Raw genomic sequence first — 56935 nt, forward strand, 5'->3', positions numbered from 1 at the left:
CTGTCTCCGGCTTTCCTCCGGGCGCTTTCCCTTCGGTCTTGCGTTTCCGACTCTATCAGATCTTCCCGACCCGATTTCCTCGGTGCTTTCCAGGTTCCCGCTTTCGCGTTTCCCTTTCCGGCGATCCCGACTCTATCAGACCCTTTCGGCGCCGATTCCCCGTCAGGAGGGGGTGTCATCGCGGCTGTTGGGCCGTTCCGACGAGGTGAGACTCTAGCGGATTCCCGACTCCCGAGCTAATCGGGGGCCGCGTCCTTTCGAACGTGGATTCCTCATTCCATGAATACGCACGCCATTGCGACGACGACGCCGACAAGCGGTGTTCGCCGAAGAGTGGGTGGTGCTCGTGGAATCGCTGTCCGGGGACCGACTCGGTCGGTGCTCACGTCGGACAACTCGGAGAACAGTACGGGTGGGCCCGGGGTGTGTCAACTCCGGGCCGGGCGGCCCTCGGCGGCGTAGGCTGGCGGACGTGACGACGCGTACGTACAGCCAGTTCTGGTGGGCCGCCTGACGGCGGCCACGCTCACGTACGCACTTCGACGGCCGCCGCTCCCGGCGGCCGTTTCTCGTATCTCCCCTCCTACGGGGCCGGGGCGGCCGGCGGACGGCGGCGGCCCCGGCCGAGAGGCGGAGAGATGACGAGGATCTTCAGCGGGATCAAGCCGACCGGGCACCTGACGCTCGGCAACTACCTGGGCGCGATGCGGCGGTGGGCCGCCGAGGACCAGCACCGGGCGGACGCGCTATTCTGCGTGGTCGACCTGCACGCGCTGACCGTCGACCACGATCCGGCGCGGGTGCGCAGACTGAGCCGGCAGGCGGCGTCCCTGCTGCTGGCCACGGGGCTGGACCCCGAGGTGTGCACGGTGTTCGTGCAGAGCCACGTCGACGAGCACGCCCGGCTCTCGTACGTACTGGAGTGCGTGGCGACCGACGGGGAGATGCGGCGCATGATCCAGTACCGGGAGAAGGCCGCCCGGGAACGGGAGCGGGGCGGGAGCGTACGGCTGTCGCTGCTGACGTACCCCGTGCTGATGGCCGCCGACATCCTGGCGTACGCCGCCGACGAGGTGCCGGTCGGTGACGACCAGGCGCAGCACGTGGAGCTGACCCGAGACCTGGCCGTGCGGTTCAACCAGCGGTACGGGCACACCTTCACCGTGCCCCGGGCCACGCGTCCGGCGGTCGCGGCGCGGGTGATGAACCTCCAGGACCCGGCGTCGAAGATGGGCAAGAGCGACGACGTGGGGCCCGGCATCGTCTATCTGCTCGACGAACCGGACGTGGTGCGGCGCAAGGTGATGCGGGCGGTGACCGACAGCGGGCGCGACATCGTCCACGATCCGCAGGCGCGGCCCGGTCCGGCCAACCTGCTGGAGATCCTGGCCGCCTGCACGGGCGGTGATCCGGTGCGTCTGGCCGGCGGGTACACCTCGTACGGCGCGCTGAAGAAGGACACCGCGGAGGTGGTGATCGAGGCGCTGCGGCCGGTGCGGGAGCGGCACCGGGAGCTGTGCGCGGACCCCGGGCGGGTGGACGAGGTGCTGCGCCGGGGCGCGGAGCGGGCGCGGGCGATGGCCCGGCCCACCGTGGACGCCGCGTACCGGGCGATCGGGCTGCTGCCGCCGCTTACGGACGACGACGGTGGCGGGGCCCGGACGGCCTCCGGTCCCGCCGTGGTCCGGGCGGGCTGAGGGAGGGGGCGGGCCCCGGCCGGGGTCAGTCCTTGGTGCCGGAGGCCAGCTCGCGGCTGCGGTCGCGGGCGGCCTCCAGGGCGGCGATGAGGGCGGCGCGGACGCCGTGGTTCTCCAGTTCGCGGATGGCGTTGATGGTGGTGCCGGCCGGGGAGGTGACGTTCTCGCGGAGCCGGACGGGGTGCTCCCCGCTGTCGCGGAGCATCTTGGCGGCGCCGATCGCGGACTGGACGATCAGGTCGTGGGCCTTGTCGCGGGGCAGGCCGAGCAGGATGCCCGCGTCGGTCATGGCCTCGACCAGGTAGAAGAAGTACGCCGGGCCCGAGCCGGAGAGGGCGGTGCAGGCGTCCTGCTGGGACTCGGGGACGCGCAGGGTCTTGCCGACGGCGCCGAAGATCTCCTCGGTGTGGGCGAGGTGGGCGGCGGTGGCGTGGGTGCCGGCGGAGATGACGGACATGGCCTCGTCGACGAGGGCCGGGGTGTTCGTCATGACACGGACCACGGGGGTGCCGGGGGCGAGGCGTTCCTCGAAGAAGGCGGTGGGGATGCCGGCCGCGCCGCTGATGACCAGCCGTTCGGCGGGGATGTGCGGGGCGAGTTCGTCGAGGAGGGTGCCCATGTCCTGCGGTTTGACCGTGAGGATGAGGGTGTCGGCGTGCTTGGCGGCCTCGGCGTTGGTGACCGGGGTGACCCCGTGGCGGGCACGGAGTTCCTCGGCCCGTTCCGGGCGGCGGGCGGTGACGAGGAGGTCGTCCGGGGACCAGCCGGAACCGATCATCCCGCTGAGCAGGGCTTCACCGATCTTGCCGGTGCCGAGGACTGCGACTTTCTGGGTCATGGCTGCGGTGCCCCTCCGAGGGTTGCGTCGTCCGTGTTCATCCTCGCACCGGGCGGCCGGACCGGGCGCCCGCGTCCGGTGGGCGGGACGCGGGTGCGGCGGGTGGTGAGCGGCGGAACGGCGGGGGCGGGCGCCCGTCGGGCAGGGCTGTGGCGGGGCGGGCCGGTCAGGCCGTGCGGCGGCGGAGGGTCACGGCGCCGAGGGCGAGCACCAGCAGGGCGCAGCCGGCCACGGTCAGGACGTCGCGGACGAAGACGCCGGTCAGGTCGGGGTGGCGCAGGACCTCGTTCATGCCGTCGACGGCGTACGACATGGGCAGGACGTCGGAGACGGCCTCCAGGGCCGGGTGCATGCGGTCGCGCGGGGTGAAGAGGCCACAGAGCAGGAGCTGGGGGAAGATCACCGCCGGCATGAACTGGACCGCCTGGAACTCCGAGGCCGCGAAGGCCGAGACGAAGAGGCCGAGCGCCGTGCCGAGGAGGGCGTCGAGCAGGGCCACGAGGAGGAGCAGCCAGGGGCTGCCGGTGACGTCCAGGTCGAGGAACCAGAGGGCGAGTCCGGTGGCCAGGGCGGACTGGACGACGGCGAGGGCGCCGAAGGCGAGGGCGTATCCGGCGATGAGGTCGCCCTTGCCGAGCGGCATGGCGAGGAGGCGTTCCAGGGTGCCGGAGGTGCGCTCGCGCAGCGTGGCGATGGAGGTGACCAGGAACATCGTGATCAGCGGGAAGATGCCGAGGAGCGAGGCGCCGATGGTGTCGAAGGTGCGCGGGCTGCCGTCGAAGACGTAGCGCAGCAGGAAGAGCATCACGCAGGGCACGAGGAGCATCAGCGCGATGGTGCGCGGGTCGTGGGCGAGCTGGCGCAGCACGCGGCCCGCGGTGGCGGTGGTGCGGGAGAGGTTCAGGGGGCGTACGGGGGCGGGCCGGGGCGCCGCCGGGGCCGGGGCCTGGGTGGTCATCGCGTGCTCTCCTTCGTGCGGTCGGCCTCGTCGACGAGGCGCAGGAAGGCGTCCTCGACGGTGTCGGTGCCGGTGCGGGCGCGCAGGGCGTCGGGCGTGTCGTCGGCGAGGAGCCGGCCCTCGCGCATCAGCAGGAGGCGGTGGCAGCGCTCGGCCTCGTCCATGACGTGGGAGGAGACGAGGAGGGTGGTGCCGCGCTCGGCGGCGAGGGAGTGGAAGAGGTTCCACAGGTCGCGGCGGAGGACGGGGTCGAGGCCGACCGTCGGTTCGTCGAGGACCAGGAGGTCGGGGGCGCCGAGCAGGGCGACGGCGAGGGAGACGCGGCTGCGCTGGCCGCCGGAGAGCCGGCCGGCCAGGGCGTCGGCGTGGTCGGTGAGGTCGACGTCGGCGATGGCCCGGGTGACGTGCTCGCGGCGGCGTGCGGCGGCGGTGCGGCCGGGTTCGAGGATCGCGGCGAAGTAGTCGAGGTTCTGGCGCACGCTCAGGTCGTCGAAGACGGACGGGGCCTGGGTGACGTAGCCGACGCGGGTGCGCAGGGCCGGGTTGCCGGCGGGCAGTCCGAGGACCTCCAGGGTGCCGGTGACCTTGGCCTGGGTGCCGGCGACGGCGCGCATGAGGGTGGACTTCCCGCAGCCCGAGGGGCCGAGGAGGCCGGTGACCTGGCCGCGCGGGACGGTGAAACCGAGGGCGCGCAGGACGGTCCGGCCGCCCCGGACGACGGTGAGGTCCTCGGCGCGGAGGGCGGGTTCGGCGGGGACGGGCGCCTCGGCGGGTTCGGCGCCGGCCGAGGTGGGGGTGGCCGGGCCGTCCGGCGCGGCCGGGTCCGCCGGGCCCTCGGGGGGCTGGGGAGAATAATTCATCACGTGATGAATACTCCTCCGGTGACCGGCCGCCGTCAAGCGTCCCGGGGCGTGGTCGCCACGAGCAGGACGACGTCGTACGTCTCCTCCACGACCCCCTCCGGGAAGACGGCCCGCAGGTGCCGCCGCTCCTCGGCGAGGAAGGCGGCGCCCCGCTCCTCGTCCCGGGTGAGGAAGAGGGAGTGGCTGGCGAGGTTGGCCAGATGGGTGTCGAGGGGGACGCGCCGGCTCCAGCGGACGGTGCGCCGGGTGCCGCCGACGCGGTGGGCCGTCTCCGCGAGGCGGGCCTCGACGCCGCGCAGGCCGGGCTCCTCGACGCCGAAGTGGGCCTCGATCCGCCGTTCCTGCTCGGCGATCCACGGCACGTCGCCGGGGTCGGTGTTCCACCACAGCGCGAGCGCGCCGCCGGGACGCAGCACCCGCAGCGCCTCCGGGACCGAACGGTCCGGGTCGGTCCAGTGCCAGGACTGGGCGTAGGTGAGCAGGTCGGCGGAGCCGGTGGCCAGGGGGAGGGCGTCGCCGACACCGCGTACGAGGGGCACGCCGGGCAGGTCCCGGCGGAACCGGGCGGCCATGCCATCGCCCGGCTCGACCCCGATCACACGGGCGCCGCGCGCGTGCAGCAGGGCGGTGGCGATCCCCGTACCGGCGCCGACGTCCGCGACCCGGGCGCCTGCGAGGGGGCGGCCCGCCAACTCCTCGACCGCGTCGAGCAGCGCGGGCGGATAGGAGGGGCGGGCGGCGGCGTACCGGTCCGCGGCGGCGTCGAAGGAGCGGGCGCGGACGGCGCGGGGGGCCCGGGTGGGCGAAGTCGCGGGGGTGGCGGCGAGGGCGGAGGCGGGGTCGGGGGTGGCGGCGGGGTCGGGCGAGGTCGTCATACGGCCATGGTGACGGCCGAAGGGTGGGGTGTGTACGGCCCGGGGCGGGCGGTTCCCGGGACCGGCCGGGACGCGGGGGCAAGGGGGTTCCCTGGACCGGCCGGGACACCGGGGCAGGCGATTCCCGGACCGGCCGGGACACCGGGACGCCGGTACGCCTGGGCAGGGCACCGGGCCCCGGGCTTCTCGGTGCGGCCCGGCCTCCCCCGGGCGGGCCCGGCCTCCCCCGGGCCGGCCCGGCCTCCCCCGGGCCGGCCCGGGTCAGGCGCGGCCCCGGCGCTTCTTCTTCGAGGGGTTGCCGGAACGGCGGGTGGTGCGGCGTGCGTACAGGTCGCGGGCGCGGTCGTACTCGGCGCGGTGCAGGGCCTCGCCGGGGGCCTCGGTGAGACAGCGCAGGGAGTAGGCGAGGAGCGAGCCGACGAAGCCGATGCTCAGCAGACCGCGCAGGGACGCCTGGCGGTCGGGGTCGGGGCGGCGGGAGAAGCCGGTCCAGGTGTTCCGGAAGGCGACGGCGCTGCAGATGGCGAACATCACGCCCATCAGCACCGTGACGAAACCGCTGACGGCGGCGATCCGCAGGCCCTCGTAGGCGATGAACAGGACCAGGCAGGCCACGGCCGCCGTGAGCAGCGCGCCGACGGCGAGCCCGGCCCGGCGGACGGCGTAGCCCCGGCCGTGGTCCACCCAGCTCGTGCCGAAGAAGCGCAGCGGCTCGGGGCGGGGTCCGGCCGGGGCGGCGGAGCCCTCGGCCGTGCTCGGGGTGCCGTTCGTACCGTTCTCGTCGCTCACGGCTCGATTATGGCCGGGGCGGTGCGGCGGGCTCCGGGCGGGCCGGGAAGCGGCCCGCCCGCTCCGGGCCGGGCTCGGAACGGGCCCGGCCCGGAGCGCCTCGGCTCAGGAGCAGGGCGGGGCGACGTACCCGTCGCTGCCGGTGTAGACGTACGTGTCGGAGACGTACTCGCCGTTGCCTATGCGGTTCCAGAGCGACGACGTGCCGTAGGGACCGGTCACCGTGGTGCCGTTCGTCTGGCAGGTGATCGAGACCTGGGCGCCCAAGGGCAGGACGCGGACGACGGCGTAGCCGGTGCCGGGTCCGCTGCGGACGTTGAGCCGGTACCCCGGCGCGACCGGGTACGTGCGCGCCGCCGCCGCGGTGGCGACGGACTCCTTCTCCTCGCCGCCCCCGACGGGCGCGGACTGGTCCACGGACATGCGAAAACCTCCCCCGTTGCACCCCATGACAGCCATGGGGCCCCGTTGATTCCCGCCCGGCGGGCCCTGAAACACATGTTCGCCTTTCGTACGGGCACGCCGGGCAGGCCGCCTCGGCGCCGTGAGCGCGATCCATTAGGCTCCGAACGTCGCGCGCGGTGAGGAACGGCACGGGGGTGGTCCCATGGCGCCAGAGCGGAACGCCGGGCCGGGTGCGGAAGCGGAACATCCGGAATACGCCGGCCACTACCGGCTCGACGCCCGGCTGGGCTCCGGTGGCATGGGGGTCGTGCACCTGGCCCGCAGTACGTCCGGGATGCGGCTCGCGGTGAAGGTCGTGCACGCCCGGTACGCGCGGGACCCCGAGTTCCGGGGCCGGTTCCGGCAGGAGGTCGCGGCGGCGCGGCGGGTGAGCGGGGCCTTCACGGCGCCGGTCGTGGACGCCGACCCGGACGCGGTACGGCCCTGGATGGCCACCTTGTTCATCCCCGGCCCGACCCTCGCGGACGAGGTGAAGCGGAACGGTCCCCTGGAGCACGGTCGGCTGCGCCGGCTGATGGCGGGGCTCGCCGAGGCGCTGCGGGACATCCACCGGGTCGGGGTGGTCCACCGGGATCTGAAGCCGGGCAACGTCCTGCTCGCCGAGGACGGTCCGAAGGTCATCGACTTCGGCATCTCCCGGCCGAAGGACAGCGAACTGCGCACCGAGACGGGGAAGTTGATCGGCACGCCGCCGTTCATGGCGCCGGAGCAGTTCCGCCGGCCCCGGGAGGTGGGACCGGCGGCGGACGTCTTCGCGCTCGGTTCGCTGCTGGTGCACGCGGCGACCGGCCGGGGCCCCTTCGACTCGGACAGCCCGTACGTCGTGGCGTACCAGGTCGTGCACGACGAGCCCGATCTGACGGGACTGCCGGAGAGTCTCGCCCCGCTGGTGCGGAGCTGTCTGGCCAAGGAACCGGAGGAGCGGCCCACGCCGGACGAGCTGATGCTGCGGCTGCGGACGGTGGCGGCGTCGTACGACACCCAGGCGTTCACAACGGCTCCCCGGGACCCGTCGCAGGACACGCCCGGGGCGCTCCCCGACGGCATGCCGGAAGGGGACACGCCCGGGGGCCACCGTACGGAGGCCGACACGCCGGGCGTCGCGGAGGGCGACACGCCGGGGGACGACCGTCCGGAGCGCGACACGCCCGACACGCCCGGCACCCCGCGCACCGACACGCCGGGGGCCTGCACCACGGAGCCCGACACGCCCGGCACCGGCACCCGCACCACCCCCACCGACGCCGTCACCGACACCCCCCGCCCCCACCTCCCGCGCCGCCGCGCCCGCCGCTTCGCGCTCGGGGCCGGTGTGGTCGGCGTCGCCGTGGCCGGGGCGCTCGTCCTGGTCCTGCCGTCGCGGGGCACGGACCCGAGGGCACCGGTGCCGCAGGCCGCGGCGTCCCCCTTCGGCACCTGGCGGACGGCACCCGACGAGGAACCGGGCGTCTCGCACTGCTCGTACGGCGGCGGACGGCTGCTGTGCGCGCGGCCCGGACTGGTCTTCGCGCTCGCCCCCTCCGACGGGAAGGTGCTCTGGCGCCACCCCGTCGCGCGGACGGTCGTCGGCCAGCCCCCGTCGGTCGCGGACGGCCTCGTCCAGCCCGCCGTCCAGCAGGGCACCACCCTGACGTCGCTCGACCCCGCCACCGGCGCGACCGCCCGGGAGGGGGAGCTGCCCGCCTACCAGGGCCTGCGCCGGGCCGGCGGCATGCTGCTGCTCACCGGCGCCGACGGCCGGGTCACCGGCGTGGACACCGCGTCCGGCGAGCCCCGGTGGACGCGCCCGGTCCCGGGCCACCAGACGCCGTACTTCGCGGCGTTCCCCGGCGACCGCCTGGCGTACGCGACGAGCACCGGCGACGACGGGACGCGCACCCGGGTCACCGCGGTCGACCCGGCCACCGGCACCGTGCGGTGGGACACCGAGATGGACGGTGTGGTGCGCCCCGTCGGCACCTCCGGCGGCTCCCTGTGCCTGCTGGCCGTCGACCCGGTCTACGGCGACACCCGCGCCGTGCTGCGCTACACCCCCGGCACCGGCGACCTGCTCCGCGTCACGCTGCCCGTCCCGCTCGCGCAGGCCGAGGCCACCGTGCGCGGCGACCGGGTGTACCTCATGGGGGACGGCGGCTCGCTGCGCGCCGTCGACCTCGCCGGCCGGGTCCAGCGGTGGAGCCTGGAGACCGGCATGAGCCGAGGTTCGGCGCCCGTCGCCGACGACCGGCACGTGTACGTCGCCGCCCCCGACGGGCGGCTGCTCGGCGTGGACGCCGGCTCGGGACGGCTGCTCGGCCAGACCCCGCCCCGGCTCGGCACGGCCTCCGACACGGTCCCCGCCGACCTGGCCCCGCCGGTGCTCGCGGGCGGCCACGTCTTCTCCGGGGCCCCCGACGGCAGCGTCCTCGCCGTGGACGCCCGGGACCCGGCCGCCTGGTAGCGCGCCGGGCACACGGCCCCACCGACACGCGGGCCGACACGCCGGAGGGCCGCCCCCGCGCGGTGGGGGACGGCCCTCGGGCGTGCCGGAAGGGCTCAGCCCAGCTTGCTCACGTCGCGCACGGCGCCCCGGTCGGCGCTGGTCGCCATGGCGGCGTAGGCGCGCAGCGCGGCGGAGACCTTGCGGTCGCGGTCGCGCGGGGCGTACGCGCCGTTCAGGGCGTCGGCGCGGCGGGCCAGCTCGGCGTCGTCCACGAGCAGCTCGACGGAGCGGTTCGGGATGTCGATGCGGATGCGGTCGCCGTCCTCGACCAGGGCGATGGTGCCCCCGGAGGCCGCCTCGGGCGAGGCGTGGCCGATGGACAGGCCCGAGGTGCCGCCGGAGAAGCGGCCGTCGGTGATGAGCGCGCACGCCTTGCCGAGGCCGCGGCTCTTCAGGTACGAGGTCGGGTAGAGCATCTCCTGCATGCCGGGGCCGCCCTTGGGGCCCTCGTAGCGGATGACGACGACGTCGCCCTCGGTGACCTGCTTGGTGAGGATCTTCTCGACGGCCTCGTCCTGCGACTCGCAGACGACCGCGGGCCCCTCGAAGGTCCAGATCGACTCGTCGACGCCGGCCGTCTTGACCACGCAGCCGTCGACGGCGAGGTTGCCGCGGAGCACCGCGAGGCCGCCGTCCGCGGAGTAGGCGTGCTCGGCGGAGCGGATGCAGCCGCCCTCGGCGTCCTCGTCCAGGGAGTCCCACCGCTCGGACTGGGAGAACGCCTCGGCGGAGCGGACGCAGCCGGGGGCCGCGTGCCACAGCTCGACCGCCTCCGGGGACGGGGAACCGCCGCGGATGTCCCAGGTCTTCAGCCAGTCGGCGAGGGAGGGGCTGTGCACGGCGTGCACGTCCTCGTTGAGCAGTCCGGCGCGGTGCAGTTCGCCGAGGAGGGCGGGGATGCCGCCGGCGCGGTGCACGTCCTCCATGTAGTACGTGCGGTTCTTCCCCACGTTCGGCGCGACCTTGGCGAGGCAGGGCACGCGGCGCGAGAGGGCGTCGATCTCGGTGAGGCCGAAGGGCACCTCGCCCTCCTGCGCGGCGGCCAGCAGGTGCAGGATCGTGTTGGTCGAGCCGCCCATGGCGATGTCGAGCGCCATGGCGTTCTCGAACGCCTGGAAGGTGGCGACGCTGCGGGGCAGGACCGACTCGTCGTCCTGCTCGTAGTAGCGGCGCGTGATGTCCATGACGGTGCGCGCCGCGTCCTCGTAGAGGGCCTTGCGGGCGGTGTGGGTGGCGAGGACCGAGCCGTTGCCGGGCAGGGAGAGGCCGATGGCCTCGGTGAGGCAGTTCATCGAGTTGGCGGTGAACATGCCGGAACAACTGCCGCAGGTCGGGCAGGCGTTCTCCTCGATGCGCAGCACGTCGGCGTCGGAGACCTTGTCGTTGGCCGCCTCCACCATGGCGTCGATCAGGTCCAGGGTGCGGACCGTGCCGTCGACCAGGGTGGTGCGGCCGGCCTCCATCGGACCGCCGGAGACGAAGACCGCGGGGATGTTCAGCCGCAGCGCGGCGTTGAGCATGCCCGGGGTGATCTTGTCGCAGTTGGAGATGCAGATCAGGGCGTCGGCGCGGTGCGCCTCGACCATGTACTCCACGCTGTCCGCGATCAGGTCGCGGGAGGGCAGGCTGTACAGCATGCCGCCGTGGCCCATGGCGATGCCGTCGTCGACGGCGATGGTGTTGAACTCGCGGGGGATGCCGCCCGCGGCGGTCACCGCCTCGCTGACGATCCGGCCGACCGGCGCGAGGTGGGTGTGGCCGGGCACGAACTCGGTGAAGCTGTTGGCGACCGCGATGACGGGCTTGCGCCCGATGTCCGCGCCCGGTACACCGGAGGCGCGCATCAGGGCGCGTGCGCCCGCCATGTTGCGGCCGTGGGTGACTGTGCGGGACCTCAGCTCGGGCATCGCCGCTCGCTCCTTCGGAGAGTTGTGACTGCCGTCGAGCGTACGCCGGACTTCCAGGTACCGGGACAGGGTGTCCGCGATTCGGGACGCACGTCTCGTACGAGGAGATGTCGGACGGGCCTGCCACGGGCCCCGGACGACCCCCTTCAGGGCGCGGTGAGGTGGCCCTGCACGACCGGCGCCAGACGGGCGACGAGCGCCTCCAGGTCCGCCGAGGCCAGCGGCTCCACCTTGATCACGTACCGGAGGAAGGCGCAGCCCACGAGCTGGGCGGCGGCCAGTTCGGCGCGGAGTTCCGCGTCCGGCAGGTCGAGCTGGTCGGCGACGCGGCGCAGCACCTGGGCGCCGACGAGGCGGCGGAGGACGGCGGCGGCCGTCTCGTGGTCCAGGGCGGAGCGGAGGATGGCGAGCAGCGGGGCGCGGGTGACCGGGTTCTCCCAGATGCCGAGGAAGAAGCGGGTCAGCCGCTCGCCGATCCGGTCGAGGGGGCCGTCGGCGATCCCGCGGGGGGCGTCCAGGGCGGGGGCGAAGGCGACCTCGACGGCCGCCGCGAAGACCTGCTCCTTGGTGCCGAAGTAGTGGTGCACGAGGGCCGGGTCGACACCGGCGGCCTTGGCCACGGCACGGACGGAGGTCCGCTCGTAGCCGCGTGCGGAGAACTCCTCGCGGGCCGCGGCGAGGATACGGTCCCGGGTGCCGGCGGACTCGGTGCGCGGGGGCCGGCCGCGGCGCCGGGCGGGCGTCCCGCCGGGGGCGGCGGTCACCGGCGGCCGGCCTTCGACGCCGCGGCCAGGTGCAGCCGGGTGAAGGCCAGGGCCTCCGCGAGGTCGGACTCGCGTTCGGCGCCGGACATGGCGCGGCGGGTGTTGACCTCGACGACCACGTGGCCGTCGAAGCCGGTGCGGGCCAGGTGCTCCAGCACCTCGGCGCAGGGCTGGGTGCCGCGGCCGGGGACCAGGTGCTCGTCCTTGGCCGAGCCCCGGCCGTCGGCGAGGTGGACGTGGCCGAGCCGGTCGCCCATGCGCGCGACCATGCCGAGGGTGTCGGCGCGGGCGGTGGCCGCGTGACTGAGGTCGATCGTGAAGTGGCGGTAGTCCTCCTTCGTCACGTCCCAGTCGGGCGCGTAGGCGAGCATCTCGCGGTCGCGGTAGCGCCAGGGGTACATGTTCTCCACGGCGAAGCGGACGTCGGTCTCCCCGGCCATGCGCCAGACGCCGTCGACGAAGTCGCGCGCGTACTGGCGCTGCCAGCGGAAGGGCGGGTGCACGACGACGGTGCTCGCGCCGAGCTTCTCGGCGGCGGCGCGGGCGCGCTGGAGCTTGACCCAGGGGTCGGTGGACCAGACGCGCTGGGTGATCAGCAGGCAGGGGGCGTGCACGGCCAGGATCGGCATCCGGTGGTAGTCGCTGAGCCGGCGCAGCGCGTCGATGTCCTGGCTGACGGGGTCGGTCCACACCATGACCTCGACCCCGTCGTAGCCGAGGCGCGCGGCGATCTCGAAGGCCGTCGCCGTCGACTCCGGGTAGACGGAAGCCGTCGACAGGGCGACCTTCGCGTCCGGGATGCGGACGACGTCCCTTGGTTCTGCCACGAGGGCCAGGTTACGGGTCGGCTCGGGCGGGTGCGGGGTGGCCGCGGGCCGTTGTGGTCATCGCCATAGCGGGGGCGTCGGCCCCCCGTGGGCCCGGCCGCCTCCCCCGGGTGGCCTACCCGCGCCCCATGTGGTCCAGGCGGCGCAGGATCACGCCCTCGCGCAGGGCCCACGGGCAGACCTCCAGGTTCTCCACCCGGAACAGGTCCATCGCGGCCTCGGCGACCAGCGCCCCGGCGAGGAGCTGGGCGGCCCGGCCCTCGGAGACGCCGGGCAGCTCGGCGCGCTCGGCCGCGGTCATGGCGGCCAGCCGGGGCACCCAGCTCTCCAGGGAGACCCGCTTCAGCTCGCGCTGGACGTAGAGGCCCTCGGCGGAGCGGGCGGCGCCGGCCAGGCGGGCCAGTTGCCGGAAGGTCTTGGAGGTGGCGACCACGTGGTCGGGGGCGCCGAGGCGGCTGAAGTCGCCGACCGTGCGGGCGATCTCCGTACGGACGTGGCGGCGCAGCGCGCGGACGTCGTCCGGCCGGGGCGGGTCGCCGGGCAGGTGGGCGGCGGTCAGCCGGCCGGCGCCGAGCGGCAGCGACACGGCGGCGTCGGGCTCCTCGTCGATGCCGTGGGCGATCTCCAGGGAGCCGCCGCCGATGTCGAGGACGAGCAGCGTGCCCGCGGACCAGCCGAACCAGCGGCGGACGGCGAGGAAGGTGAGGCGGGCCTCGTCGGCGCCGCTGAGGACGGCGGGCTCGACGCCGGTCTCCTCGCGCACCCGGGCGAGGACGTCGTCGGCGTTGGCCGCGTCGCGCACGGCGGAGGTGGCGAAGGCGAGCAGCTCCTCGACGCCCTGGTCCTCGGCGGCCCGCAGCGCCTCGCGCACCACGGCGATCAGCCGGTCGACGCCGTCGGGGCCGATCGCGCCGTCGTCGTCGAGGAGCTGGGCCAGCCGCAGGTCGGCCTTGTGCGAGTGCGCGGGCAGCGGGCGCGCTCCGGGGTGCGCGTCCACCACCAGCAGGTGCACCGTGTTCGAGCCCACGTCGAGGACACCGAGTCTCATGGGGGAAACGCTACTGCCGCCGGGGCCCGCCCGGTACGCCGCGCCCGGCGGCGGGGCGGCACGGGAGGCGGTGCCTGCCCGGCGGCGGGGCGTCTTACCCTGGAGCCGTGCCAAAGACGAAAAAGGCGAAGGACGAAAAGTCGACCAAGAAGGACAAGAAGAGCAAGAAGGACGGACGGTACGGGATGCCCCTGGGTTCCTCGGCGGCGGACGCCGCCGCCGTGGCCGGCGACGAGCAGGGCCTCGACTTCGCGCGCGCGTGGGTGGAGTTCCCGGACCCGGCCGACGACGAGCAGGTCTTCCGCTGCGATCTGACCTGGCTGACCTCGCGCTGGTCCTGCATCTTCGCCTCCGGCTGCCAGGGCATCCAGGCCGGCCGCGCGGACGACGGGTGCTGCTCGCTGGGGGCCCACTTCTCCGACGAGGACGACGAGAAGCGGGTCGCGGGGCACGTGGCGCGGCTCACGCCGGACATCTGGCAGCACCACGCCGAGGGCACCCGCGACGGCTGGGTCTCCGAGGACGACGAGGGCTCCCGGCAGACCCGCCCGTACCAGGGCTCGTGCATCTTCCAGAACCGGCCCGGTTTCGCCGGGGGCGCGGGCTGCTCGCTGCACATCCTGGCGCTGCGGGAGGGCCGGGAGCCGCTGGAGACCAAGCCGGACGTGTGCTGGCAGCTCCCGGTGCGGCGCACCTACGAGTGGATCGACCGGCCGGACGACACGCGGGTGCTCCAGGTGTCGATCGGCGAGTACGACCGGCGCGGCTGGGGTCCGGGCGGGCACGACCTGCACTGGTGGTGCACCTCGGCGACCTCGGCGCACGGCGCGGGCGAGCCGGTGTACGTCTCCTACCGGGCGGAGCTGGTCGAGCTGATGGGCAAGGCGGGCTACGACCGGCTGGCCGGGCTGTGCGAGGAGCGCCTCGCCTCCCAGCTCCCGCTGCTGGCCCCGCACCCGGCGGACCCGGCGCCCTGAGGCGTACTGAGTCGTACTGAGGCGTACTGAGGCGCCCTGATCCTGAGGCCCTGACCGGGCCCCCCTCGCCGCGGCGGCCCCGGGCCTGCGGGCTACGAGGCGGAGGGGCTCGGGTCGCCGCTCTCGACGGGCGGCGGCTGCGAGGTGCCGCCGGTCGGGGGCGGCTCGGTGGGCGTGGGGTCCGGATCGGGGGACGTGGTCCCCGGGCCGTCGGTCGGCGTCGGGTCCGGGGTCTTGGAGTGCGTCGGGGACGGGTCCGGGCGGGAGGTGCCCGGGGGCGGCGGGGTGCCGGGCGTGCTGGGGCGCGGGGCCGGGCGGGTCGGGGCGGGCGCCGTGCCGTGGCCGGAGATGGTGACGACCGCGCCGGCCGGGGCGACGGCCACCCGTGCCCTCCAGGGGCCGGACGGCTCGCGCAGGTGGTCGACGAAGACCTTGACGGTGAGGGTCTCGCCGGGCGCGAGGGTGCCGAAGGCGCGGCTCACGTAGAGCCAGGGGGCGGTGGTGGAGACGGACCAGCTCACCGGGGCGTCCCCGGCGGCGGTGAGAGTGATCAGCGTGGTGTCGCCGTCGGTGCCGGCGGCGACCGTGAGCCGGCCGGTGCCGCTCTCGCCGGCGCCGGTGACGCTGACGACCTCCACCGAGACGTCGGAGCCGCCGGCCTCGTCGAAACCGGGGCCGGGGGTGGTGCTGGCGTTGCCGGCGTTCTCGTAGCCGGTGCCGTCCGGGGCGCCGTCGGGGACGTCGGGGCCGTGCTCCTTCCCGGCGGTGGGCGGGTGGCCGTCGGCCCCGCCCTCCGGTCCGCCCCGGTGCGCGGCCCACAGGGCGAGCATGGGCGCGGCGACCACGGTGGCGACGACGGTCGTCGTGACGGCCCGCGCGCGCAGCCGGTCGCGCCGGGCGGCGTGGTCCTTGGGGTCCATCGGGAAACCGCGCCGGTCGAAGCGCGGGGCGGCGCCGCGGGCGCGCGGCAGGTGGGCCATCACCAGGTGCAGGGCGGTGCGCGGGGCCTCCAGCACGGGCAGTTCGGCGGGGGTGACGGCGGTGCCGGGCCAGCGTCCGGGGATGGCGCGCTCGGCGGTGCGGCGGCAGCGGGGGCAGTCGTCGACGTGGCGGACCAGTTCGCGGCGGAGGGCGGCGCTGAGCACGAGGCGGTTCTCGCCGGTGAGCCGGGCGACGCCGGGGCAGGCGCCGGTCTCGACGACGGCGAGGGCCGCGCGGGTGCGTTCGACCTCGCAGGCGGCGGAGGCGAGCAGTTCACGGGCGGGGGCCAGGCCCATGCCGAGGACGGCGGCGACCTCGTGGGCGGCGAGACGGTGGCGCACGGCCAGTTCGAGCGCCTCGCGCTGCTCCGGGGTGGTGCCGGCCGCCTCCGGCCAGGCCAGCCGGGAGAGTTCGCGGCGGCGCCGGCGGTCCTCCTCGTCCCCCTCGTCGGCGGGGTCGGGGCCGGCCGCGTAGGCGTGGTGGGGGCCGGCCGCGGAGCGCGATCCGCACCGCCGGCCGCCGCGGGAGCGGCCCGCGCCGAGGCCGTCCCGGCGGTGCCGGCGGGCCTCGGCCAGGCGGCGCAGGCAGGCCCAGCGGGCCAGCGCGTACAGCCAGGCGCGGCGGTCCCCGGCGGCGTCGGGGGCGCGGTGGGCGCGGCGCTCGGCGAGCGCGAGGACGTCGGCCAGAGCCGCGGTGGCTCCGTCGTGGTCGCAGAGGACGGAGAGGCAGTAGGTGAACAGGCCGTCCAGGTACGCGTCGTGGCGCGCGGGTGGCCGCTGTGCCGGGGTGCGCACCACGGCGCGGTCGCGCGCCTCCCTGTGCGCCCGGTGTGCGCCGGTCGTGCGGCTGGTGGTCTCCGGACTGCTCCTCATCACCCGGCGACCGTAGGGGGCTATGGGGGGCCCGTTCCGACACGTTGCGCACATTTAATCCGTACGGGTGAAACGATCCCTCATAAGGGGACAGGAAGCTGATATTCCGTGGCCGGATCACGGGGTGAGGTGGCGAAATCCGGGCGGTCGGCCCTCCTGACCACGCCACGAGCACCGGACCGGCACCCCGCCACCGGGCCCGCCGTCACCTCGCCACCAGGGGCGTACCGGCGCACACGTCCGCCCGCACGCCCTACGGCCTCCGCGCGCACCGGAGCACGCCGCCGGGCTCCGGCCGGGTTCGAGGCGGCCCGACCGCGCGGGTCCGATTGTCGGTGGCGGCGGTTACGGTTCGTGCATGGCTGCCCGTACGAAGACCACCAAGGACCGTCCGTCCTACCGCTGCACCGAGTGCGGCTGGCAGACGGCCAAGTGGCTCGGCCGCTGCCCCGAATGCCAGGCGTGGGGCACGGTCGAGGAGTACGGCACGCCCGCCGTCCGCACCACCGCCCCGGGGCGCGTGACCACCTCCGCCCTCCCCATCGGCCAGGTCGACGGCCGGCAGGCCACCGCCCGCACCACCGGCGTGCCCGAGCTGGACCGGGTGCTCGGCGGCGGACTGGTGCCCGGCGCCGTGGTCCTCGTCGCCGGCGAGCCCGGCGTCGGCAAGTCCACGCTCCTGCTGGACGTCGCGGCCAAGTCGGCCAGTGACGAGCACCGCACCCTCTATGTCACCGGCGAGGAGTCCGCGAGCCAGGTCCGGCTGCGCGCCGACCGCATCCACGCCATCGACGACCACCTCTACCTGGCCGCCGAGACCGACCTCTCCGCCGTCCTCGGCCACCTGGACGCGGTCAAGCCCTCCCTGCTGATCCTGGACTCGGTGCAGACGGTCGCCTCCCCCGAGATCGACGGCGCCCCCGGCGGCATGGCCCAGGTCCGGGAGGTGGCCGGCGCCCTGATCCGCGCCTCCAAGGACCGCGGCATGTCCACCCTGCTCGTGGGCCACGTCACCAAGGACGGCGCGATCGCCGGCCCCCGCCTCCTGGAGCACCTGGTCGACGTCGTCCTGCACTTCGAGGGCGACCGGCACGCCCGCCTCCGCCTGGTCCGCGGCGTGAAGAACCGCTACGGCACCACCGACGAGGTCGGCTGCTTCGAGTTGCACGACGAGGGCATCACCGGCCTCGCCGACCCCAGCGGCCTCTTCCTCACCCGCCGCGCCGAGCCGGTGCCCGGCACCTGTCTCACCGTCACCCTGGAGGGCCGCCGCCCGCTGGTGGCCGAGGTGCAGGCGCTCACCGTCGACTCCCAGATCCCCTCCCCGCGCCGGACCACCTCCGGCCTGGAGACCTCCCGCGTCTCGATGATGCTGGCCGTCCTGGAGCAGCGCGGACGCATCAGCGCCCTCGGCAAGCGGGACATCTACTCCGCCACGGTCGGCGGGGTGAAGCTCTCCGAGCCGGCCGCCGACCTCGCCATCGCGCTCGCCCTCGCCAGCGCCGCGAGCGACGTCCCGCTCCCGAAGAACCTGGTCGCCATCGGCGAGGTCGGGCTCGCCGGGGAGGTGAGACGCGTCACCGGCGTCCAGCGCCGGCTGGCCGAGGCGCACCGGCTGGGCTTCACCCACGCCCTCGTACCGGGCGATCCGGGCCGGGTCCCCGAGGGCATGAAGGTTCTGGAAGTGGCGGACATAGGGGACGCGCTGCGGGTCATGCCGCGGTCCCGTCGGCGAGAGGCCCCACGGGAGGCGGAGGACCGCCGGTAGACTTTGCCCTGGTCTCGCCCGTCCGTACGAACCGAGTGTGCGATGCGGGAGCGCCTGAAGTACCTGCGACCGGAGGAGTGCAGTGGCAGCCAACGACCGGGCAGCGGCTCCCGGAAAGTCCGGCCAGAGCGCCGGCGCGGAGGGCCTGATGCGCGCCTCGCTGAGCGCCGTCGCACCCGGAACGGCCCTGCGTGACGGCCTGGAGCGGGTCCTGCGCGGCAACACGGGCGGTCTGATCGTGCTCGGCTCGGACAAGACCGTCGAGGTCATGTGCACGGGCGGTTTCGTGCTGGACGTGGAGTTCACCGCGACCCGGCTGCGCGAGCTGTGCAAGCTCGACGGCGGCATCGTGCTCTCCTCGGACCTGTCGAAGATCCTGCGCGCGGGCGTCCAGCTCGTCCCGGACCCGACGATCCCCACGGAGGAGACGGGCACCCGGCACCGCACGGCGGACCGGGTCAGCAAGCAGGTCGGCTTCCCCGTCGTCTCCGTCTCCCAGTCCATGCGGCTCATCGCCCTCTACGTGGACGGGCAGCGCCGCGTCCTGGAGGACTCCGCGGCGATCCTGTCCCGGGCCAACCAGGCCCTGGCGACCCTGGAGCGGTACAAGCTGCGCCTCGACGAGGTCGCGGGCACGCTCTCCGCGCTGGAGATCGAGGACCTGGTGACCGTCCGGGACGTCTCGGCGGTCTCCCAGCGCCTGGAGATGGTCCGCCGCATCGCCACGGAGATCGCCGAGTACGTGGTGGAGCTGGGCACCGACGGCCGCCTGCTCGCCCTCCAGCTCGACGAGCTGATCGCCGGCGTCGAACCGGAACGCGAGCTGGTGGTCAGGGACTACGTGCCCGAGCCGACCGCCAAGCGCTCGCGCACCGTGGAGGAGGCGCTGACCGAGCTGGACAAGCTCAGCCACGCCGAGCTGCTCGAACTGTCCACGGTGGCCCGCGCGTTGGGGTACACCGGCTCGCCCGAGACGCTCGACTCGGCGGTCTCGCCGCGCGGCTTCCGGCTGCTGGCGAAGGTCCCCCGGCTGCCCGGCGCGATCATCGACCGGCTGGTGGAGCACTTCGGCGGACTGCAGAAGCTGCTCGCCGCCAGCGTCGACGACCTCCAGACGGTGGACGGCGTCGGCGAGGCCCGCGCCCGCAGCGTCCGCGAGGGACTCTCCCGCCTGGCGGAGTCCTCCATCCTGGAACGCTACGTCTGACGCACGTCACGGGGGCCGCGCGGCGGCCCCCGGCCGTCAGTCGGCCCCCGTCCGTCAGTCGGCCCCCCGGCCCTTCAGTCGGCCTCCAGCACGAAGGACGTGCGCACCTTCTCCCGGCCCGGGGCCTTCGCCTCCACCAGGTACGTCCCCGGCTTCGCCGAACCGGCCGGCGGCGTGCCGCACCCGGAGGCGCTGGGCTTGCGGTCCCACGTCACCGTGTGGGTGATGGCGCTGTGGGCGGCCACCTTGTAGCGGCGGCTGCCGCCGTCCTTCGGGCAGTCGTCGGAGGCCCAGTACACGTCGTCGGCGCTGGCCGGGGTGATCGTCAGCACCGTGTGCTTCGGGCCGAGGTCGACCTTGCAGTCGGCGCCGGAGGAGTTCCGGGCGGTCAGCTCGAAGGTGGGCTTCTGGTCGGGCGTGTAGGTGTTGCGGACGCTGCGCAGGCTCAGCCGGACCGCGCCGGGACCGCAGTCCGGCAGGTCCGAGCCGCCCGGCAGGACGTCGCCCGCGCCGACGCCGACCGCCTTGCCGCCGCCGGTGCCCGAGTCGCCGGAGCCCGAGGCGGAGTCGCCGTCGCCGGAATCCGGTCCGTCGCCGGAGCCGTCACCGTCCTCCGCGCCCGAACCGCCACCGGAGCCCGGCCCCTTGCCGTCCCCGTCGCCCGACTCGTCCCGCCCGCCCGGCGCCTGACTGATCGCCGGGCCGGAGTCCGAGGGGCCGGGGGTGATCGAGGACACCGGGTTCTTGCCGTTGGCGGTGTCCTCGCGGCCCTTGCCGCCGCCGTCGCCGCCGGAGACCACGGCCCACGTGATCAACAGCGCCAACAGGGCGAGCACGGACAGCAGTACGGCCCTCCGTCGCCAGTAGATGGAGGAGGGAAGCGGCCCGACCGGATTGCGCAGAGATCCCACGGCGCAAACCATACGAGAGATCGACGCGTTACCCCGTCCCACCCGCCGTTCGGGCGCCAACTTTTCCGGATCATCATCCCGGAGACCGGTTTCGCCGCTCTTGCCGGGCGCCCGCGCCCGCGGCGGACGGTCGCGGCTGTGACCGTGTCACCGGACCGCATACGCTCTGCCTCCATGACCTTCGAGGACAACGATCTCTACCGCGACATCACCGGTTTCGCCCACGACACCCCGGTATGGGTGCAGCGCACGGCAGAGGCGTGGACGGAAGCCGGACTCCTGGTGTTCGGCGTACTGTTCGTCATCTTCTGGTGGCGGGCCCGGCACGCCGACTCGCGCGCGTTCGCGATCGCAGCCCTTGCACCCGTGGCCACGGCTGTGGCGTACGTGTGCAGCGAACTGCTCAAGTCGGTGATAACCGAGGAACGGCCCTGCCGCGCGGTCCCCGACGCGCTTCCGTCCCTCATCACCTGCCCGCCGACCGGTGACTGGTCCTTCCCGAGCAACCACTCCACGATCGCGGGCGGCGCCGCGGTGACGCTGGTCCTGGTCCGGCGCGCGCTGGTCTGGCTGACCGCCCCGATGGCCCTGCTGATGGCCTTCTCCCGGGTCTTCGTCGGCGTGCACTACCCGCACGACGTCGCCGCCGGCCTGCTCTTCGGCGTGCTCCTCGCCTTCCTCGCGGTCCGCGTGGGCACGGGGCCGGTGGCCCGGCTGACGGAGACGATGCGCGCCTCGTCGTCCTCGGCCGCCCGCTGGCTGACCGGCCCCGGCGCGACGGCCACGGCCCGCCCCAGCCGGCACGCGGCCCACGCCCGCCGCTGACACCCGAACGACAGCCGGCGTCCCCGGGCCACCGGGTGCCGTCCCCCGCGGGGCCGCGCCAGGGTCCTGCGGGGGGCCGCCCCGCAGGACCGGGGGCTCGCCGGCCGACGGCGGCGCGACCGCCACGGACGCGCCCCCGCCCCGCCCCCGCCCCCGCTCCCGAGGACCGGCCCCCGCCCGCGTGGGTCCGCCCCCGGACGCCCGAGGCCGAGGCCCCTCGCCCCGCCGGGTACGCCCCGCCGCACGGCGCCGAGGCCCCGCCCGGCGGGGTCGCCTCCGCCCACCGGACTCCGGACTGGACGCCCCGGCCCGCCCGGCCCACGCCCCACCACACGCCCTGCGCCACTCCCCGGCCCCGGACGGACGGGGCGACCACGGCACCGGGCGGGCCCGGAGCCCTCGCCCCCGGCCCGCCCCTGCCGGACCCCGCCGCCCGCCCAGGGCGGCTCCCACCCCCGGCGCCCCCACGACGCGGCGCGGCCACGCCCCGCAGGCCGCTGACCTCACCCCCGCCCGGCAGGGGGGACCCGCCCCCGCCCGGCAGGGCCCCCGTACCGCCGGCTGTGGGACGGGATGGGGCCGACCGCGCCGGGGCGTGCCCTCCATCGGGTGGTGGTCCCTCATCGCGTCCGGGGGGCCGTGGCAGGATCTCAGGGTCATGACTGCGCCCACGAAGCCCTCGCACCACGGCCCCGCCGACCCCGGCCTCCGGGTGTCCGCCGCCGTGTCCGACTCCGCACCGGCAGCCGCGCGCACCGTGTCCGGCGAGCCGCTGCACTCCCCCGTCATCGAATGGTTCGACGAACACGCCCGCGATCTGCCGTGGCGGCGTCCGGAGGCCGGTGCCTGGGGGGTGATGGTCAGTGAGTTCATGCTCCAGCAGACGCCGGTGAACCGCGTCCTGCCCGTCTACGAACAGTGGCTGGCCCGCTGGCCGCGCCCCGCCGACCTCGCCGCCGAGGCCCCCGGCGAAGCCGTCCGCGCCTGGGGCCGGCTCGGCTACCCGCGCCGCGCCCTGCGGCTGCACGGCGCCGCCGTCGCCATAACGGAACGGCACGGCGGCGACGTCCCCGCCGACCACGCCCAACTGCTCGCGCTGCCCGGCATCGGCGAGTACACGGCCGCCGCGGTCGCGTCCTTCGCCTACGGCCAGCGGCACGCGGTGCTGGACACCAACGTCCGCCGGGTCTTCGCCCGCGCGGTCGGCGGCGCGCAGTACCCGCCGACCGCCACCACCGCCGCCGAACGCCGGCTCGCCCGCGCGCTGCTCCCCGAGGACGAGGCGACCGCCGCCCGCTGGGCCGCCGCCTCGATGGAGCTGGGCGCGCTGGTGTGCACCGCCCGCAACGAGTCCTGCCACCGCTGCCCGATCACGGCCCAGTGCGCCTGGAACCTGGCCGGCAAGCCCGCCCACGAGGGCCCGCCGCGCCGCACCCAGACCTACGCGGGCACCGACCGGCAGGTGCGCGGCCGGCTCCTCGCGGTGCTGCGGGAGTCCCGTGCCCCGGTGCCGCGCTCGGCGCTGGAGCGGGTGTGGCACGAGCCGGTCCAGCGCGCCCGCGCGCTGGACGGACTGGTCGCCGACGGACTGGTCGAGCCGCTCGCCGACGGCCTGTACCGGCTCCCGCTGACCTGACCCGCCCCGGCCGGCCCCGCATACCACCCCGTACCGGGACGGGCCGGCCCACGGCCTTACCCGTCCCCTACTTCCGTTACACAACCGTCGGGCAGCCGAGCGGTACCCGCAGGGTGCTGCGCACAGCCCCGTGACAACGCTTCCCTAGCGTCGTCTGCGAGCCCGCCGGCCGCTTCGGACCGGCGGGCCCACGCCGCCGGCCGAGGGCCGGGGCAGGGGAGACCCGGCGGGTGACCAGACCGCCGGACGGGGACCGGAAGGCGGTTGACCATGGCGCAGGGCGAGGTGCTCGCATTCGAGGAGTACGTCCGCACCCGGCAGGAGGCGCTGCTGCGCAGCGCACGCCGGCTCGTCCCGGACCCGGTCGACGCCCAGGACCTGCTCCAGACCGCGCTGGCCCGCACGTACGGCCGCTGGGACGGCATCGCCGACAAGCGGCTGGCCGACGCCTACCTGCGCCGGGTGATGATCAACACCCGGACCGAGTGGTGGCGGGCGCGGAAGCTGGACGAGGTGCCGACCGAGCAGCTTCCCGAGCGGTGCGTGGACGACTCCGCCGAGCAGTGCGCGGACCGCGCCCTGCTGATGGACGTCCTCAAGGTGCTCGCCCCCAAGCAGCGCAGCGTCGTGGTGCTGCGACACTGGGAGCAGATGACGACGGAGGAGACGGCCGAGGCCCTCGGCATGTCCGCCGGAACGGTGAAGAGCACGCTGCACCGGGCGCTCGCCCGGCTCCGCGAGGAGCTGGTCTCCCGCGAGCGGGAAGCATGCGCGCTGGAGCGTGAGGAGCGGGAGCGGTGCGCGGCCTGAGTGCCGGCCGGACCCTCGGGGGGACCGGGAGGACGGCAGGGGCGGCGAGTGCGACGGTGGTCGTGTTCGTCGCCCTCGGCGTGCTGCTGTCCGGCTGCGGGGCGGGCGGCACCGGCGCACGTGACGAGGGCCCGGCGCACGCGGAGGCGGCGGCCGGCGTGGCCACGGCCTCCCCCGTCGCGACGCCCTCCCCCGTGCCCACGCCCTCCGGGGTCCCCGACCGGGTCGACGCGGTCCGCCTGGTCAAGTCCGACCCCCGGGTCTCCACGGCGGTCAAGCGGGAGCTGAAGCCCTGCGTCGCCGACGAGTACCCGGTCGACGTCTCCTACGGCGACCTGACCGACGGAGTGGCCCAGGACGTCGTGGTCAACGTACTGACCTGCGGGGACGCGGTGGGGGTGGGCAGCTATGTGTACCGCGAGCAGGACGGCGGGTACCGGAACGTCTTCCGCTCCGAGGAACCCCCGGTCTACGCCGAGATCGACCGGGGCGACCTGGTGGTCACCAAGCAGGTCTACGAGAGGGGCGACCCGGTGTCCGACCCGTCCGGCGAGAACGTGATCACGTACCGCTGGTCGGCGGACCACTTCACGGAGGAGCACCGTACGCACAACGACTACAGCAACGCCGTCGGGACCGTGCCGAGCCCGGTCCCGGCCCCCTGAGCCCACCGACCGCACCGACCGCACCACCCGCACCACCCACAGCGACCGCACCGACCGCACCGACCACATCGGCCACGAGGACTGAGAGCACCGGGATGGCAGACCAGACGCACGTCCTGTTCGTCGAGGACGACGACGTCATCCGCGAGGCGACCCAGCTCGCCCTGGAGCGGGTCGGCTTCGCGGTCACCGCGATGCCCGACGGGCTGTCGGGGCTGGAGGCGTTCCGGGCCGACCGGCCGGACATCGCGCTGCTGGACGTGATGGTGCCGGGGATGGACGGGGTCAGCCTGTGCCGCCGCATCCGGGACGAGTCCACCGTGCCGGTGATCATGGTGTCGGCGCGGGCGGACTCCATCGACGTGGTCCTCGGCCTGGAGGCGGGCGCGGACGACTACGTCACCAAGCCCTTCGACGGCGCGGTCCTGGTCGCCCGCATCCGCGCGGTGCTGCGCCGCTTCGGCCACGCCGGCGGCGGCGACCGGGCGGACGCGGACGGTCCGCCGGTCGGCGGGGTGCTGACCTTCGGCGAGCTGGAGGTCGACACCGACGGCATGGAGGTGCGCCGCGCCGGGCGGCCGGTGGCGCTCACCCCGACCGAGATGCGGCTGCTGCTGGAGTTCTCCACCGCCCCGGGCACCGTGCTCTCCCGCGACCGGCTGCTGGAACGCGTCTGGGAGTACGGCTGGGGCGGGGACACCCGGGTCGTCGACGTCCACGTGCAGCGGCTGCGGGGCAAGATCGGCCAGGACCGCATCGAGACGGTCCGCGGCTTCGGCTACAAGCTGAGGGCCTGAGCGGGGTCATGCGGGGGTACTTCCGGCCGAGGGCCGCCGCCGCGGCCGAGCGCGCGGGCATCCGTACGGGGCTGCGCTGGAAGCTCAGCGCGGCGATCGCGCTGGTCGGCGCGCTGGTGGCGATAGCGCTGAGCCTGGTGGTGCACAACGCGGCCCGGGTGTCGATGCTGGACAACGCGCGCGACCTGGCCGACGAACGGGTCCTGGTCGCGCAGCGCAACTACGAGCTGTCGGGGCGGCTGAACTTCCCCAACACCCGGATCGACGACCCCGGCCTCCCCGAGGAGCTGCGCCGCAAGGTGGAGGCGGGCCGGCGCGCGACCTACGTCGCCGACCGGCCGGGCGGTGCCACGGAGATCTGGGCGGCGGTGCCGCTCAAGGACGGGCACGTGATGTCGTTGCACACCGGCTTCACCGACCGCAGCTCCGACATCCTCTCCGACCTCGACCAGGCGCTGGTGATCGGTTCCATCGCGGTCGTCCTCGGCGGCAGCGCGCTCGGCGTGCTGATCGGCGGGCACCTCTCCCGGCGGCTGCGCAAGGCCGCCGCCGCGGCGCACCGGGTCGCCGGGGGCGAGCCGGACGTACGGGTGCGGGACGCGATAGGCGGGGTGGTGCGGGACGAGACGGACGACCTGGCCAGCGCCGTGGACGCGATGGCGGACGCCCTCCAGCAGCGGCTGGAGGCCGAGCGCCGGGTCACCGCGGACATCGCGCACGAGCTGCGCACGCCGGTGACCGGACTGCTCACGGCGGCCGAGCTGCTGCCGCCGGGCAGGCCCACCGAGCTGGTGCAGGACCGGGCGGAGGCGCTGCGCACGCTCGTGGAGGACGTGCTGGAGGTGGCCCGGCTCGACGGGGCCTCGGAACGGGCCGAACTCCAGGACATCGTGCTGGGCGACTTCGTCACCCGGCGGGTGGCGGCGCGGGACCCGCGGGCCCGGGTGCGGGTGGTGCACGAGTCGGAGGTGACCACCGACCCGCGCCGGCTGGAGCGGGTGCTGTCCAACCTGCTCGCCAACGCCGCCCGGCACGGCCGTCCGCCGGTGGAGGTCACCGTCGAGGGCCGGGTGATCCGGGTCCGCGACCACGGGCCCGGCTTCCCGGAGGAGCTGCTCGCGGAGGGCCCGAGCCGCTTCCGCACCGGCAGCCGGGACCGGGCGGGGCGCGGGCACGGGCTGGGGCTGACCATCGCGGCCGGTCAGGCCCGGGTGCTGGGCGCCCGGCTCACCTTCCGCAACGTCCGCCCGCCGGGGGCGGCCGAGGAGGAGCCCCCCGAGGGCGCGGCGGCCGTCCTGTGGCTCCCGGAACACGCCCCCACCAACACCGGGAGCCATCCGCTGCCCCGGCTGCCGTGAGAGACGTACGAACCCCCTGAGCCGGAGCTTCACGGGAGTGCGCGAGGGCCCCTGGGACGTCCCAGGGGCCCTCGCGCACTCCCTCGTGGATCAGGCCGGCTCGGCCACCGTGGCCTGCGGCGCCGGGGTCTCGGCCTGCTTCGGGCCCGCGCCCTTCAGCGGGACCTCCTTGACGAAGACCGCCGCGACCAGCGCCACCACCGCCACCACCGCGCCGAGCAGGAACGCCCCGTGGGTGCCGGAGGAGACCGCGTACTGGTACGCCTCCCGCACCGGGACCGGCAGCTTGGCAAGGCTGGTGGCGTCGAGCTGGGCCGACTGCTCGGTGACCTGGGAGCCCAGCGCACCGGCCTTCTCGGTCATGACGTCCTGGACGCGGTGGTTGAAGAGCGCGCCCATGATCGCGACGCCGAAGGAGGAGCCGACCGTACGGAAGAGGGTCGTCGACGAGGAGGCGACGCCCATGTCCTTCATCTCCACGCTGTTCTGCGCCACCAGCATGGTGATCTGCATCAGGCAGCCCATGCCGAGGCCGACGACGGCCATGTACACGCCGGAGGTGAACCGGCTGGTCTCGGTGTCCATCAGCGAGAGCAGGTACAGCCCGACGGCCATGAGCGCGCCGCCCGCCACCGGGAAGACCTTGTAGCGGCCGGTGCTCGTGGTCACCCGCCCGGCGACGAGCGAGGTGACCAGCATCGCGCCGAGCATCGGCAGGAGGAGCAGCCCGGAGTTGGTGGCGGACGCGCCCTGCACGGCCTGCTGGTACAGCGGCAGGAAGAGCGTGGCGCCGAACATCACGAAGCCGGTGATGAAGCCGATGACGGACATCAGCGTGAAGTTGCGGCTGCGGAAGATGTGCAGCGGCACGATCGGCTCGGCCGCCCGGGTCTGCCAGAAGCCGAAGCCGACCAGCGCGGCGACGCCGATGCCGGCCAGCTCCATGATCCGCGCGGAGGTCCAGGCGTACTCCGTGCCGCCCCAGGTGGTGACGAGCACGATGGAGGTGATGCCGACGGTGAGCAGTACGGCGCCCAGGTAGTCGATCCGCGCGGTGGCCCGCTTCTTCGGCAGGTGCAGGACGACGCTGATGGCGACGAGCGCGAGCGCGCCGAGCGGCAGGTTGATGTAGAAGGCCCAGCGCCAGCCCCAGTGGTCGGTGATGGTGCCGCCGACCAGCGGTCCGCCGATCATGGCGAGCGCCATGACGCCGGCCATCATGCCCTGGTACTTGCCGCGCTCGCGGGGCGGGATCAGGTCGCCGATGATCGCCATCACGCCGACCATCAGTCCGCCGGCGCCGAGGCCCTGGACCGCGCGGAAGCCGATGAGCTGGCCCATGTCCTGGGCCATGCCGCTCAGCGCGGAGCCGGCCAGGAAGATCACGATCGAGGTCATGAACGAGCCCTTGCGCCCGTACATGTCACCGAGCTTGCCCCACAGCGGGGTGGAGGCCGCGGTGGCCAGGGTGTAGGCGGTGACGACCCAGGAGAGGTGCTCCAGCCCGCCCAGCTCGCCGACGATCGTCGGCATCGCGGTGCCGATGATCATGTTGTCGAGCATGGCGAGCATCATCGCGATCATGAGCGCGAGCAGGACCACCCGCACGCTCCGCGGCTGCCTGCCGCCGGTCTCTTCTCCGGCGACGGCGGCCCCGGCCGCCTGTGTCTCCGCCATGACTCCCTCTCCCCCGGGTCCTCACCCGTACTTACTTGCCGCCCGGCAAGTTGACTAGACTCGGGACGGTAGACCCGTAACTAGCCGGTCGTCAAGTAAGTTTTCCGGAAAGTGCGCGGGGCAGGAGGTGGCGTAGGAGGATGAGCGGCACGATGGACGGCACCAGGCGGCAACAGCGCAGACGCGGGGACACCCGTCAGCGCATCCAGGACGTGGCGCTGGAGCTCTTCGCCGAGCAGGGCTACGAGAAGACCTCGCTGCGGGAGATCGCCGAGCACCTGGACGTCACCAAGGCGGCGCTGTACTACCACTTCAAGACCAAGGAAGAGATCCTCGTCAGCATCTTCGAGGATCTCACCCGGCCCATCGGGGACCTCATCGCCTGGGGGCGCGAGCAGCCGCACTCCCTGGAGACGAAGCAGGAGATCGTCCGCCGCTACTGCGAGGTGCTGGCCGGCGCGGCCCCGCTCTTCCGCTTCATGCAGGAGAACCAGGCCGCCATCCGCGAGCTGCGCATCGGCGAGATGTTCAAGCACCGGATGCTGGGCCTGCGGGACATCCTCATCGACCCCGAAGCGGACCTGGTCGACCAGGTCCGCTGTGTGAGTGCTCTCTTCACGCTGCACGCCGGGATGTTCGTCCTCCAGGATCTGGAGGACGATCCGGCCAAGAGGCGTGCGGCGGTTCTGGAGGTCGCCACCGATCTGGTGGCGCAGGCGCACCGGGGAGCGGTCCCGGGCGCCTGACCGGGGGCGTGCGTCAGACGGTGACGCCCTTGCCGCGCAGGAAGGCGACCGGGTCCACGGCCGAGCCGTAGTTCGGGGTGGTACGGATCTCGAAGTGCAGGTGCGGACCGCTGGAGTTGCCCGTGTTGCCGGACTTCGCGATGTGCTGGCCGGTCTTGACGACCTGGCCGACCTTCACGTCGACCCGGGACAGGTGGGCGTACTGGGAGTACGTGCCGCTGCCGTGCTTGATGACGACGGCGTTGCCGTAGGCGGGGCCGTCGCCGGCGCCGTTGCCGCCGGCCTTGACCACGGTGCCGCCGTGGACGGCGACGACATCGGTGCCGACCGGCACGGCGAAGTCCTGGCCGCTGTGCTTGGACGCCCACATGCCACCGTTCTGCGCGAAGCTCGCGGTGAGCGAGTACTTCGCGACCGGGTCCACCCAGGAGGCGGTCTTCTTCGTGGCGGCGGACGGGGCCTTCGCGGTCTGCGCCGACTTGCCGGCCTTGGCGGTCTGCGCGGCCTTGGCCTGGGCCTGGGCCTGCGCCTGGACGGAGCTTGCGGCGGTGGAGGTGCTGGGAGCCGCCGAGGTGCCGGCGGCAGCCGCGACCCCGGAGCCCAGCGCGACCGAGGCGCCGATTCCGGCGGCCATCAGGGCCGCACGGCTGCGCAGGGTGGTCGGACGGGGCAGACGGGACGTGACGCGCGGGAACATTCGAACCTCATGGGGACGGGGTCAGGGGGACGCCCTCCGGTGAACGTTCGGGACGCTCTCCCGGCGGGCTCCACCTTGGTAACCCGAGGGGGCGAACCAGCACAAAGGTGTGACCTACGACCGTTTTTCGTAGTTCAGGGTGAAACTTCCCGAGTGATGACAGATCCGTCTTTTCGGACAGAAGCAGCTCAGAGCCCCGCCGGCCCAGCCCCGCCTTGGTCCGGTATGCCGGTTTCCCCGGCCCCCGCCGCGTCGACTATTCCCCGTAGTACCCCCCGGATCGCCTGTGCCCCATGTCACCGCGAGCCATGATCGAAGGACCCCCGGATGTGACGGGGGCTACTCGCCCCCGGCGGTAAATCGCGGCCCCGCAGCGGCCGTTCACCACCCCGGAACGTGACCGGCGCCACGCCCGTCACCCGCCCCGGGGGCCCGATAGGCTCCCCCTCGTCACGGGCCACGGGGGAGGAACCGGCGGGATGGAACCAGTCGTACTCGGCGGGAAGTTGGCCTCCCCGCTCATCGCACCGCTGATCAGGAAGCTCTTCGTGCCGGACGGCCCCGGCGCCGGCCTGGTCGAGCGGCCCGTCCGCCTCACGCACCTGGTCTCCTTCCGCGGCGAGCGGCGCGTCCTCGGCGAGAAGGAGGTGCGCCGGCTCGCCGCGCGCCTGGTCGGGGCGACCCTGGACTCCCGGGGCGAGGCGCCCTTCCCCCGCGACGAGGAGACCGCCGTCGCCGACGCCCTCACCGCCCGCCTGCTCGCCCTCGGCGACCTGGACATGGACGACGTCCAGGCCGTCGGCCTGGGCCACCGCAAACTGGCCGCACGACTGCGCCGCCCCGGGGCCGCCGACGGCCTCTCCGCCGACGCCGGGTACTTCCTCGACTCCGCGACCGAGTGGGCCTGCCTGCACATCCTGGAGTTCTTCACCCGGCGCTCCGCCTTCGTCGCCCGCACCCTCGTCGAGCAGACCCGCCGGCAAACCGAACTCATCGCAAAAATCGACGAGTTGATCCTCCGCATCCCGCGCCCGGCCGCCCACGACACCGCCTTCGAACGCCGCTACCTGCCCTACGTCGCCGAACGTCACGACCACCTCACCATCTACGGCATCGACCTGCGCGACTCCCCCGACCGCTGGCCGCTGGAGGTGGCCTACCTCACCCTGGAGGCCACCGCCGACCACGAGGAACCCGGCGACCGGGACCCCGCGCGCCCCGGCGAGGGCCCGCCCGCCCGCGCCCGGCGGCTCCCCGCCGACCGGACGCTCGACCAGGAGCCCCGCGTACTGCTCCGGGGCGACGCGGGCTCCGGCAAGACGACCCTCGCCCAGTGGCTGGCGGTGACCGCCGCCCGGGAGGGCACGCGCATCCCCTACGTCCTCCCGCTGCGCACCCTGATCCGCACCGGCCCGCTGCCCGCCCCCGCGGCCTTCCTGAGCGCGGCGGGCTGCCCGCTGACCCCGCCGGAGGGCTGGGCGGAACGCGTCCTGACCGAAGGCCGCGCCCTGGTCCTCGTCGACGGCCTGGACGAGATCCCGGCGGCCGACCGGCACGCCACCCGGCACTGGCTGCGCGGCCTCCTGCACGCCTACCCCGGCAACCGCTGGCTGCTGACCACCCGCCCCACCGCCGTACGCGCCGACTGGCTGGCCACGGAGGGCTTCTGGGAACTCTCCCTGGCTCCCATGGGCCACGCGGAGGTCGCCACCTTCGTCCACCGCTGGCACGAGGCCGCCCGCGCCCCCGAGTACGAACAGCGGCTGCTCGACTCCCTGCGCACCAAACGGGACCTGGCCCGCCTCGTCACCAACCCGCTGATGTGCGGCCTGGTCTGCGCCCTGCACCGCGAGCGGCGCGGCTACCTCCCCACCGGCCGCAAGGAGTTGTACGACGCCGCCCTCGCCATGCTCCTCACCCGCCGGGACCGCGAACGCGGCCTCGGCACGGGCGACGGCCCCGACCTCGGCGAGGAGGCACAGCTCGAACTCCTCCAACGCCTCGCCTACGCCCTGGTGTTGAGCGGTCGCAGCGAAATGGGGCTGGAGACGGCCGAGCGGATCGTGGAGCGCGCCCTGCCCACCCTGGCACCGGCCGGGTTCTGCGACGCCCCGACGGTGCTGCGGTCCCTGCTGCTGCGCAGCGGCGTGCTGCGCCATCCCGCCGAGGACACCCTCGACTTCGTCCACCGCACCTTCCAGGACTACCTGGCCGCCCGCCACGCCGTGGAGGAAGGCCACCTCGACGTCCTCACCAGCCGGGCCGGGGACACCCAGTGGGAGGACGTGATCCGCATGGCCGTCGCCCACGCCCGGCCCCGCGAACGCGTCGCCCTGCTGCGGGGTCTGCCCGCCGAGGGCTCGCCCCGGCTCACCCTGCTCGCCCTGGCCTGCCTGGAGCACGCCACCGCCCTGGACCCGGCGGTGCGCGCGGAGGTGGAGCGGCGGGCGGCCGGGCTGATCCCGCCGCGCACCACCGAGGCGGCGCGGGAGCTGGCGGCGGCCGGTCCGCTGGTGCTGGAGCTGCTGCCGGGGCCCGAGGGGCTGACCGCCGAGGAGGCGCGGTGCGTCACCGTCACCGCTTCGGTCCTGGGCCAGGAGGAACCCGACGGGGCCCTCGCCGTACTGCGCCGCTTCCGGGACCACCCGGACCTCGGCGTGCGGCGGCAGCTCGCGGGCACCTGGCACCGCTTCGACACCGCGCGGTACGCGGCCGAGGTCCTGGACCACCTCGACCGTACGGACCTCTTCCTCGACTGCGAGACGCCCGCCCAGCGCGCCGCGCTCGCCGGGATGCGCCCCTGGGCCGGGCTGCGCTTCTCGGGCCCGCACCGGGCCGAGGACATCGTGGCCGCCGTACCGGAGCCGGAGGCGGTGACCACGCTGCGCATCGAGCGGAACCCGGTGCTGACGGACCTGGCACCGCTGCGGCGCCTCACCTCGCTGACCCGGCTGTCGCACGCCGAGAGCCCGCACGCGACCGGCCTGGACGCGCTGGCGGCGCTGCCCCTCAAGGAACTCGTCCTCGGCTCGGTAGCCGACCTGACGGGGCTGCGGGCCCTGTCGTCGCTCGTCATGCTCTCCGTGGTCCAGGAGCTGCCGGGGACATGCCTCACCGAGACCCTGCCGACCGAGGCTCCCCTGGGCTTTCTCTTCCTGGGGCGCAACAGCACGGACGCCACCGGGCTACTGGGCCTGAGCCGCTGGAAGACGCTGCGCACACTCGGCCTCGGGCCGTTGACCACGGAACTGACCACGGCCGACTGGCACGAGGTCGCGGCACTCCCGGGGCTCACCCACCTCCATCTGGACGCGGCGATCATCCGGAACTTGCCGGCCTCCATCGGCCGCATGCCGGAGCTGCCCGGCATCGAGACGCTGTGGGTCCCCGCGATGGACGGAACCGAGCATCTCGCCGCACTGGCATCCCGGCTCCCCAACGTGCACTCGGTGACCCTCGGGAGCAGGCACGGACACTGGTCCCCGGTCGCCGACTTCCGCCCGCTCTTCCCTCACGCCGACGTGACCCTGGAGCAATACTGACCCGGCACGGAAAAAGGGGCTGTCCCGGGACCGGAGTCCCGGGACAGCCCCTTTTCGGCGGCTCACCCCGGAGGGATCACGCCTCCTTGCTCAGGTTCGGACCGGCTCCGCCGGCCGCCTGCTCGATCGGCGGGACGTCGGGCAGCGCCGACTGCTCCTCACCCCGGAAGGTGAAGGTCTTGGCCTCGCCCTCGCCCTCGGTGTCCACGACCACGATGTGACCGGGGCGCAGCTCGCCGAAGAGGATCTTCTCCGAGAGCGTGTCCTCGATCTCGCGCTGGATGGTGCGGCGCAGCGGCCGGGCACCCAGCACGGGGTCGTAGCCCTTCTGGGACAGCAGCTCCTTCGCGGTCTGGGACAGCTCGATGCCCATGTCCCGGTCCTTGAGGCGCTCGTCCACCTTGGTGATCATCAGGTCGACGATCGCGAGGATGTCGGCCTGCGTGAGCTGCGGGAAGACGACCACGTCGTCGACACGGTTGAGGAACTCAGGGCGGAAGTGCTGCTTCAGCTCGTCCGACACCTTGTTCTTCATGCGCTCGTAGTTGGTCTTCGTGTCGCCGGCGGCGGCGAAGCCCAGGTTGAAGCCCTTGGAGATGTCCCGGGTGCCGAGGTTGGTCGTCATGATGATGACCGTGTTCTTGAAGTCCACGACCCGGCCCTGGGAGTCGGTCAGGCGACCGTCCTCCAGGATCTGCAGCAGCGAGTTGAAGATGTCCGGGTGGGCCTTCTCGACCTCGTCGAAGAGGACGACCGAGAACGGCTTGCGGCGGACCTTCTCCGTGAGCTGGCCGCCCTCCTCGTACCCCACGTAGCCGGGGGGCGAGCCGAAGAGGCGCGAGACCGTGTGCTTCTCGCTGAACTCCGACATGTCGAGGGAGATCAGCGCGTCCTCGTCGCCGAAGAGGAACTCCGCGAGCGCCTTGGACAGCTCGGTCTTACCGACACCCGAGGGGCCGGCGAAGATGAACGAGCCACCGGGGCGCTTCGGGTCCTTCAGACCGGCGCGCGTACGGCGGATCGCCCGGGACAGCGCCTTGACGGCGTCGATCTGGCCGATGACCCGCTTGTGGAGCTCGTCCTCCATGCGCAGCAGGCGGGACGACTCCTCCTCGGTGAGCTTGAAGACCGGGATGCCGGTGGCCGTGGCGAGGACCTCGGCGATCAGCTCGCCGTCGACCTCGGCGACGACGTCCATGTCGCCGGCCTTCCACTCCTTCTCCCGCTTGGCCTTGGCGGCGAGGAGCTGCTTCTCCTTGTCGCGCAGGGAGGCGGCCTTCTCGAAGTCCTGCGAGTCGATCGCGGACTCCTTGTCACGGCGGACGCTGGCGATCTTCTCGTCGAACTCGCGCAGGTCCGGCGGCGCGGTCATCCGGCGGATGCGCATCCGGGAGCCGGCCTCGTCGATCAGGTCGATCGCCTTGTCCGGCAGGAAGCGGTCCGAGATGTACCGGTCGGCCAGGGTGGCGGCCTGGACCAGCGCCTCGTCGGTGATGGAGACCCGGTGGTGGGCCTCGTACCGGTCGCGCAGACCCTTGAGGATCTCGATGGTGTGCGGCAGGGACGGCTCCGCGACCTGGATCGGCTGGAAGCGGCGCTCCAGGGCCGCGTCCTTCTCCAGGTGCTTGCGGTACTCGTCCAGCGTGGTGGCGCCGATGGTCTGCAGCTCACCGCGGGCCAGCATCGGCTTGAGGATCGACGCGGCGTCGATGGCGCCCTCGGCGGCACCCGCGCCGACCAGCGTGTGCAGCTCGTCGATGAACAGGATGATGTCGCCCCGGGTGCGGATCTCCTTGAGCACCTTCTTCAGGCGCTCCTCGAAGTCACCGCGGTAGCGGGAGCCGGCCACCAGCGCGCCGAGGTCGAGGGTGTAGAGGTGCTTGTCCTTGAGGGTCTCGGGCACCTCGCCCTTGACGATGGCCTGCGCGAGGCCCTCGACGACGGCGGTCTTGCCGACGCCGGGCTCACCGATCAGCACCGGGTTGTTCTTGGTGCGGCGGGACAGCACCTGCATGACCCGCTCGATCTCCTTCTCGCGCCCGATGACCGGGTCGAGCTTGGATTCGCGGGCCGCCTGGGTGAGGTTCCGGCCGAACTGGTCGAGGACCAGGGACGTGGAGGGGGTGCCCTCGGCAGGACCGCCGGCGGTGGCGGTCTCCTTGCCCTGGTAACCGGAGAGCAGCTGGATGACCTGCTGCCGCACCCGGTTGAGGTCGGCACCCAGCTTCACCAGGACCTGGGCGGCGACGCCCTCGCCCTCGCGGATCAGGCCGAGCAGGATGTGCTCGGTGCCGATGTAGTTGTGACCGAGCTGAAGGGCCTCCCGGAGCGACAGCTCCAGGACCTTCTTGGCACGGGGGGTGAAGGGGATGTGACCCGACGGGGCCTGCTGGCCCTGGCCGATGATCTCCTCCACCTGCTGGCGGACCGCCTCGAGCGAAATCCCGAGGCTCTCAAGGGCCTTGGCGGCGACACCCTCACCCTCGTGGATCAGGCCCAGGAGGATGTGCTCGGTGCCGATGTAGTTGTGGTTGAGCATCCGGGCTTCTTCCTGAGCCAGGACGACAACCCGCCGCGCGCGGTCGGTGAACCTCTCGAACATCGTTAATCGCTCCTCAGAGCGGTCAGGCAGTAAGGGGAACTTCCCCTCCCTGTCCTTCCGCAGCTTAGTCCCGCAAGCGGGGACCGCTCATTCCAACTGCCGACACCGTCGATGGCCTCCTGACCCCGAACGCCGACATCTGCCACAACCCGATGGTGCGAGACGATGTTCCCGCAGGCCAGGTACTTACCCCACTCGCCAGTACGCCCATGGCGAACGTGAGACGGCCCATTCTGCGTGTCGCCCCCTCCCACTAGGGATGTCTTACCCGCAGGCACGGACAGTCCATGCCGCGCGCGCCGGTTCCCTCCGCTACGGGCGAACAACCCGGTGCCGTCACACACCTCCGTGCGCCCCCTCGTCCGGAACTCCCCGCGATCGCCGCACCACCCAGCGTAACTCGGACGTCCGTCCGACGGTTTCCCCGGACATGGTCCGCGCCCCCTCCCCCGTGCCCCCGCCGTCGCCTCCTTCGCCTCTTCCGTCACCCGTGTCCCCGCCGGTGCCTTCCGGCCCGGCCGCCACGGTGCCCGGACCCCGCCGCCCACGGGAGGCGGGCGGCACGCCGGAGCGGGTGCGGTGGTGGTACGAGGAGGTGCTCGGCTGGCCCACTCAGCCCCGGCCCCGGGTCCCGGGGGAGCCGGCGGCGCCGGTACGGCTGCGGACGGGGGTCCGCTTCGACGTCCTGGACGTCCCGGCCGAGGCGGGTCACGCGGCACTGGACCGGACGGGTCCGCTCACGCGCCCCTTCCCGGTGGCCGTGCGGGGCGCGCGGATGCTGCTGCTCGTCTCCGCGGGCAGCGCGGAGGAGCTGCCGGGCCTGCTGGAGTGGCTGGAGTGGGGCTCGCTCCCGCTCGACCTGACGCCGGTCGGGGCGGGCGGTCTCGTCGAGGCGCCCCTGCCCCCCGGCGCCGGCCCGGCCGGCGGGCCGCCGCTCGCCGGGGACGGCGGCGGTGCGCAGGGGGCCGCTCACTGGCTGCGGCCCCCCGATCCGGCGTACGACGTCGAGGACTCGCTGCCCTCGCTGTCGTCGCTGTCGGGGACCGGGGGCTCGAAGACCCCCGACCTCGCGCGACTGCTGCACACCCTGGCGACCCGGGTCCACCGGGTCCGGCTGGGCCGGGCGACGCGCTGAGGGCGGGCCGGTCGGGGGCGTGCCCCGGGCCGGGTGATCAGCCGTTGGCCTTCTCGTACGCCTCGCGGATGATCGCGGGGACGCGCCCGCGGTCGTTGACCTCGTAACCGTTCTGCTTCGCCCAGGCGCGGATCGCCGCGGTGTCCTGGCTGCCGCCCGCCGCGGCGCGCGCCTTGCCACGACCGCCGGAGGCACGGCCACCGGTGCGCCGGCCGCCCTTCACATACGGTTCGAGAAGTCCGCGCAGCTTGTCGGCGTTGGCCGTCGTGAGGTCGATCTCGTAGGTCTTGCCGTCCAGTGCGAACGTCACGGTCTCGTCCGCCTCGCCGCCGTCGAGGTCATCGACAAGAAGGACCTGAACCTTCTGTGCCACCGCAATTCCTTTCATCGATAACGTGAGGGCCGGAGGTCCGCCGGCGTCCGCCGTATCGCCGTCCCTTGTTATATGCAGTACAGCAGTACGTCGGAAAGCAAACCGCTTTTGCCGGAAAAACACAAACCCCCGGCGGAGACCGGTAGCCTGCTCCGGGCCCGGGAAGATGCGCGTATCGGACATAGGGAACCGTGAACCGGCCGCCCGTCGAATAAACCTGGGCCACCGATACGGAGGGGATGAGGCGCCGATACGGAGGGGATGACGGCTTGGCGGCGCCCGGACGATGCCGGGCGATCACAGATGCAGAAGCATCCGGCTGTTGCCCAAGGTGTTGGGTTTCACTCGTTCGAGACCGAGGAACTCCGCAACGCCCTCGTCATAGGAACGCAGCAGCTCCGCGTAGACATCGGCGTCGACCGGCGTCTCTCCGATCTCCACGAAGCCGTGCTTGGCGAAGAAGTCCACTTCGAAGGTGAGACAGAAAACCCGGCGAACACCGAGCCACCTCGCGGTGTGCAGCAACTTCTCCAGCAACTGATGTCCGACACCGGCGCCCTTGAGGCCGGGCTTGACGGCGAGAGTGCGCACTTCGGCGAGGTCTTCCCACATCACGTGGAGGGCACCGCAGCCGACCACCTCGGCGTTGTCGTCCCGTTCGGCCACCCAGAACTCCTGGATGTGCTCGTAAAGAGTCACCATCGCTTTGTCGAGCAGGATGCGGTCGCGGACGTACGCGTCGAGGAGCCGGCGTACGGCCGGGACATCGCTGGTGCGGGCCCGCCGGACGGTGATGGCTTTTGGCATGAGCGGACGCTATCGCTCACCGGTGTCCGGGACCGAGCCGGGGTTGGGGGCGGCACCGGAAGGCGCGGGGGAAGGGGGCGCCGAAGACTCCGGGGAAGGCGGCGGGGAAGGCTCCGCGGAAGGCGGTGGGGAAGGCTCCGCGGAAGAGGGCGGGGAAGGGGGCTCGGAAGGCGTGTCCGGGGGTGTCTCGGGGGGCGAGGTATCCGGGCCCTGGACCATACGGACCGCGTCGCTGAGCGCGGCGCGCTGTTCCTCGCTCATCATCCCGAAGAAGGCGACGAGCGCCGCGGCCGGGTTGTCGCTCTGCGACCACGCGTCGTTCATCAGCGCGGCGGAGTAGGCGGCCCGGGTGGAGACCGCCTCATATCGATAGGCCCGGCCTTCCGCCTCCCGGCGGACCCAGCCCTTCTGATGGAGATTGTCCAGCACGGTCATCACCGTGGTGTAGGCGATGGTCCGCTCCCGCTGGAGGTCTTCCAGGACTTCCCGAACGGTCACCGGGCGGTTCCACTTCCACACCCGCGTCATGACCGCGTCTTCGAGTTCTCCCAAGGGGCGAGGCACTCTTCGCACGATAGCCGGAGATCACGGATCATGTGTGCCATAACACTGACTATGCCCCGCTTGGCTGGCAAACGGGGCATATGGGGCAGGCGTGGCGTACGCGCGGCCGAGGAGCGGCGCCCTCGGGACGCCGCGGGCCGGGAGCCGTCAGGCTTCCGGGTGCGCCTGGGCCGGGCGGGTGTTCTCCGCCCGCGCGAGGGCGGCGTCCACGGCCGCGTCCTCCTTGGCCTTGTTGGCGCCGCCCTGGGTCTTCACGATCACCCTGATCACGGCGATGAAGAGCACGGCCATCACGGCCGGGGGCAGGAGCGCGGAGACGTAGTCCATGGACCCAGGGTAGCCAGGCCGCGTCAGCCGGCGGCGAGGTGGTGCCGGGAGCCGGGGGCGGGCGGCGCGGACTTGGGCTTGCGGCGCGGGAAGACCTCGCCGGGGGTGGGGACCGGGCGCCGGGGCTCGGCGGGCTTCTGCGCCGGCTTCGGGGCGGGTTTCTGCGCGGGGGGCCGGGCCGGGGTGGGCGACGGCTTGCGCGCGGGGTCCCTCTCCTGCTGCCCGGTGGCGGCCCGGACCGTGGCGCAGCGGCCACCCGGGAGCGCGTGGAGGTGGGTGCGCGCGGCGGGCAGGACGGGGGCGCAGCGGGCCAGCAGGGCGGCGGCGGTGGGGTTGCCGCGCAGCGCCCGGAGCGCGGCGAGGTCGTCCGGGCCCGGCTGGTGTCCGGCGGTCAGGGCCTCGTCCAGGAGGGTGAGGTAACCGGTGACGGTGCCGGGGAGGGCGGCGCGGTACCGGGCCAGGTCGGCCACGAGGAAGGCGCGCAGCCGGGCGCTTTCGAGCATCGCCTCGTCCAGCGACTCCGCGAGGCGGAGGCAGTCCTGGACGTCCTCGGCCGAGAGGGGACGGGGGTTCAGGGCGAGGGCGAGGGCACGGCGGAGCACACGCAGCTCCTCGGTGCCGAACGCCATGCCGCCGCGGGTTCCGTAGGGCGTGGGCATGGGGCGACGATACGCGCTAATCAGACAAACTTGGCATAACGGGCGAGTCTGTGGCGTGGCGGATCACACCCCCGCCACCCAGCCCCGTCCCGCCCCAGCCCCGTGCCGCCGCCCCAGCCCCGTCCCGCCGCCCCAGCCGCTTTGGCCGCCGCCAGCCGCCCGACCGCCCGCTGCCGGCCCAGCGGCGCGCTGCCGCTCCAGCCGCGAGCAGCCGCCCGACCGCCGACTGCCGCCCCCAGCCGCGGGCAGTCGTGCCGCCGGGGCGGCACGGGTGGGCGCGGCGGCACCCGGCGGCGCCGGACGCCCGGACCCACCCGGCCCACCGAGTACCGGGTGGCGGATCGCACGCCGCGGCGCGGCCACGCGCGGCGGCCCGGCACCGGCGCCCCGGCTACAGCCGGGAGACGTTGCGTTCGTAGACCAGCCGGAGGCCGATCAGGGTCAGCCACGGCTCGTGCTCGTCGATGACCGATGCCTCGCCCAGCACCATGGGCGCGAGCCCCCCGGTGGCGATGACCGTGACGTCGTCCGGTTCGGGGGCCAGCTCGCGCGCCATGCGGCGTACGACCCCGTCGACCTGCCCGGCGAACCCGTACACGATGCCCGCCTGCATCGCCTCGACCGTGTTCTTGCCGATCACGCTGCGCGGGCGGGCCACCTCGATCTTGCGGAGCTGCGCGCCCCGTACGCCGAGCGCCTCCACGGAGATCTCGATGCCGGGGGAGATGACCCCGCCGACGTACTCCCCGCGCGCGCTGACCGCGTCGAACGTCGTCGCCGTGCCGAAGTCCACGACGATCGCCGGGCCGCCGTAGAGGTCGACGGCGGCGACGGCGTTGACGATGCGGTCGGCGCCGACCTCCTTGGGGTTGTCGGTGAGGATCGGCACGCCGGTCTTGACGCCCGGTTCGACGAGGACCGCGGGGACGTCGCCGTAGTAACGGCGGGTGACCTCGCGCAGTTCGTGCAGGACCGAGGGGACCGTCGCGCAGATGGCGATGCCGTCGACGCCGTCGCCCAGTTCGTCGCCGAGGAGCGGGTGCATGCCCATCAGGCCGTGGAGCAGGACCGCCAGTTCGTCGGCGGTGCGCCGCGAGTCCGTGGAGATGCGCCAGTGCTCCACGATGTCCTCGCCGTCGAAGAGGCCGAGGGTCGTGTGCGTGTTGCCCACGTCGATCGTCAGGAGCATGATCGCTACTCCGCTGCCCGCAGGTCCAGGCCGATGTCCAGGATCGGCGAGGAGTGGGTCAGGGCACCGACCGCCAGGTAGTCGACGCCGGTGTCGGCGTACGCCCTGGCGTTGCCGAGGGTCAGCCGGCCGGATGCCTCCAGCGCGGCCCGGCCCGCGACGACGGCCACCGCCTCCTCGCACTCGCCCGGCGTGAAGTTGTCCAGCAGGATCAGGTCCGCGCCCGCGTCCACGACCTCGCGGAGCTGGTGCAGGGTGTCGACCTCGACCTCGATCGGCACCTCGGGGAAGGACTCCCGCACCGCCCGGAACGCCTGGGCGACACCGCCCGCCGCGATCACGTGGTTGTCCTTGACCAGGGCCGCGTCCGCCAGGGACATGCGGTGGTTGACGCCGCCGCCGCAGCGCACCGCGTACTTCTCCAGGGCGCGCAGGCCCGGCGTGGTCTTGCGGGTGTCGCGGACCCGGGCCTTGGTGCCCTCCAGGGCGTCCGCCCACGCGCGCGTGGCGGTCGCGATGCCCGACATGCGGCAGAGCAGGTTGAGGGCGCTGCGCTCGGCGGTGAGCAGGTCCTGGGTGCGGGTGGTGACCGACAGGAGCCGCTGTCCGGCCTCCACCCGGTCGCCGTCCTCCACGTGCCGCTCGACCTCGAACTCGTCGGCGCAGACGACCGAGAGGACCGCCTCGGCGACCCGCAGGCCCGCCACCACGCCCGCCTCGCGGGCGGTGAAGTCGGCGGTGGCGACGGCCTCCTCGGGGATGGTGGCGACGGTCGTCACGTCCACGCCGTCGGCCAGGTCCTCCTGGAGCGCCACGTGCGCGAGGTCCTCGACCTCGACGGGGTCGAGCCCGGCCTCCGTGAGAAGGGCGGCGAGCGCCGGGTCGAGCCCGCACTCCATGTACGTGTCGTCGTCCGGGTCCGCGCCGCAGGCGCAGCCGTCTCCGCAGCCTCCGGCCGGGGCGAGGGGAAGATCGTGGGTGTTCACTGCTGTCACTGCTCCTGGGAAGGCTGCGTCGGCTGGGTCGGGGGAAAGTCTGCGGTCTCGGTGGGGTGCACGGCGAGGGTGCGGTCCGGGTTCAGGCGGACCACGACGTGGCGGCGCCAGCCGGTGTCGTCGCGGTCCGGGCGGTCCTCGCGCCAGTGGCAGCCGCGCGTCTCCTGGCGCAGCGCCGCCGCGGCGACCAGGACGCGGGCCACGCACAGGAGGTTCGTGGTCTCCCAGGTGTCGACGCCGGGCTCGGCGGTCTTGCCGTTGCGCTCCAGGGACTCCCGGGCCTCGGACTCCAGCCCGTCGAGCCGGGTGGCGGCCCGGCCGAGGGAGGCGGCGGAGCGCAGCACACCGGCGCCCTCGGTCATGATCCGCTGGATGGCGAGGCGGGCCTCGGGGGCGAGCAGGGGGCTCGCGGGCCGCTCCGGGTGCGGGACGGGGGCGGGCACGCGCGCGCGGGCGGCGCCCGACTCCCACCGGGCGGCGATGTCGGCGGCGATGCGCTCGGCGTAGACCAGCCCCTCCAGCAGCGAGTTGGAGGCCAGCCGGTTGGCGCCGTGCACGCCGGTGCAGGCGACCTCGCCGCACGCGTACAGCCCCGGGACGGTGGTGCGGCCACGGGAGTCGGTACGGACGCCGCCGGAGGCGTAGTGGGCGGCCGGGGCGACCGGGACGTACTCGGTGACCGGGTCGATGCCGTGGGAGCGGCACGCCGCGAGGATCGTCGGGAAGCGGCGCTCCCACATCTGCGCGCCGAAGTGCCGGGCGTCCAGGTACATGTGCTCGGTGCCGCGCTCCCGCATCCGGCGCATGATGCCCTTGGCGACGATGTCCCGGGGGGCCAGTTCGGCGAGTTCGTGCCGGCCCAGCATGAAGCGGGTGCCGTCGGCGTCCACCAGGTGGGCGCCCTCCCCGCGCACCGCCTCCGACACCAGCGGCTGCTGGCCCTCGGCGTCCGGGCCGAGGAAGAGCACGGTGGGGTGGAACTGGACGAACTCCAGGTCGCTGACCTCGGCGCCGGCCCGCAGCGCCAGGGCGACGCCGTCGCCGGTGGAGACGGACGGGTTGGTCGTCGCGGAGAAGACCTGGCCCATGCCGCCGGTGGCGAGCACCACCGCGGGGGCGCGCACCGCGCCGACGCCGTCGTGCCGGCCCTCCCCCATGACGTGCAGGGTGACGCCCGCGGCCCGGCCGTCGGCGTCGGTGAGGAGGTCCAGGACGAGGGCGTTCTCCACGGTGCGCAGCCCCCGCGCGCGGACCGCCTCGACCAGGGCGCGGGAGATCTCCGCCCCCGTGGCGTCGCCGCCCGCGTGGGCGATGCGGCGGCGGTGGTGGCCGCCCTCGCGGGTGAGGTGCAGGGCGCCCTCCTCGGACGCGTCGAAGTGCGCGCCGGTCTCGATGAGCCGGCGTACGGCGCCGGGGCCCTCGGTGACCAGGAGGCGGACCGCGTCCTCGTCGCACAGGCCCGCCCCGGCGACCAGCGTGTCGTCCAGGTGCTGGGCCGGCGTGTCGCCCTCGCCGAGGGCCGCGGCGATGCCGCCCTGCGCCCAGCGGGTGGAGCCGTCGTCCAGGCGGGCCTTGGTGACGACGACCGTCTCCAGACCGGCTGCCTGGCAGCGCAGCGCGGCGGTGAGCCCGGCGACGCCGGAGCCGACGACGACCACGTCCGCCTCGACGGCCCAGCCGGGCGCGGGGGCGTGCAGGCGTATGCCCGTGCTGGTCACGAGGCGGCTCCGAAGGTGAGGGGGACGTTGTCGATCAGCCGGGTCGCCCCGACCCGTGCGGCGACGGCGAGGACGGCCTCCCCGGTGTGGTCGTCGCCGACCTCCGAGAAGTCGGACGGGTCGACCAGCGCGAGGTAGTCGAGTTCCAGCGGCGGGTCGAGGCGGGCCGCGTCGTCCAGGACGAGCCGGGCGGCGGCGCGGACGGCCGCCGGGCTGCCGGGGGCGGCGAGGGAGACGGCGTGCGCGTCGGCCGCGGCGCGGGACTCGCCGAGCGCGCTCAGGGCCTCGGCACGCGCGTGCGTGGCGGGCACCTCGCGGGCCCGCGCGCGCAGCGCCTCCTGGGCGGCGTGCCGGTCCTGGCCCGCGAAGAGCGCCTGGGAGAGCGCGAGCGCGGTACGGCGCTCGCGGGGCGAGAGGTAGCGGTTGCGGCTGGAGAGGGCGAGGCCGTCCTCCTCGCGCACCGTCGACACGCCGACGATCTCCACGCCGAAGTTCAGATCGCGCGCCATGCGGCGGATCAGGGCGAGCTGCTGGGCGTCCTTCTGCCCGTACAGCGCCAGGTCCGGGCGGGTGAGGTGGAGCAGTTTGGCGACGACGGTGAGCATGCCGTCGAAGTGGCCGGGGCGCGAGGCGCCCTCCAGGACGGTGCCCATGGGGCCGGCGCTGATCCGGACCTGCGGGGCGCCGCCCGGGTAGACCTCCTCGGCGGCGGGAGCGAAGACGACGTCCGCGCCCGCGCGTCCGGCGACCTCCAGGTCGGCGTCGAGGGTGCGCGGGTAGCGGTCGAGGTCCTCGCCCTCGCCGAACTGGAGCGGGTTGACGAAGACCGTGACGACCACCTCGCCGTCCGGGACGAGCGCGCGGGCCCGGCGGATCAGCGTGGCGTGACCCTCGTGCAGGGCGCCCATCGTCATCACGACCGCCCGGCGGCCGTGCCGCACGCGCGCGTGCAGCTCCCCGGCGGTGCGCAGCAGCGTGGCGGTCATCGGGGGTCTCCCTCGGTGCCGTGGGCGAGTACGCCGAGCAGGTCCTCGGCGAGTTCGGGCCGGAGCAGCCCCTGGGCCAGCGCCCGGTCGGCGGTCGCGCGGGCCATCGCCAGGTACCCGGCGACGGCCCCGGGCGCGTGCGTGCGCAACTCCTCGACGTGCGCGGCGACGGTGCCCGCGTCCCCGCGCGCGACGGGCCCGGTCAGGGCGGCGTCGCCGGAGCGCAGGGCGTTGTCCAGGGCGGCGCCGAGCAGCGGGCCGAGCATCCGGTCGGGGGCGTCGACACCGGCGGTGCGCAGCAGGTCCATGGACTGGGCGACGAGGGTGACCAGGTGGTTGGCGCCGAGGGCGAGCGCCGCGTGGTAGAGCGGGCGCTTCTCCTCGGCGATCCACTCGGGTTCGCCGCCCATCTCGATCACCAGGGCCTCGGCGGCCAGCCGCAGTTCCTCGGGGGCGGTGACGCCGAAGGAGCAGCCGGCCAGCCGCTGGACGTCCACGGCGGTGCCGGTGAACGTCATCGCCGGGTGCAGCGCCAGCGGCAGCGCCCCGGCCCGCAGGGCGGGGTCCAGGACCCGTGCCCCGTACCGGCCGGAGGTGTGCACGAGGAGCTGGCCGGGGCGGACCGCGCCGGTCTCGGCGAGGCCCGCCACCAGGGTCGGGAGGGCGTCGTCGGGGACGGTCAGCAGGACCAGTTCGGCGTGGCGCAGCACCTCGGCGGGCGGCATGAGCGGCACGCCGGGCAGCAGTTCGGCGGCACGCCGTCTGGAGGCGTCGGAGACCCCGGAGACGGCCACCGGGCGGTGGCCCGCGAGACGCAGGGACGCGGCCAGGGCGGGGCCCACGCGGCCGGCGCCGACGACGCCTACGGTGAGCCGCGCGGGGCGGTCCTTGGGGTCGGGCTGAGGGGTTGTGTTCACGCGACGGGGGCCTTCCCGTTCCAGTCCGCTCGGGGTACCGGACGATTTCTCGTCATGTTAACGCGATCGGTTCCGGGTGCGTCCGGTCGTCCACAGGCTGTGGGTTACCCCACGCCGGCCGGCGAACCACCGGGGGCGGACCGGGAGCGGACCGGGGGCCGGCCGGGGGCGGTCACCCGGGCGGACCGTCCAGGGGAAACCCGTTCCGCCGGGCTCCCGCGCGCGGGATGATCGACCGCATGAGCGATACGGCGGAAGCGGAACAGGACGGCCGGCGGGACACGGATGCCGGCGCACCGACCGAGGCGGAACGGTCCCGCGGGCTCGGCGAACGGCGTGTCGCCGCGCACCGGGGCGCGCGGCGGGTGCTGGCCCGGCGTGTCTTCGGCGCGACGCTGCGCGAACGCCTCGCCGTGCTGGACGGTGCCGAGGACCTCTACGACCTCGACGCCCACGCCGACCTGTACGGCGACGGCGTGGTCGAGGCGCTGGAGGAGAGGACCGCCGCTCTCCTCGGCCACGAGGCCGCCGTCTTCTTCCCGACCGGCACCATGGCCCAGCAGGTGGCGCTGCGCTGCTGGGCGGGCCGTACCGGCAGCCCGGCCGTCGCCCTGCACGCCCTGAGCCACCCCGAGGTGCACGAGCGGCACGCCTTCGGCCAGGTCAGCGGCTTGCGCCCGGTACGGGTCACGCGCGCGTCGCGGCAGCCCACCGCCGCCGAGGTCCGCGAACTGGACGAGCCCTTCGGCACCCTGATGCTGGAGCTGCCGCTGCGCGACGCCGGGTACCTCCTGCCCACCTGGCAGGAGCTGACCGAACTGGTCGACGCCGCCCGGGAGCGCGAGGCGGTGGTCCACTTCGACGGGGCCCGGCTGTGGGAGAGCACCGTCCGCCTCGGCCGTCCCCTGGACGAGATCGCGGGCCTCGCGGACAGCGTGTACGTGTCCTTCTACAAGTCCCTCCGGGGCTTCGGCGGCGCCGCCCTGGCCGGCCCGCGCACCCTGGTCGAGGAGGCCAGGGCCTGGCGGCACCGGTACGGCGGCACCGTCTTCCAGCAGTTCCCGACCGCGCTCGCGGCGCTGGCCGGGCTGGAGCGGGAGCTGCCCCGGCTGCCCGCGTACGTGGCCCACGCGCGCGTGGTGGCCGCCGGGCTGCGCGAGGGGTTCGCGGCGGCCGGGCTGCCCTGGGCCCGGGTCCACCCCGAGGTGCCGCACACCCACCAGTTCCAGGTCTGGCTGCCCTGCGACCCCGACGCGGCGGCCGAGGCGGCCCTCCGGCAGGCCGAGGAGACCGGCACCCTGCTCTTCCCCCGCCCCTGGGACGCGGCCGGACCCGGTCTGGCCGTCACCGAGGTCACGGTCGACGCCCCGGGGCTGGAGTGGACGCCGGAGGAGGTCCGGGCGGCGGCCGTCGACTTCGCGGGGCGGGTGAGCAGATGAGCGGATGAGCGGATGAGGCCGCGCGGCCGTGGCTGGGCAGGGGGCGGGAGGGGCCGGGCGCGGGCATCGGGCGCGGGCATCGGGCGCGGGCGTCGGCGCCGCTGCCGATTGACGGCCCGCGTCAATCGGCGGCGGCGCTGTCGGTGGCGGGGTGCACCATGAGGTCATGAGCGTGCGCATCGACATCACGGGGCTGCGGCCGGAGAGGATCGCCGTCGTGCCCTCGCCCCTGGCCGAGCTGGGCATGGCCCTGCACGCGCTCTCCGAGCCGGGTCACCATCCGGACCTCCAGGGCTGGGCGACCGGGGTGACGGCCCGGCTCGACCCGCACCTCGCCGACCGGATGTGCGAGGCCGACTTCCTGTGGCGGACCACCTTCTCGGACCTCTTCATGCCGTATGCCGGGCTCCCCGGCCGGGACACGCTCCCCGGCGCCGGGCTCGCCGAGGAACTGGACCTGCTCGACAGGCTCTCCGACGAGCAGTTCGTCAACGCGGCCCTGGAGTTCACCTGCGCCCTGCCGTACAGCACCGGCGGGGCCTCCGCGCTCGCGGACGCCGCGGTGCGCCGCCGCGCGCTGGACCTGGCCGCCGCGCGCGGACCGCGCCAGCTCCGCTTCGGCGAACGGCTGCTGGCCGACCCGCCGCGGATCAGGGAGTGGCTGCGCAGGTTCGCGCTCGACTGCGACGAGGCGTTCTTCGCGCAGATCTGGGCCCGGGTGAGCCACCAGCTCGCGGCGGACGCCCGCCACAAGACCGAGCTGCTGCGCCGCAAGGGCCTGGCGGAGGCGCTGGCCGCGGTGTCGTCGGCGGTGGCGCTGGACGAGGCCGCCGGGCAGATCGTCGTCGACAAGCTGGGCGAGGGCCGCTCCTCGACGGGCGACGGCGGTCTCCTGCTGGTCCCCACCAGCCTCGGCCGCCCGCACCTGCTGGTCCTGCACCGCCACGGCTGGCAGCCGGTGCTGCACTACCCGGCCGGCTCCCCCGAGCCCGACGCGCCGCCCAGCGTCGAGCAGCTCACCCTGCGGATGACCGCGCTGTCCCACCCGGTGCGGATGCGGATCTGCCGCCACCTGGCGCGCAGCGCGTACACCACGGGCGAGCTGGCGCAGGTGCACGGCATGACGGCGCCGGAGATATCCCGGCACCTGGGCGTGCTGAAGAAGGCGGGCCTGCTCACCACCCGCCGCCGCGGCCGGTACGTCCTGCACCAACTGGACGTCACCGTGGTGGCCCGGCTCGGCAGCGACTTCCTGGAGGGCATCCTCCGGTGACCGGGCCGGGCGCCCGCGGCGCGCGGTCAGTCGAGGCGGATGTGGCGCAGGCCGACGGCCGTCTGCCGCAGCCGGGTCCGCACCCGTCCCTCGGTGTTGGGGTCCAGGGTGAGTCCCGCCAGGACGGCGATCCGGTCGGCGGTCTTCGGGACGGTGGTGTGGTCCGTCCACAGGTGCTCGGCGAACTCCGCCTCGCGCAGCCGCTCCAGACAGTGGTCGAGCTGCGTCACCGCCCAGGTCTCCCGCCGCGCGGGCGCCCTGCGTCCCGTGGCGCGGGCGAGGACCCGGCCGAGGACGCGCTCGCGCAGCCGCCGCAGCACCGTCTCCCGTTCGGCGAGGAGGGTGAAGTGCCGTACGTCGTGGCCGAGTTCGCGCAGCCGGCCGACGGTCTCGGCGAACTGGACCGGGTCGGTGACCGTCATGGGCACGATCACCACGCCCTCGTGCCGGGTCAGGGCGAGGTCGAGGACCTCCACGACGCCCTGCCGCCAGGAGACCAGTTCCCGGAAGTCCCCGCGCAGCGCGGGCGGCAGGGTGCGGCGCAGGCCGAAGCCGGTGTGCTCGGGGTCGCAGATCACGCTGCCGGGAAGGCGGCGACGGATCTCGTGTGCGGTCTGTGTCTTGCCGCCCCCGAAGGGGCCGTTGATCCACAGGAGCATGGACATGACCCTACCGAGGGGGCCCGCCGCGCGGGGCCGGTCAGCCGTGTCCGCCCGCCCGCACGAGCCCGGTCTCGTAGGCGAGGACCACCACCTGCACGCGGTCGCGCAGGCCGAGCTTGGTGAGGATGCGGCCGACGTGCGTCTTCACGGTCGCCTCCGACAGGACGAGCCGGGCCGCGATCTCGCCGTTGGACAGGCCCTGCGCCACCAGCACCATCACCTCGCGCTCGCGTTCGGTGAGCCGGTCCAGCTCGGCGGGGCGCGGACGCCCGCCGGCGGCCGGCAGCATCGGCGCGAAACGGTCCAGCAGCCGGCGGGTGGTGGAGGGGGCGACCACCGCGTCGCCGCTGTGCACGGCGCGGATGGCGGCGAGGAGTTCGCCGGGCGGCACGTCCTTGAGCATGAAGCCGGAGGCACCGGCCTTCAGCGCGGAGAAGGCGTACTCGTCGAGGTCGAACGTGGTCAGGATCAGCACCTTGGGCGCGTCGGGGTCGGCGCAGATCCGGCCGGTGGCCTCCACCCCGTCGAGCCGGGGCATGCGGACGTCCATCAGGACCACGTCGACGGCGGTGGAGCGCAGCACCTGGAGGGCTTCGGCGCCGTCGCCCGCCTCCGCGACCACCTCCATGTCCGGCTGCGCGGCGAGCACCATGCGGAACCCGGTGCGCAGGAGCACCTGGTCGTCGACGAGCATGACGCGGATCGTCATCGGGTCTCTTCCTTCTGCGGGACGGTGGGGGGCGGCGGGGTGGCGGGCGCGAGGCGGTGGGGCAGCGGAGCGGTGGGGCAGCGGAGCGGTGGAGCGGCAGAGCGGTCGGGCAGCAGAGCGGTCGGGCCGGAGCGTCCGGTTCAGTGTGCCGGTTTCAGCGGCAGCAGGGCGCTGACCCGGAAGCCGCCGCCGGGGCGCGGGCCCGCGTCCAGGGTGCCGCCGACCATGCCGATCCGCTCCCGCATGCCGATCAGTCCGTGGCCCTGGCCGTCGAGACCGCCCTCCTCGTACAGCTCGTGCGGGGCTCCCTGGCCGTCGTCCTCGACGAGCAGGCCGAGCCCGTCGTCGAAGTAGACGAGGCGCACGCTCGCGCCCGCGTGGGGGCCGCCGTGCTTGCGGGTGTTGGTCAGCGCCTCCTGCACGATGCGGTAGGCGGTCAGCTCGACGCCGCTGGGCAGTTCACGGGGGGTCCCCTCGATCTTGAAGTCGACCGGCAGGCCCGAGGTGCGGCACTGCTCGACGAGGTCCTCGATCTGCCCGACGTCGGGCTGCGGGACGTACTCGCCCGCCTCCTGGTGCTCACCGGTGCGCAGCACGCCGAGCAGGCGGCGCATCTCCGCGAGCGCCTGGCGGCCGGTGGAGGAGATCGTCTCCAGTGCCTTGCGGGCCTGGTCGGGGGCGGCGTCGAAGACGTAGGCGGCGCCGTCGGCCTGGACCACCATCACGGAGACGTTGTGCGCGACGACGTCGTGCAGTTCGCGCGCGATACGGGCCCGTTCGGCGGCGACCGCGACCTTGGCCTGCGCCTCGCGCTCCTTCTCCAGCCGGGCGGCGCGCTCCTCCAGTTGCGCGAAGTAGGCGCGGCGGGTGCGTATGGAGTCGCCGAGCACCCAGGCCAGGGCGAAGGGCACCGTCTGGAACACGGTGATGGCGACGTTGCCCGCGATCCCGGTGTGCTCGCTGGGCCAGCGCATCTGCGCCACGGGCGCGGCGCACAGGCCCATGGTGAGCGCGGCCCGCGAGTACCAGCGGGCGCCGGTCGCGGCCACGGTGTAGACGATCACCAGGAGGGCGAAGTCGGCGGGCATCGTGGGAACGTCCAGCACGAGCTGGGCCAGTCCGAGGACGGCGCCCAGCAGCAGCATCTTCTCCGGCATGCGCCGGCGCAACGCGATGACCAGGCAGAGCAGCGCGGAGACGGGGACGGTCAGCGCCAGCGTGGACGTCCCGGGAGCCTCCGGACTCGGCCCCGCGCTCACCACGGCGAGACCGAACAGGACGAGTGCCCAGAAACAGTCGACCCCGGTCGGGTGTCTGCGGAGGAAATCGTAGAGGCGCTGCACGTAACCCAGCGTAGGCAGGCGGGACCGGCCCGGGGGTCAACCGGAGGGCCGATCCGCACCCCCCGCGCCTACTCCCCAAGGTGGAGGCCCCGCTCTCCTGTGCCCATGGACGTTCCGCTTGCCGCCCCGGCAGTTCCGCTTGCCGCACTAGCCTGGGAGCCGTGAGAGCGGCAACGGCGGAGGCCGGCGGGGCTGATGAGGCCGGTGGGGACGGCGAGGTGGGGGTGACTCACGGGGCTGCTAAGGCCAGTGGGGCTGCCAGGGCCAGTGGGGCTGCCAGGGCTGCTGGAGCCAGCGGGGGTCTTGGGGCCAGCGGGGCTCCTGCGGTCAGTGGGCGCGACAGGGCCAAGAAGGCCGATGCGGTCGGCGTGACTCGTGCCGCCGACGGCCCCCACGGAGGCTCCGGTGAGTGGCGGGGCTGGCGGGAGGCCACCGAGGCGGCCCTCTACGGTCCGCGCGGCTTCTACCGGCGGCCCGAGGGCCCGGCCGGCCACTTCCGTACGTCCGTGCACGCCTCCCCGCTCTTCGCCGGTGCCGTGGCCCGGCTGCTGTGCCGGGTCGACGCGGCGCTGGGGCGGCCCGCCGCCCTCGACTTCGTGGACCTCGGCGCCGGACGCGGCGAACTGGTGACCGGGGTACTGGCCGCGCTGCCCGCCGAGGTGGCCGCCCGCACCCGCGCCCACGCCGTCGAGATCGCCGCCCGGCCCGCCGCACTCGCCCCCGGGATCGCGTGGCGGCCCGAACCGCCCCACGGCGTCACGGGGCTCCTGTTCGCCAACGAGTGGCTGGACAACGTCCCCGTGGACGTCGCGGAGGTCGACGCCGGGGGAGCCGTCCGGCGCGTCCTGGTCCGCGAGGACGGCCGTGAGCGGCTGGGCACGCCGGTGACCGGGTCCGACGCCGACTGGCTGGAGCGCTGGTGGCCGCTGCCCGGCGAGGAGGGGCTGCGGGCCGAGATCGGCCGGCCCCGGGACACCGCCTGGGCCGCCGCCGTCAGGACGCTGGAGCGGGGACTCGCCGTGGCCGCCGATTACGCGCACACGGCCGACACGCGCCCGCCCCACGGCACGCTCACCGGCTTCCGGGCGGGTCGTGAGACGGCGCCGGTCCCCGACGGTTCGTGCGACCTCACGTCCCACGTCGCCCTGGACGCGTGCGCGGCGGAAGGGGTGCGGTCCGGCGCGCGGACGCTCCCCCAGCGGGAGGCCCTGCGTGCCCTCGGCGTCACGGGAACCCGCCCGCCGCTCGCCCTGGCCACGACCGATCCGGCCGGGTACGTACGCGCCCTCGCCACCGCCTCCGAGGCCACCGAGCTGACCGCGCCGGGCGGGCTGGGCGGCTTCACCTGGCTGTGCCGGCCGGTGGACCTGCCCGGCGGGGTGGCGCCGCTACTTGTCGATGTCGCCGACCACGAAGAACAGTGACCCGAGGATCGCCACCATGTCCGAGACCAGCGTCCCGGGCAGCAGCTCCGTCAGCGCCTGGATGTTGTTGTACGAGGCCGAGCGCAGCTTCAGCCGGTACGGGGTCTTCTCGCCCTTGCTGACCAGGTAGTAGCCGTTGATGCCGAGCGGGTTCTCGGTCCAGGCGTACGTGTGTCCCTCGGGTGCCTTCAGCACCTTGGGGAGCCGCTGGTTGACCGGCCCCGGCGGCAGCCCGGCCAGCCGGTCCAGGCAGGCGTCGGCGAGGTCGAGGGCGTTGTGGGTCTGCTCCAGCAGGCATTCGAAACGGGCCAGGCAGTCGCCCTCCCGCCGCGTGACGACCTTCAGGGTGTCCTGGAGGTCTCCGTAGGCGAGGTACGGCTCGTCGCGGCGCAGGTCGAAGTCGACGCCCGAGGCGCGCGCGATGGGGCCGCTCACCCCGTACGCGTGCACCGCCTCGGGGCTCAGGACCCCGACGTCCCGGGTGCGGCCCCGGAAGATCTCGTTGCCGAGCACCAGGTCGTCGAAGACGTCCATCCGCGAGCGCACGGCGCGGACGGCCTCCCGCGCGCGGACGGTCCAGCCGGCGGGAAGGTCCTCCTTGAGGCCGCCGACACGGTTGAACATGTAGTGCATGCGCCCGCCGGAGACCTCCTCCATGGCGTTCTGCAGGACCTCGCGCTCCCGGAAGGCGTGGAAGACCGGGGTGATGCCGCCCAACTCCAGCGGATAGGAGCCGAGGAACATCAGGTGGTTGAGCACCCTGTTCAGCTCCGCGAGCAGCGTGCGGGTCCACACGGCCCGCTCGGGGACCTCCATGCCGAGCATCCGCTCCACGGCGAGGACCACGCCGAGTTCGTTGGAGAACGCCGAGAGCCAGTCGTGCCGGTTGGCCAGCACGATGATCTGACGGTAGTCACGGGCCTCGAAGAGCTTCTCCGCGCCGCGGTGCATGTAGCCGATCACCGGCTCCGCGCGGGTGATCCGCTCGCCGTCCAGGACGAGCCGCAGCCTCAGCACACCGTGCGTGGACGGGTGCTGGGGACCGATGTTGAGCACCATGTCCGTGCTCTCCGCGGCTCCGCCGATACCGACCGTGGTCTCCGTCGTGGGAGTCATGTCCCCAGTCTCCCCTACGTACGCTGGCCTCATGGAGACGGGGAGCCCGCGCGAGGCGGGCACGGCGGAACCGGCCGACACGCCGGACGCCGGCACGCGGGAAGTAAACACGCCGGTGACGGACATACCAGACACACCGGACACGCCGGGCACGCGCACGGTCGCGGGTGAGCCGGTGTGGACCGGGCTGCCGCCGGGGCTGCTGCGGATGCGGCGGCTGTTGCTGGTGGTGTGGCTGGGACTGTTCACCCTGGCCTCGGGCGTGGTGCCCGCCCTGTTCGCGGGGCCCGTCTGGGCCCTCTGCGCACTGCCGCCGCTCGCCCTGCTGGTCTGGGGCTGGGTGATGCTCGGGCGCAACTGGCGCTCCTGGCGGTACGCCGAACGCGCCGACGACCTGCTGATCTGCCGCGGGGTGCTGTGGCACGAGGAGACCGTGGTGCCGTACGGGCGGATGCAGCTCGTCGAGGTGACCTCGGGGCCGGTCGAGCGGCACTTCGGGCTGGCCAGCGTGCAGTTGCACACGGCCGCCGCCGCGTCCGACGCGACCATCCCCGGCCTCGATCCGGCCGAGGCGGAACGCCTGCGCGACCGGCTCACCGAGCTGGGCGAGGCCCGGTCGGCGGGGCTGTGACCGCGTCCCAGGAGATCCGGCCGGAGAGCGCCCCCGCCGGTGTGCGCGAACGGCGCCTGCACCCCGTCACGCCGCTGCGGCGAGCCTGGGCACCGGTCGCCGTGGTCATCGGCTGGGCCGTGCACGACCCCGACCAGGTCCAGCGCCACGTGACCCGGCTGACCACCACCACACTCGTCGCCGGACTCGCCGTCTTCCTCCCGGCCGCCGCCCTGTACGGCTTCCTGACCTGGTGGGTCACCCGGTTCGCGGTGACGGAGACGGAGCTGCGCATCCGTACCGGGCTGCTGTTCCGGCGCACCGCGCACATCCGGCTCGACCGCGTCCAGGCCATCGACGTCACCCAGCCGCTGCTGGCCCGGCTGCTGGGGGTCGCCAAGCTGAAACTCGACGTCATCGGCACCGAGGACCGGGACGAGCTGGCCTACCTCGCCGTCGGTGAGGCGCGGGCGCTCCGTGCCGAACTGCTGGCCCTCGCCGCCGGCTTCGCGCCGCAGGAGGCCCACGAGGTCGGCGAGGCGCCCTCCCGGGAGCTGGTGCGCGTACCGCCGCGGGTCCTCGCCGTCTCGCTGCTGCTGACCGGCGCCACCTGGGCCATGCTGATCGCCGCCACCGTCGTCCCGACGGTGCTGTGGTGGGCCACGGACAACCTGTGGACGGTCGCCGCGTCGTCGCTGCCGCTGCTGGGCGCGGCGGTGGCGAGCAGCGTGGGCCGGTTCGTCGGGGAGTACGACTGGACGCTGGCCGAGTCCCCGGACGGGCTCCGCATCGACCACGGGCTGCTGGACCGCGCCCACGAGACGGTGCCGCCGGGCCGGGTGCAGGCGGTGCGGATCGTCGAGCCGCTGCTGTGGCGCCGTCTCGGCTGGGTACGGGTCGAACTGGACGTGGCCGGCTCGTCCAACTCCCTGCTGCTGCCGGTCGCCCCGCGCGAGATCGCCGTCTCCGTCGTCGCCCGGGTGCTGCCCGGGGTGTTCGTGCCGGGGCCGGCCCACCTGACGCCCCCGCCGCGCCGGGCCGCCCGGCGGCTGCCGGTGTGGTGGCGCGGGCACGGACTGGCCGTCGTGGGCGGGGTGTTCGCCGCCCGGCACGGGCTGCTGAAGCGCACCCTCTCGCTGGTGCCGCACGCCAAGGTGCAGAGCGTACGGCTGACGCAGGGGCCGTGGCGGCGGGCGCTGCGGCTCGCGGACGTCCACGTCGACACCGGGGCGAACACCACCGTCTCGGCCCGGCTGCGCGACGCCGACGAGGCGGCCCGCCTGCTCCACGCCCAGGCCGAACGCTCCCGCACCGGCCGCCGCGACGCCCTCCCGGACCGGTGGATGGCCTGACGGCCACCGGCTGACGCCGGGCGACGCGGGGGCATGCCGCTCGCGGGCGGCCCACCCGGCGCCCCACCCGGCGACACGCCGGGCGGGCACCGTACGGGAGGGGAAACGCCCGGGGACACGCCCGGGGACACGCCGCGCGGACGCCGTACGGCACGAAACACGCCCGGGGACACGCCGGGCGGACACCGCACGGAAGGGAACACGCCCGGGGACACACCGCGCGGACACCCCACGGCACCAAACACGCCCGGGGACACACCGGGCGGACACCGCACGGAAGGGGACACGCCCGGCGACACGCCGGACGGACACCCCACGGCACCAAACACGCCCGGGGACACGCCGACCCAACGCCCCACGGCACGAAACACGCCCCGCGCCCGCGGAACGCATCGGCCGGCGACAGGACGCCCACGCGTCCCGCCGCCGGCCGGGGAAAGGTCAGGAGACCGCGCTGCGCAGCCGTTCCACGTCGATGTGCTCGGTCTCGTCGTGGGCGGTGAGGTCGATGACCTGGCCCACGGCGGCGGATGCGGGGACGGCCGGCTTGAAGGCGGACTCCCCCTCGGACTTGTGCAGGGCGAGCGCCTCCTGACCGACCACGTCGGCCAGGTCCTCGTTCTGGACGGACTCCAGCGCCTGCGGCGGCTCGGCACCGTCCTCCTCGTTCTTGGTGCCGAAGAAGTCGAACCCGCCCTCGACCCGGGGCCGCCGCGAGGGAGTCGCCGGTACGACGGCGACCGCGGTCGGCACCGTGAAGTGCCCGTTGGGCTCGCGCACCGGCCGCATCGCCTGCCGCGCGGATTCCGGCGCGGCCGGCGCGGGCCGTTCCTCGGGCCGTCCCGGGACCGCGGCGGCACGCTCGTGCCCGTCGGTGCCCTCGGACTCCGCCCGGACCGTGTCGTCCCGCTCGGGTCCGGCGACGGGCAGGCTCTCGCCGCCGCCGTTCCCGTCGTCACCGCCACCGTCGTCGTCCCGGCCGGCGGCGTCGTCACCGCGCTGGGCCTCCTCGGCCCCGGCCTCGGCCCCGGCCTCGGCGCCGGCACCCGCCCCGGCATCGGCCCCCGTCCCGGCATCGGCGTCGGCGCCCGCCTCGGCCTCCGCCCCGGCTTCCGCCCCCGCCCCGGCGTCCGCCCCGTCACCGAACCGGGCCAGGGCCGCCTTCGCCCGCAGGAACAGCCGCGAACCCTCCGGGGAGAACACGCCCGGCGCCCCCGGCGCCCCCGACGCCTCCCCACCGGACTCCGCACCCGTGCCCGCGTCCGGCTCCGCCGCACCCGAGCCCGACTCCGCACCCGGCTCCGTACCCGAGCCCGTACCCGACTCCGTACCCGAGCCCGTGCCCGAGTCGGGCTCCGACTCGGCGCCCGCCTCCTCGCCCGCCTCCGGCTCCGCGTCCTCGGGACGACGGGCGGCGGGCAGCGCGGGGGCCGTCGGAGCCGCCTCGATCTCCAACAGGCGGCGGCCCTCCAGCGCGGTGGCCCGCTCCGTCTCGGCCGTGGCGTAGCGGCGGAGCAGGGAGGCGTGTTCGTTGCGCAGGCCCGCCAGTTCGGCGCGCTTTTCGCGCAGCCGCTGCTCCAGCTTGGTGCGCAGCTCGCGCGACTCCTCCAGGTCGGACTCCAGTTCGGCGAGCCGCTCCTCGAAACGCCACTCGTCGCCGGCCCGCTCGCGGACGAGGTCGGCGACCCGCTTGCCCGCCTGCGCGTCCCAGTGGCGCATGAGGACCGCCCCGGTGACGGCCGTCACCCCGGCG

Annotated in this window: 49 protein-coding genes (1 of these 49 cut by a window edge); 19 read left to right on the forward strand and 30 right to left on the reverse strand. The window is 74.3% G+C overall.

Annotated elements, in window-relative coordinates; all coding sequences use genetic code 11:
- The first annotated feature begins 638 nt into the window (after window positions 1-638).
- Window positions 639-1697, forward strand: coding sequence for a tryptophan--tRNA ligase (trpS, locus tag J5Y05_RS12090; RefSeq protein ID WP_210871492.1), 1059 nt, complete (start codon window positions 639-641; stop codon window positions 1695-1697).
- 25 nt (window positions 1698-1722) lie between these two features.
- Here trpS and proC read toward each other — a convergent pair whose 3' ends face one another.
- From proC to J5Y05_RS12120, 6 genes are all read right to left on the reverse strand, one after another.
- Entirely contained in the window at window positions 1723-2535 is an 813-nt protein-coding gene (proC, locus tag J5Y05_RS12095; protein WP_210871493.1) for a pyrroline-5-carboxylate reductase, read from the reverse strand.
- A gap of 166 nt (window positions 2536-2701) precedes the next feature.
- Entirely contained in the window at window positions 2702-3493 is a 792-nt protein-coding gene (locus J5Y05_RS12100) for an ABC transporter permease (protein ID WP_210871495.1), read from the reverse strand.
- Window positions 3490-4356, reverse strand: a complete 867-nt coding sequence (locus tag J5Y05_RS12105) for an ABC transporter ATP-binding protein (protein ID WP_372450482.1) — start codon at window positions 4354-4356, stop codon at window positions 3490-3492. The genes J5Y05_RS12100 and J5Y05_RS12105 overlap by 4 nt, the downstream gene beginning before the upstream one ends.
- Window positions 4357-4388: 32 nt before the next feature.
- Window positions 4389-5231 carry a class I SAM-dependent methyltransferase gene (locus J5Y05_RS12110; RefSeq protein ID WP_210871499.1) on the reverse strand — a complete coding sequence of 281 codons (843 nt, stop codon included), beginning with the start codon at window positions 5229-5231 and terminating at the stop codon, window positions 4389-4391.
- A 261-nt stretch (window positions 5232-5492) separates the two neighbouring features.
- Complete coding sequence (locus J5Y05_RS12115) at window positions 5493-6020, reverse strand: EamA/RhaT family transporter (RefSeq protein ID WP_210871501.1); 528 nt, start codon at window positions 6018-6020, stop codon at window positions 5493-5495.
- 105 nt (window positions 6021-6125) lie between these two features.
- Entirely contained in the window at window positions 6126-6443 is a 318-nt protein-coding gene (locus tag J5Y05_RS12120; RefSeq protein WP_210871503.1) for an SH3 domain-containing protein, read from the reverse strand.
- A gap of 184 nt (window positions 6444-6627) precedes the next feature.
- Here J5Y05_RS12120 and J5Y05_RS12125 point away from each other — a divergent pair, with 184 nt between their 5' ends.
- A complete protein-coding gene (locus tag J5Y05_RS12125; protein ID WP_210871505.1) occupies window positions 6628-8925 on the forward strand; it encodes a serine/threonine-protein kinase in 2298 nt (765 codons plus the stop codon).
- 95 nt (window positions 8926-9020) lie between these two features.
- On the opposite strand, the gene ilvD is transcribed toward J5Y05_RS12125, so the two are convergent.
- The 4 genes from ilvD to J5Y05_RS12145 form a co-directional block, all read right to left on the reverse strand.
- Entirely contained in the window at window positions 9021-10874 is a 1854-nt protein-coding gene (gene ilvD, locus J5Y05_RS12130; protein ID WP_210871507.1) for a dihydroxy-acid dehydratase, read from the reverse strand.
- A gap of 146 nt (window positions 10875-11020) precedes the next feature.
- Window positions 11021-11638, reverse strand: coding sequence for a TetR/AcrR family transcriptional regulator (locus J5Y05_RS12135; protein WP_210871509.1), 618 nt, complete (start codon window positions 11636-11638; stop codon window positions 11021-11023).
- A complete protein-coding gene (locus J5Y05_RS12140) occupies window positions 11635-12465 on the reverse strand; it encodes a sugar phosphate isomerase/epimerase family protein (RefSeq protein ID WP_210871511.1) in 831 nt (276 codons plus the stop codon). The genes J5Y05_RS12135 and J5Y05_RS12140 overlap by 4 nt, the downstream gene beginning before the upstream one ends.
- A gap of 115 nt (window positions 12466-12580) precedes the next feature.
- The gene (locus J5Y05_RS12145; protein ID WP_210871513.1) at window positions 12581-13513 is read right to left on the reverse strand and encodes a Ppx/GppA family phosphatase; all 933 of its coding nucleotides are present in this window, start codon (window positions 13511-13513) and stop codon (window positions 12581-12583) included.
- Window positions 13514-13620: 107 nt separating this feature from the next.
- Here J5Y05_RS12145 and J5Y05_RS12150 point away from each other — a divergent pair, with 107 nt between their 5' ends.
- Window positions 13621-14490: a DUF3109 family protein gene (locus tag J5Y05_RS12150; protein WP_210871516.1), complete on the forward strand. Its 870-nt coding sequence runs from the start codon at window positions 13621-13623 to the stop codon at window positions 14488-14490.
- Between the two features lie 92 nt (window positions 14491-14582).
- On the opposite strand, the gene J5Y05_RS12155 is transcribed toward J5Y05_RS12150, so the two are convergent.
- On the reverse strand, window positions 14583-16346 hold the full coding sequence (locus J5Y05_RS12155) for a BACON domain-containing protein (RefSeq protein ID WP_443742826.1): 1764 nt from the start codon (window positions 16344-16346) through the stop codon (window positions 14583-14585).
- A 355-nt stretch (window positions 16347-16701) separates the two neighbouring features.
- On the opposite strand from J5Y05_RS12155, the gene radA reads away from it, so the two are divergent.
- Both radA and disA read left to right on the forward strand, forming a co-directional pair.
- A complete protein-coding gene (radA, locus tag J5Y05_RS12160) occupies window positions 16702-18111 on the forward strand; it encodes a DNA repair protein RadA (RefSeq protein WP_210871520.1) in 1410 nt (469 codons plus the stop codon).
- 82 nt (window positions 18112-18193) lie between these two features.
- The gene (disA, locus tag J5Y05_RS12165) at window positions 18194-19318 is read left to right on the forward strand and encodes a DNA integrity scanning diadenylate cyclase DisA (RefSeq protein ID WP_030421973.1); all 1125 of its coding nucleotides are present in this window, start codon (window positions 18194-18196) and stop codon (window positions 19316-19318) included.
- Window positions 19319-19392: 74 nt separating this feature from the next.
- Here disA and J5Y05_RS12170 read toward each other — a convergent pair whose 3' ends face one another.
- Complete coding sequence (locus J5Y05_RS12170; protein WP_210871522.1) at window positions 19393-20229, reverse strand: hypothetical protein; 837 nt, start codon at window positions 20227-20229, stop codon at window positions 19393-19395.
- A gap of 174 nt (window positions 20230-20403) precedes the next feature.
- On the opposite strand from J5Y05_RS12170, the gene J5Y05_RS12175 reads away from it, so the two are divergent.
- The 6 genes from J5Y05_RS12175 (at window position 20404) to cseC (ending at window position 26320) form a co-directional block, all read left to right on the forward strand.
- Window positions 20404-21054: a phosphatase PAP2 family protein gene (locus J5Y05_RS12175; RefSeq protein ID WP_210871524.1), complete on the forward strand. Its 651-nt coding sequence runs from the start codon at window positions 20404-20406 to the stop codon at window positions 21052-21054.
- A gap of 658 nt (window positions 21055-21712) precedes the next feature.
- The gene (locus tag J5Y05_RS12180; RefSeq protein ID WP_210871526.1) at window positions 21713-22690 is read left to right on the forward strand and encodes an HhH-GPD family protein; all 978 of its coding nucleotides are present in this window, start codon (window positions 21713-21715) and stop codon (window positions 22688-22690) included.
- Window positions 22691-22960: 270 nt separating this feature from the next.
- Complete coding sequence (locus J5Y05_RS12185) at window positions 22961-23500, forward strand: SigE family RNA polymerase sigma factor (protein ID WP_210871528.1); 540 nt, start codon at window positions 22961-22963, stop codon at window positions 23498-23500.
- A complete protein-coding gene (locus tag J5Y05_RS12190) occupies window positions 23488-24165 on the forward strand; it encodes a hypothetical protein (RefSeq protein WP_372450483.1) in 678 nt (225 codons plus the stop codon). Before J5Y05_RS12185 ends, J5Y05_RS12190 begins: the two co-directional genes overlap by 13 nt.
- A gap of 95 nt (window positions 24166-24260) precedes the next feature.
- Entirely contained in the window at window positions 24261-24962 is a 702-nt protein-coding gene (gene cseB, locus J5Y05_RS12195; protein ID WP_210871530.1) for a two-component system response regulator CseB, read from the forward strand.
- An 8-nt stretch (window positions 24963-24970) separates the two neighbouring features.
- Complete coding sequence (cseC, locus tag J5Y05_RS12200) at window positions 24971-26320, forward strand: two-component system sensor histidine kinase CseC (protein WP_210871532.1); 1350 nt, start codon at window positions 24971-24973, stop codon at window positions 26318-26320.
- Window positions 26321-26410: 90 nt separating this feature from the next.
- Here cseC and J5Y05_RS12205 read toward each other — a convergent pair whose 3' ends face one another.
- On the reverse strand, window positions 26411-27997 hold the full coding sequence (locus J5Y05_RS12205) for an MDR family MFS transporter (RefSeq protein ID WP_210871534.1): 1587 nt from the start codon (window positions 27995-27997) through the stop codon (window positions 26411-26413).
- Between the two features lie 140 nt (window positions 27998-28137).
- On the opposite strand from J5Y05_RS12205, the gene J5Y05_RS12210 reads away from it, so the two are divergent.
- Window positions 28138-28743, forward strand: a complete 606-nt coding sequence (locus J5Y05_RS12210; protein ID WP_210871537.1) for a TetR/AcrR family transcriptional regulator — start codon at window positions 28138-28140, stop codon at window positions 28741-28743.
- Between the two features lie 13 nt (window positions 28744-28756).
- Here the strand turns inward: J5Y05_RS12210 and J5Y05_RS12215 are convergent, their stop codons facing one another.
- The gene (locus tag J5Y05_RS12215; protein WP_210871539.1) at window positions 28757-29440 is read right to left on the reverse strand and encodes a M23 family metallopeptidase; all 684 of its coding nucleotides are present in this window, start codon (window positions 29438-29440) and stop codon (window positions 28757-28759) included.
- 479 nt (window positions 29441-29919) lie between these two features.
- On the opposite strand from J5Y05_RS12215, the gene J5Y05_RS12220 reads away from it, so the two are divergent.
- Entirely contained in the window at window positions 29920-32982 is a 3063-nt protein-coding gene (locus tag J5Y05_RS12220) for an NACHT domain-containing protein (RefSeq protein ID WP_210871541.1), read from the forward strand.
- A 76-nt stretch (window positions 32983-33058) separates the two neighbouring features.
- Here J5Y05_RS12220 and J5Y05_RS12225 read toward each other — a convergent pair whose 3' ends face one another.
- The gene (locus J5Y05_RS12225) at window positions 33059-35584 is read right to left on the reverse strand and encodes an ATP-dependent Clp protease ATP-binding subunit (protein WP_210871544.1); all 2526 of its coding nucleotides are present in this window, start codon (window positions 35582-35584) and stop codon (window positions 33059-33061) included.
- Window positions 35585-36014: 430 nt separating this feature from the next.
- Here J5Y05_RS12225 and J5Y05_RS12230 point away from each other — a divergent pair, with 430 nt between their 5' ends.
- On the forward strand, window positions 36015-36719 hold the full coding sequence (locus J5Y05_RS12230; protein WP_247614609.1) for an SCO3374 family protein: 705 nt from the start codon (window positions 36015-36017) through the stop codon (window positions 36717-36719).
- A 37-nt stretch (window positions 36720-36756) separates the two neighbouring features.
- Here J5Y05_RS12230 and J5Y05_RS12235 read toward each other — a convergent pair whose 3' ends face one another.
- From J5Y05_RS12235 to J5Y05_RS12280, 10 genes are all read right to left on the reverse strand, one after another.
- A complete protein-coding gene (locus J5Y05_RS12235) occupies window positions 36757-37092 on the reverse strand; it encodes a histone-like nucleoid-structuring protein Lsr2 (protein WP_210871548.1) in 336 nt (111 codons plus the stop codon).
- Window positions 37093-37389: 297 nt separating this feature from the next.
- Window positions 37390-37899: an amino-acid N-acetyltransferase gene (locus J5Y05_RS12240; RefSeq protein WP_210871550.1), complete on the reverse strand. Its 510-nt coding sequence runs from the start codon at window positions 37897-37899 to the stop codon at window positions 37390-37392.
- A 9-nt stretch (window positions 37900-37908) separates the two neighbouring features.
- Window positions 37909-38427 (reverse strand): BlaI/MecI/CopY family transcriptional regulator, encoded by a 519-nt coding sequence (locus J5Y05_RS12245; RefSeq protein WP_247614652.1) that lies wholly within the window; start codon window positions 38425-38427, stop codon window positions 37909-37911.
- 183 nt (window positions 38428-38610) lie between these two features.
- Window positions 38611-38790: a hypothetical protein gene (locus J5Y05_RS12250; protein ID WP_210871554.1), complete on the reverse strand. Its 180-nt coding sequence runs from the start codon at window positions 38788-38790 to the stop codon at window positions 38611-38613.
- A gap of 23 nt (window positions 38791-38813) precedes the next feature.
- Complete coding sequence (locus J5Y05_RS12255; RefSeq protein WP_247614610.1) at window positions 38814-39449, reverse strand: hypothetical protein; 636 nt, start codon at window positions 39447-39449, stop codon at window positions 38814-38816.
- Window positions 39450-39840: 391 nt separating this feature from the next.
- Window positions 39841-40638, reverse strand: coding sequence for a type III pantothenate kinase (locus J5Y05_RS12260; RefSeq protein ID WP_210871556.1), 798 nt, complete (start codon window positions 40636-40638; stop codon window positions 39841-39843).
- Between the two features lie 5 nt (window positions 40639-40643).
- Window positions 40644-41624: a carboxylating nicotinate-nucleotide diphosphorylase gene (nadC, locus tag J5Y05_RS12265; RefSeq protein WP_210872711.1), complete on the reverse strand. Its 981-nt coding sequence runs from the start codon at window positions 41622-41624 to the stop codon at window positions 40644-40646.
- Window positions 41625-41629: 5 nt separating this feature from the next.
- Complete coding sequence (locus J5Y05_RS12270; RefSeq protein WP_210871558.1) at window positions 41630-43351, reverse strand: L-aspartate oxidase; 1722 nt, start codon at window positions 43349-43351, stop codon at window positions 41630-41632.
- Window positions 43348-44337, reverse strand: a complete 990-nt coding sequence (gene panC / locus J5Y05_RS12275; RefSeq protein ID WP_210871560.1) for a pantoate--beta-alanine ligase — start codon at window positions 44335-44337, stop codon at window positions 43348-43350. Before panC ends, J5Y05_RS12270 begins: the two co-directional genes overlap by 4 nt.
- Window positions 44334-45254, reverse strand: a complete 921-nt coding sequence (locus J5Y05_RS12280) for a Rossmann-like and DUF2520 domain-containing protein (protein WP_210871562.1) — start codon at window positions 45252-45254, stop codon at window positions 44334-44336. The genes panC and J5Y05_RS12280 overlap by 4 nt, the downstream gene beginning before the upstream one ends.
- A gap of 239 nt (window positions 45255-45493) precedes the next feature.
- Here J5Y05_RS12280 and J5Y05_RS12285 point away from each other — a divergent pair, with 239 nt between their 5' ends.
- Together J5Y05_RS12285 and J5Y05_RS12290 are read left to right on the forward strand one after the other, a co-directional pair.
- On the forward strand, window positions 45494-46693 hold the full coding sequence (locus J5Y05_RS12285) for a threonine aldolase family protein (protein WP_210871564.1): 1200 nt from the start codon (window positions 45494-45496) through the stop codon (window positions 46691-46693).
- A gap of 166 nt (window positions 46694-46859) precedes the next feature.
- Entirely contained in the window at window positions 46860-47966 is a 1107-nt protein-coding gene (locus tag J5Y05_RS12290; RefSeq protein ID WP_210871566.1) for a DUF5937 family protein, read from the forward strand.
- Window positions 47967-47992: 26 nt separating this feature from the next.
- On the opposite strand, the gene J5Y05_RS12295 is transcribed toward J5Y05_RS12290, so the two are convergent.
- From J5Y05_RS12295 to J5Y05_RS12305, 3 genes are all read right to left on the reverse strand, one after another.
- Window positions 47993-48625, reverse strand: coding sequence for an AAA family ATPase (locus J5Y05_RS12295; protein WP_210872713.1), 633 nt, complete (start codon window positions 48623-48625; stop codon window positions 47993-47995).
- Window positions 48626-48665: 40 nt separating this feature from the next.
- Window positions 48666-49337, reverse strand: coding sequence for a response regulator (locus tag J5Y05_RS12300; RefSeq protein WP_030421945.1), 672 nt, complete (start codon window positions 49335-49337; stop codon window positions 48666-48668).
- A 140-nt stretch (window positions 49338-49477) separates the two neighbouring features.
- A complete protein-coding gene (locus J5Y05_RS12305; protein ID WP_210871568.1) occupies window positions 49478-50680 on the reverse strand; it encodes a sensor histidine kinase in 1203 nt (400 codons plus the stop codon).
- A 368-nt stretch (window positions 50681-51048) separates the two neighbouring features.
- Between J5Y05_RS12305 and J5Y05_RS12310 the strand changes: the two genes are divergently transcribed.
- On the forward strand, window positions 51049-52104 hold the full coding sequence (locus tag J5Y05_RS12310) for an SAM-dependent methyltransferase (RefSeq protein WP_210871570.1): 1056 nt from the start codon (window positions 51049-51051) through the stop codon (window positions 52102-52104).
- Here the strand turns inward: J5Y05_RS12310 and J5Y05_RS12315 are convergent.
- Window positions 52069-53220 carry an NADH-quinone oxidoreductase subunit D gene (locus tag J5Y05_RS12315; protein ID WP_210871573.1) on the reverse strand — a complete coding sequence of 384 codons (1152 nt, stop codon included), beginning with the start codon at window positions 53218-53220 and terminating at the stop codon, window positions 52069-52071. The two genes, J5Y05_RS12310 and J5Y05_RS12315, sit on opposite strands and share 36 nt — an antisense overlap.
- 31 nt (window positions 53221-53251) lie before the next feature.
- On the opposite strand from J5Y05_RS12315, the gene J5Y05_RS12320 reads away from it, so the two are divergent.
- Window positions 53252-53851, forward strand: coding sequence for a PH domain-containing protein (locus J5Y05_RS12320; RefSeq protein ID WP_210871575.1), 600 nt, complete (start codon window positions 53252-53254; stop codon window positions 53849-53851).
- Entirely contained in the window at window positions 53848-55182 is a 1335-nt protein-coding gene (locus J5Y05_RS12325; RefSeq protein WP_210871577.1) for a PH domain-containing protein, read from the forward strand. The genes J5Y05_RS12320 and J5Y05_RS12325 overlap by 4 nt, the downstream gene beginning before the upstream one ends.
- 441 nt (window positions 55183-55623) lie before the next feature.
- On the opposite strand, the gene J5Y05_RS12330 is transcribed toward J5Y05_RS12325, so the two are convergent.
- Window positions 55624-56935, reverse strand: the 3' portion of a protein-coding gene (locus J5Y05_RS12330) for a coiled-coil domain-containing protein (protein ID WP_210871579.1). 140 nt of this gene lie beyond the right edge of the window; the window shows 1312 of its 1452 coding nt (coding positions 141-1452); its start codon lies off the right edge, out of view; it ends in the stop codon at window positions 55624-55626.

The sequence above is a fragment of the Streptomyces tagetis genome (assembly GCF_018069565.1).
GTDB lineage: Bacteria > Actinomycetota > Actinomycetes > Streptomycetales > Streptomycetaceae > Streptomyces > Streptomyces tagetis.

Bases quoted from the DNA above. Each gene is read 5' to 3' on its own strand.
- trpS (WP_210871492.1), top strand. From the start codon at position 639: ATGACGAGGATCTTCAGCGGGATCAAGCCGACCGGGCACCTGACGCTC.
- proC (WP_210871493.1), bottom strand. From the start codon at position 2,535: ATGACCCAGAAAGTCGCAGTCCTCGGCACCGGCAAGATCGGTGAAGCC.
- J5Y05_RS12100 (WP_210871495.1), bottom strand. From the start codon at position 3,493: ATGACCACCCAGGCCCCGGCCCCGGCGGCGCCCCGGCCCGCCCCCGTA.
- J5Y05_RS12110 (WP_210871499.1), bottom strand. From the start codon at position 5,231: ATGACGACCTCGCCCGACCCCGCCGCCACCCCCGACCCCGCCTCCGCC.
- J5Y05_RS12120 (WP_210871503.1), bottom strand. From the start codon at position 6,443: ATGTCCGTGGACCAGTCCGCGCCCGTCGGGGGCGGCGAGGAGAAGGAG.
- J5Y05_RS12125 (WP_210871505.1), top strand. From the start codon at position 6,628: ATGGCGCCAGAGCGGAACGCCGGGCCGGGTGCGGAAGCGGAACATCCG.
- ilvD (WP_210871507.1), bottom strand. From the start codon at position 10,874: ATGCCCGAGCTGAGGTCCCGCACAGTCACCCACGGCCGCAACATGGCG.
- J5Y05_RS12145 (WP_210871513.1), bottom strand. From the start codon at position 13,513: ATGAGACTCGGTGTCCTCGACGTGGGCTCGAACACGGTGCACCTGCTG.
- radA (WP_210871520.1), top strand. From the start codon at position 16,702: ATGGCTGCCCGTACGAAGACCACCAAGGACCGTCCGTCCTACCGCTGC.
- J5Y05_RS12175 (WP_210871524.1), top strand. From the start codon at position 20,404: ATGACCTTCGAGGACAACGATCTCTACCGCGACATCACCGGTTTCGCC.
- J5Y05_RS12180 (WP_210871526.1), top strand. From the start codon at position 21,713: ATGACTGCGCCCACGAAGCCCTCGCACCACGGCCCCGCCGACCCCGGC.
- J5Y05_RS12185 (WP_210871528.1), top strand. From the start codon at position 22,961: ATGGCGCAGGGCGAGGTGCTCGCATTCGAGGAGTACGTCCGCACCCGG.
- cseB (WP_210871530.1), top strand. From the start codon at position 24,261: ATGGCAGACCAGACGCACGTCCTGTTCGTCGAGGACGACGACGTCATC.
- cseC (WP_210871532.1), top strand. From the start codon at position 24,971: ATGCGGGGGTACTTCCGGCCGAGGGCCGCCGCCGCGGCCGAGCGCGCG.
- J5Y05_RS12205 (WP_210871534.1), bottom strand. From the start codon at position 27,997: ATGGCGGAGACACAGGCGGCCGGGGCCGCCGTCGCCGGAGAAGAGACC.
- J5Y05_RS12210 (WP_210871537.1), top strand. From the start codon at position 28,138: ATGAGCGGCACGATGGACGGCACCAGGCGGCAACAGCGCAGACGCGGG.
- J5Y05_RS12215 (WP_210871539.1), bottom strand. From the start codon at position 29,440: ATGTTCCCGCGCGTCACGTCCCGTCTGCCCCGTCCGACCACCCTGCGC.
- J5Y05_RS12220 (WP_210871541.1), top strand. From the start codon at position 29,920: ATGGAACCAGTCGTACTCGGCGGGAAGTTGGCCTCCCCGCTCATCGCA.
- J5Y05_RS12225 (WP_210871544.1), bottom strand. From the start codon at position 35,584: ATGTTCGAGAGGTTCACCGACCGCGCGCGGCGGGTTGTCGTCCTGGCT.
- J5Y05_RS12230 (WP_247614609.1), top strand. From the start codon at position 36,015: ATGGTCCGCGCCCCCTCCCCCGTGCCCCCGCCGTCGCCTCCTTCGCCT.
- J5Y05_RS12240 (WP_210871550.1), bottom strand. From the start codon at position 37,899: ATGCCAAAAGCCATCACCGTCCGGCGGGCCCGCACCAGCGATGTCCCG.
- J5Y05_RS12245 (WP_247614652.1), bottom strand. From the start codon at position 38,427: ATGACGCGGGTGTGGAAGTGGAACCGCCCGGTGACCGTTCGGGAAGTC.
- J5Y05_RS12250 (WP_210871554.1), bottom strand. From the start codon at position 38,790: ATGGACTACGTCTCCGCGCTCCTGCCCCCGGCCGTGATGGCCGTGCTC.
- J5Y05_RS12255 (WP_247614610.1), bottom strand. From the start codon at position 39,449: ATGCCCACGCCCTACGGAACCCGCGGCGGCATGGCGTTCGGCACCGAG.
- J5Y05_RS12260 (WP_210871556.1), bottom strand. From the start codon at position 40,638: ATGCTCCTGACGATCGACGTGGGCAACACGCACACGACCCTCGGCCTC.
- panC (WP_210871560.1), bottom strand. From the start codon at position 44,337: ATGACCGCCACGCTGCTGCGCACCGCCGGGGAGCTGCACGCGCGCGTG.
- J5Y05_RS12285 (WP_210871564.1), top strand. From the start codon at position 45,494: ATGAGCGATACGGCGGAAGCGGAACAGGACGGCCGGCGGGACACGGAT.
- J5Y05_RS12290 (WP_210871566.1), top strand. From the start codon at position 46,860: ATGAGCGTGCGCATCGACATCACGGGGCTGCGGCCGGAGAGGATCGCC.
- J5Y05_RS12295 (WP_210872713.1), bottom strand. From the start codon at position 48,625: ATGCTCCTGTGGATCAACGGCCCCTTCGGGGGCGGCAAGACACAGACC.
- J5Y05_RS12300 (WP_030421945.1), bottom strand. From the start codon at position 49,337: ATGACGATCCGCGTCATGCTCGTCGACGACCAGGTGCTCCTGCGCACC.
- J5Y05_RS12315 (WP_210871573.1), bottom strand. From the start codon at position 53,220: ATGACTCCCACGACGGAGACCACGGTCGGTATCGGCGGAGCCGCGGAG.
- J5Y05_RS12320 (WP_210871575.1), top strand. From the start codon at position 53,252: ATGGAGACGGGGAGCCCGCGCGAGGCGGGCACGGCGGAACCGGCCGAC.